This window comes from Saccharopolyspora sp. NPDC049357 (assembly GCF_040677225.1).
Lineage (GTDB): Bacteria > Actinomycetota > Actinomycetes > Mycobacteriales > Pseudonocardiaceae > Saccharopolyspora.
The window spans coordinates 56,844-104,243 of record NZ_JBFAQJ010000026.1; the positions used below are offsets into that span (position 1 = coordinate 56,844).

A 47,400-nucleotide genomic window follows, 5' to 3' on the forward strand; every position below is an offset into this window, starting at 1 on the left:
GAGCAGGCCGGCGGTGATCTTGTAGGAGCCTTCGAAGACTCCGATCTCTTCGCCGATGAGGAGCACGTCCTCGTCGCGCCGCATCTCCTCCTGGAGGGTGTCGTGCAGCGCTTGGCGATAGGTCATGAGGGCCAAGGGATTTCTCCTGGACAGCGGTCAAGAGCGGCCCGAGGACCGGGGTTTCCCGTATGGCGTCGAGAAACCCCGGTCACCGGGTTGCGATACGTGTGGCGGGGTGTCGCAAAAACCGCAAGGGGACTTGAGGATTCGACCCGTCAGTTGTGCACGAACAGCGGGTCGGCGGGCAGCCGACGCGAGTCGTTGGCGACCGGCGTGGCGTAGGTGTAGTCGAACAGCGTCTCGACGTCGGGGTGCGGGCTGTCGTCGGCGAAGGCCACGGCGGCGTCTGCCTCGGCCTGCGCCTTGGTCTCGATCTCGACCGCCGCGTCCTCGTCGAGGACACCGGCCTGGATCAGCTCCGCGCGGAAGTTCGCGACGGGGTCGGCCTGCTTGGCCTTCTCCACCGACTCCTCGTCGCGGTACTTGCCCGGGTCGACCACGGAGTGGCCCTTGAGCCGCTCGCTGACCAGCTCCAGCAGCGCCGGACGGCCGGTCTCGCGGGCCTGCTCGACCAGCCGGGAAGCCGCGTCGCGGACCGCGAGGACGTCGTTGCCGTCCACCCGCTCGCCGTGCATCCGGTAGGCGGAAGCGCGCTTGTACAGCTCCGACTCCGCCGAGGACTTCTCCACGGTGGTGCCCATGCCGAGCTGGTTGTTGATCACCACGAAGATCACCGGCAGGTTCCACAGCGCGGCGATGTTCAGCGCCTCGTGGAAGGCGCCGATGTTGGTGGTGCCGTCGCCCATCTGGCACATGACGACCTGGTCGCCGGAGCGGTAGTCGATGGCCAGCGCGGCACCGGTGGCCAGCGGGATCTGGCCGCCGACGATGCCGTACCCGCCGAGCAGACCGGCTTCGACGTCGAACATGTGCATCGAGCCGCCCCAGCCCTTGGAGGTGCCGGTGGTGCGGCCGTAGAGCTCGGCCATCACGCGGCCGGGCTCGATGCCCTTGGCGATGGCGTAGCCGTGCTCGCGGTAGTTGGTGAACAGCAGGTCGGTCTTGCGCAGCGAGCGCATCAGGCCGACGACCGAGGCCTCCTCACCGAGGTTGAGGTGGCAGTAGCCGCCGATCTTGGCCTGCGTGTAGCCCTGCGCGGCGCGCTCCTCGAAGCGGCGGATCAGGGTCATCTCGTAGAAGTAGTCGCGCAGCAGCTCGGGCGACTCTCCCGTGAAGCGGCCACGCTCAGCGGCCCGCGCCGAGGTGGAGCGCCGCGTCTTGGTCGCGCCGGTGCGCGTGGACGGCTTGCTGCGGGTGGCGGTCTGTGCCATCGCGGATCCCCTTGTCTCTTGCCTCTAGCGCTTCTTGGGCGGTGCTACGTGGACCGGCAGGCCGAGGGCGTTCATCGCGGCCTCCATGCCGACCTCGCCGAGGGTCGGGTGCGCGTGGATGGTCTCGGCGAGCTCGTCGAGGGTGGCCTCCAACGCCATGGCCAGCGCGCCTTCGGTGATCAGGTCGCTGGCGGCGTGGCCGATGATGTGCACGCCCAGGACCTCGCCGTACTTCTTGCCGGCGACGATCTTCATGAAGCCCTCGGTGTCGCCGTAGCTCTGCGCGCGGCCGAGCGCGGCGAAGGGGAACTTCGCGGCGATGACGTCGTGCCCCGCGTCCTTGGCCTGCGCCTCGGTCAGACCGACGGAGGCGACCTCCGGGTGGGTGAAGGTGGCGGCCGGGATGACGTTGTAGTCGATCGCGGCGTGGTGCCCGGCGACGGTCTCGGCGGCGACGACGCCCTGGTGCGAGGCGACGTGCGCGAGCAGCGCCTTGCCGGTCACGTCACCGATGGCGTAGACGTGCTCGACGTTGGTGCGCAGCTTGTCGTCGACGGTGATGAAACCGCGCTCGCTGGTGGCGATCCCGGTCTTGTCGAGGTCGAGGCTGGCGGTGTTGGGCTTGCGGCCCACGCCCACCAGGACGATGTCGGCGTCGATCTGCTGCGGCTTGGCGCCGTCCACGGAGACCTTCAGACCGCCGTCGGCCTGGTCGACGCGGGAGACGGTGGCCTCGGTGAGGACCTTGATGCCGCGCTTGGTGAAGGAGCGGCCCAGCGCCTTGCCGACCTCGGCGTCCTCGGCCGGGACGAGGGTCTTCTGCATCTCGATGATGCTGACCTCGCTGCCCAGGGTGGAGAACAGCGTCGCCCACTCGGCGCCGACCGCGCTGCCGCCGATGATGGCGATGCGGTTGGGCACCTCGGTGAGTCCGAAGGCGCCGTCGGAGGTGATCACGCCGGGCAGGTCCGCGCCGGGCAGCGGCAGCTGCACGGGGACCGAGCCGGTGGCGATGATGACGTCGGTGGCCTTGACCTGCTCGATCGGCTTCGCGCCCGCCGGTTCTGCGGCGTAGCGGGGACCGTCGGCGCCCAGCGGGGACTCACCGGTGGCGTAGACGTCCACCGAGGTCGGGCCGGTGAAGCGGGCGTGACCGTTGATGACGGTGACGCCGTTGCCCTTGAGCAGGCCCGCGACGCCGTCGGTCAGGCCCTTGACGACGCTGGCCTTGCGGCGGGTGATCGCGTCGTAGTCGACGCTGACGCCCTCGACGTTGACGCCGAAATCAGCTGCGTGCAGCACGGTTTCGTAGACCTCGGCGGACCGCAGCATGGCCTTGGTCGGGATGCAGCCCCAGTTCAGGCACACACCCCCGGGCCGCTCCTTCTCCACCACGGCCACCGAGAGGCCGCGCTGCGCGGCCCGGATCGCGGCGACGTAGCCACCGGGGCCGCCGCCCACCACCAGAAGGTCGAACTCCTGCACTTCGCTGTGCTCCTTTGAACGCACGCGCCGGTTACCGACGACCCGCTTTCGTGAGCGGGCCATCCTCACCCAGAGTGTCGTGAGCACGACCACTTCCGCGCTATGCCCAGCCGCCCAGACTTTAGGACGACCAACTGTGCACATCGCACAGCCCATGCCGTGACGGGCACAACATGTGGCATCGCGATTACAGAAAGCAGCCGCGATCCCCGTCACAAACGGAACGTCGTCAGGCACAAAACCGCAGCACCTGCGGTTACGCCCGCTACCTGCGAAAAGAACCCAAAATTTTCCAACTATGCCCACTGCACAATCGGCGCCACCTAGCCTTTGGCGCATGACGGAACGACGCACGATCTCCAGCGGCTCGACCTTCGAGGACCAGATCGGATACGCGCGCGCCGTGATCGACGGCGACCGGGTCCACGTGGCAGGCACGACCGGTTTCGACTACACCGACATGACGATCTCGGACGACGTGGTGGAGCAGACCGAGCAGTGCCTGCGCAACATCGAAGCGGTGCTGACCGAGGCCCGCTGCACCTTCGCCGACGTGGTCCGGGTCCGCTACTTCCTCCCCGACCGCGACGACTTCCCGCCCTGCTGGCCGGTCCTCCGCCGCTACTTCGGCGAAACCCGGCCAGCAGGAACGATCCTCATCTGCGACCTCATCGACCCCCGGATGAAGATCGAAATCGAAGTCGAAGCCCTCCGAACCCCCAACTAGCCCAGACCGCACCGCCCGAGCCCCCGGTGAGCGACGTCGTCGGCGACGAACGTGGTCATGGGCAGTTCCGAACCGCACTGCCCATGACCCGCTCCCTGGCCACGTCAGGCAGCCGGTGCGGAATCCGCTCGGGCGGCCGAGACCGGCAGCACGCGACCCGGAGTCCGAGCAGGCATCAGCGCTGCCGGTCGTCGCGGAGGTTGAGGGTGGACAGGGCCAGGGAGAGGGAGACGTAGGCCGTGCGGCCGTGGAGGGGTTGGCCGATCAGCGTCGTGATGCGGTGGAGGCGGTTGAGGACCGTGTTGCGGTGGCAGTGGAGGCGGACCGCGGCGTTGGCGGTGGAGCAGTTCTCCTCCAGCCAGGCGGTGAGGGTGTCCAGGAGCATGTCGCGCTCCTTGGGCGGCAGTTCCAGGACGGGACCGAGCTGGGTTTCCAGCAGGCGTTGCGCCAGGTCCGGTGACTGCACCAGCAGGGCTTCGGGGAAGCGTTCCTCCAGGGTGACCAGCTCGGTGGCTCCGTGCGCCGAGGTGCCCAGCGTGGTCAGGGCCAGCTGGTGGGCGAGGCCGATCTCGGCGAGGCCCTGCACCTTCGGCGAGACCGCGACGCGGGCGCGGGCCAGCGGTCGCAGCGCGTCGAGGGCCAGCGCCGCCGGGTGCTGCTCCAGGGCGACCAGGCCGACGAGGGAGTCGGCGCGGACCTGCCAGACGGAGCGGAAGTGCAGCGCGGCCAGCGCCTCGGAGTGCCCGCGCAGCGCGAAACCACCGTCGTCGGTCATCTCGGCGACCACCACCAGGTACGCGCCGCCGGTGGGCAGGTCGAGCTCCTTGGCGGTGCGCTGGGCGAAGGCGACGTCGCGGGCGCGACCGGCCAGCAGGTCCTCCACCAGCGCGTGCCTGCGCTGGTCGTCGCGGCGCAGCCGCTCCAGCTCGGTGTTGCGGTAGAAGGTCGACAGCGTCGAGGACAGGCCGTCGATGACCCGCCAGATCGACGTGGCCACGCCCAGCACCGCGTCCGGATCGGCCCCGTCGCGGTGCGCCTGGTCGACGAGCGCTTCCCACACCACGCGCCCGCCCAGCCGGAACGTCCGCAGCATGACCTCCAGCGGCACGCCCTGCTCGGCGCGGCGGCGGCCGATGGCGGCGGCGACGTCGTCGTCCCGATCGGAGATGTCGACCTCACCGCTGAGGATCTGCAGGATCCGCTCCAGGTACTGCCGACAGCCCTCCCACAGGTCTTCCTTGGGCACCGGCCGGTAGTCGGTCCACTCGGGGTTGTCGGTGAAGATCGCGGACATCAGCCGCTCGGTCAAGGCCGGGACGTCGTCCAGTCCGGCTTTGGCCAGCGCGCGGGTCACTTTCGGGAGATCGGCAGGATCGGCTACCACGCCCTGCGACGATACCGGTCACAGCGATGCGGCGAGGCCGAGAACGCCGATCCCACCTCCGTCGGCACCACACCTCAGGGTCACTGATCCATCACTTGGAGCGAGCGGGATTCGGCTCCGATGAACCCGGGATCCGGCCGCCGCCAGAATGTTCCGCATCACACCAGAAAGTTGTGACGGGGGCGTTAACGTTGCCGCCTCTCCCGCCGACACCTGGTGTGGGACGAGTTCTCCGGCACTCGCCGGGAGCCCCCAACCTCCACCACTCCGCACGACATTTTCTCAGGGAGAGCAGCGCGATGCAGATCAACAGCCGCACGATCGTGTCGGTTGTAGCGACGGTTTCGATGGTCGTCATGACCGTTCTGCTCGCGGTGTTCAGTCCTCCGACCCATACGGGCCAACAGATCGAGCAGGCCGCCAACCAGGCCCCGATCGTCTCCGAGCGCTGAGGCGCGTCACTCGCGGCGCACGTCGCCGGCCGGTTTGTCGTTGCGCAGGCCCGAAAACCTGGGGTGCCGGAGCTTCCCGTCGCCGGTCCACTCGCTGAAGCCGACCTCGGCGACCAGCTCCGGCTCCACCCAGTGCGCCCCCCGTTCCCGGATCGGGTCGTGGAACGGTGAGTCAGCGCGGGCGAGCTCGTCCAGCTTCGCGGACAGCTCGCGCAGCGTCCGCTCGTCGTACCCGGTGCCGACCTTGCCCGCGTAGCGCAGGCCGTCGGCGTCGTAGTAGCCGACCAGCAGCGCGCCGAAACCGGACCGGGAGCCCTTGGGATCGGTGTATCCGCCGATCACGAACTCCTGGCCGGAGACGCACTTGAACTTCAGCCAGTCCCGGCCGCGCCCGGACCGGTAGGGCTGATCGGCCCGCTTGGCGATCAGTCCTTCCCAGCCGCGCGCGCACGCCTGCGCGAAGAACGCCTCTCCGTCGCCGCTGCGGTGTTGGCTGAACCGCAGCGGACCGGTGAACTCGAAGCACTCGCGCAGCAGCCGCTTGCGGGTTCGCAGCTGCAGCCGGGTCAGGTCCACGCCGCCGAAGGCGATCAGGTCGAAGACGTAGTAGTGGATCGCGACGCCGGTGCGCCGAGCGGTCGCGGCGTCGGTGAGGTGCATCCGCTTCTGCAGCCGGGCGAAGCTCGTCTGGTCGCCTTCGAAGGCCACGACTTCCCCGTCCACGACGAAGTTCGACGCGCTCTGGGCCGCGAGCGCCTCGGCGATCTCCGGGTAGGAGGGGTCGACCCGCTTGCGGTTGCGCGACCACAGCTGCGGCTCGCCGCCGTCGGACCCGGCGATCAACCGGACCCCGTCGAGCTTGCGCTCGTAGATCCACTTCTCGTCGGAGAACTCGTGCCGGGTGAGGGTGGCCAGCGCGGGCGGGTACCACGTCCCGCCTGGCCAGGCCCGCAGCGCAGCGCGCGATTCGTCGTCGAGCAGGCCCGCCAGATCGGTCATGCGCGTCAGCATCACCCCTCCTCGGATCACCGACAAGCTGAGAGCTCGCTGTGAAGGTGCTGTGAGAGCACCCCCGCAGAATTTCCCGACCGGGTGAATGCGCGAGACTGTTTTGGTCGGTTCCCCTCACAACCGCCGAAGGTGAATGCGCACGATGTCGAAGAACCAGAACCCGGTGACCCAGAAGAGCGGGCTCTCCACCAACGTCATCCTCACCGTCGTGGTGGTGGTCGTCGCAGTGCTGGTGATCGGTGGTGTGCTGCTGTTCAACCGCTCCGGCGACAGCGGTGGCGGCGCCGGCAGCGGACAGCCCCCGGTTGCGGCCGAGGTGCTGCGCAAGCCCGACAGCAACGTGCTCACCGAGGCGCCCAACGCCAAGGTCACCGTCACCGAGTTCCTCGATTACCAGTGCTCGTCGTGCTACGGGTACTACTCGCAGATGACCAAGAAGATCGAGAACGACTACGCGGGCCGGATCACGTTCGTCACGCGCAACTACCCGCTGCAGATGCACCCGCTGGGGCAGCCCGCCGCGCGCGCCGCCGAGGCCGCCGCGCTGCAGGGCAAGTACAAGGAGATGTACCACGCCCTGTTCGACAACTGGGCCGCCTGGGCGACCGTGAGCGCGGACGAGCTCAACAGCGACGAGGCCAAGGCCAAGGCGGAGTTCGAGAAGTACGCGCAGCAGATCGGTTTGGACGTCAACCGCTTCCAGCAGGACATGGTTTCGCCCAGCGTCCAGGCCAAGATCGACCGCGACGTGGCCGACGGCGAGACCGCCGGGGTCTCGGGCACCCCGACGATCTTCATCAACGGCCAGAAGTTCGACCAGGGCAGCGCGCAGAGCATGGCCGAGGTCGACCAGGCGTTCCGCAAGCAGCTGGACCAGGAGCTGGCGAAGTGACCACCGCCCACGCCGTCGAACACGCCGCACCCGGCGCGCAGCGGCCCGCCGCCGGTCCGCGCGGCCTGGCCTGGCTCTACGTCGTGGGCGGCGCGATCGGGTTCGTCGCCTCGTTCGCGCTGATCGTCGAGAAGCTCGCCAAGCTGTCGAATCCGGGCTACGTGCCCTCGTGCAGCCTCAATCCGATCGTGTCCTGCGGTTCGGTGATGGACAGCTCCCAGGCGGCGCTGCTGGGCTTCCCGAACCCGCTGATCGGCGTCGCGGCGTTCCCGGTCGTGGTCACCGCGGGCGTCGCGGTGCTGACCGGGTACCGCCCGCCGCGCTGGTTCTGGCTGGGCATGCAGGTGGGGACCACGCTGGCCGTGGTGTTCATCCACTGGCTGATCGTGCAGAGCCTGTACTCCATCGGCGCGCTGTGCCCGTACTGCATGGTCGTCTGGGTCGTCACGATCCCGCTGTTCTGGTACACGACCTTGCACAACCTGCGCGAGGGCCACTTGGGCGGCGGCCGGTCCCTCGGCGTGGCGTTGAGCCGGTTTCACAGCCTCGTGGTCGTAGTGTGGTACGTCGTGATCGTGGCTCTGATCTTGCAACGCTTCTGGGATTACTGGACCGGTCGCTGATCGGGCGTGGAGTTTGCACGACCGGGGTCACGGGTACCAGGAAGCCGCAAGGGCAGGTCACCGTGAGTGAACGCCGCTCCGAGACGAGGTGGTCGTCGAAATGAGCGTGGAACGCGAGGTCGCGCAGGTCGAGCCTGCGACTTCCGCTCCGAATCAGGTCGAGGTGCGGGTCCGGGCCGAGCCCGACCAGCTGTCGGTGATGCGGGCCGTCGTGGCCGACCTGGCCATGCGCGCCGACCACGACGTCGACTCGATCGCGGATCTGCGGCTGGCCGTCGACGAGGCGTGCTCATCGCTGGTCCGACTGGCCGCACCGGAGGCGATCCTCGTCTGCCGGTTCCGGCTGTCCGGTGAGCAGCTGTCGATCACCGCAGAAGTGCTCAGCAAGAACGATTTCGGGCCCCGCAAGGACACTTTCAGCTGGCGCGTGCTCAGCGCGTTGGCCGACGCTGTGTCAACCTCGGTCGAGTCGGATCCCGCTGCCAACGGCAGCCACCTGGTGCGGATCGAGTTGACCAAGGGACGGACGGCTCAGGTGTGAGACGAGCGGATTCCACTCAGTCACGCAACGAGCGCTACGACAGGCTGGCGCCGCTGTTCGGCGAGCTCGCGAAGCTGGGCGAGAAGGATCCACGACGTTCCGAGCTCCGCGACCGGCTGGTCACCGAGCACCTGCCGGTCGCCGAGCACATCGCCCGGCGCTTCAGCCACCGCGGCGAGTCCCAGGAGGACCTGACGCAGGTCGCGGTGCTGGGCCTGATCAACGCGGTCGACCGCTTCGACCCCGAGCGCGGGGTCGACTTCCTGTCCTACGCGGTCCCGACGATCATGGGCGAGGTCCGCAGGCACTTCCGCGACACCGGCTGGGCGGTGCGGATGCCGCGCCGCCTGCAGGAGCTCCACCTGTCGGTCTCGGCCGCGATCGCGCGGCTCTCGCAGGAGCTGGGGCGCGCCCCGACCCCCAGCGAGCTGGCGAAGGACCTCGGCATCAGCGTCAACGACGTCTACCACGGGCTGGAGGCGGGCAACGCCTACCGCAGCGCCTCGCTGGACGAGCTGCTCACCGACACCGACGAGATCCCGCTCGGTGATGCGATCGGGTCGGACGACGCCGAGCTGGCCGAGGTGGAGAACCGCGAGATGGTCCGGCCGCTGCTGGAGGAGCTGCCCGAGCGGGAGCGCCGCATCCTGGTGATGCGCTTCTTCCGCGGCATGACGCAGACGCAGATCGCCGACCAGGTCGGCATCTCGCAGATGCACGTCTCGCGCCTGCTGTCGCGAACCCTGGTGTGGCTGCGCCAGCGCCTGGAGGACGACGCGCCGACTCCGCAGCCCACGGAGCCGTGAGCAATTGAGTAGAAGAGCGGAGTTCCCGCCCGGTCCGGTCGGCTAGCGTTGTTCTTGATCGAGGCAGAGCAGCCGAGGGAGGACACATGGGTGTGCGGATCGACCTGGCAAGGCTCGCGGGAACCACGGATCACCCGGACCGATCGACCGACGAACCGGAGGCCAGGCGCCGCCTGATGGCCCTACCGCGCCTCCCGCGGCGCAGGCCCGAATCCACGACCAGGACGACAGCGTCCTGAACTTGGTGAACCGCCCGGGGTCTGTCGGGGGAGGCGGACCCCGGGCGGCCGTTCTCGGGTGCGCCCTCAGGCGCTGTTCAGAGCGGCGGTAGCCGCTGCTTCAGGTGTGGGACTCAGCTCGCACCGCCAAGCAACTGAGCAAATTGCTCAGGTGACGTCGATGCCTCGCTCTTGCAGCCAGGGCAGCGGGTTGATCTTCGTCCCGTCTTCGTGGACCTCGAAGTGCAGGTGAGGACCGGTCGACTGGCCGCGGTTGCCCATGGTGGCGATCTGCTCGCCGGCGCCGACCCGCTGCCCTTCGTCAGCCACGATCGTGTTGACGTGGCCGTAGACGGTGATCGTGCCGTCGTCGTGCTGCACCCGGACCCACATGCCGAACCCGCTGGCCGGGCCGGCTTCGATGACCTCGCCGGGCGCCACCGAGTAGATCGGCGTGCCGATGCTGTTGGCGATGTCGATGCCCATGTGACTGCTGCCCCAGCGGGAGCCGAAACCGGAGGTGTACCGGCCTTCGGCGGGGCTGTGGAAGCCGGCGGCCTTGCGCGCCTTCTCCTCAGCGGCCCGCTGCGCCTCGGCCGCGGCTTGAGCGGCCTGGGCCGCCGCTTGGCGGGCGGCCTCCTGGCGGACGATGCGCTCGGCCTCGATGGTCTTGGCCTTGGCCAGCTCCTGTGCTTCGGGCTGCTGTTCGGGTACTTGTTCCTTGAGCAGCCGGACGGCTGCGGGGCTGTTCTGAGTGCCGGTGATCGCGGTGCTCAGCTTCTTGGTCCCGGCCAGGGGCCGGATGTCGCGCTGCTGGTCGGAGCCCGCGTTCGCGGCGAGGGGCTGACCCACTGCCGCGAACGCGCCTCCGGCCACCACCGCAGCCACAACTTTGTTGCGGAGCGGAAGGCCGGCTGTCGGGGGGAGCCGGTCTTCCTTGCGATGCTTGCCCATCACTGCCTTCCGTCGGGGGTCGGTCCGGCCACTCCCGCGTCGGGGGGTGCGGGCAAGAGCTCTTCGGGGAAAGAGACCTTGTCGTGATCGAACCGTGACGTGCAGATCAGAACGTAGCTGACAGTCACAGCAAGCCGCAACTGATGGCTCACCCAGCAGATGGTTCACCCGGCTGCGCCATACAAACCGTGACTTTCAGTGACTGACTGAGATCGCCGTTCGATAACATCAACACCCGGACCAACCTGCGGAGGAGCCGTTTTCGGCAACCGGTCCACACCACCGGCAGCCCCTTGATTCGAACAGTTCGCGCAGGTCACACGGATGATCAAAGGTAGATCGCCAAGGCGCGCAACGGCTGTCAGATCAACTATCCGCAGGTAGATCGTCCACAGTGGACATAAACGGGCCGGGCCGAAGCGAGATCAATTCGGCCGGATGGTGTCCTTCGACACAAGACGCCCTCGAACGGCCTAAAAAACCTTCCCGCACTCTGGGAGACGCTGCCACTCGAACGCGGGATCTGTTTCACTGTTCCCCATGACGCCCGGTGATCAGTGGCGGCTGCTGTCGCAGCGCCTCCACGTCGACCTGCGCCGCGTCACCTCCGCACGGTGTCGGCGCTCGCACTAGCCCCTAGTCGCGCCCACCTGTCCGCAGCACCATCCCGCCACGAGCCCTCGCGCCCGCGAACTCGTCGCGCCTCGACTCCTCGGAGACATCGTGCAAGCATTCCTGATCTTCGCGATCGGCGGTTTCATCGCGCAGCTGGTCGACGGCTCGCTAGGCATGGCCTACGGCGTCACCTCGACGACCATCCTGCTGACCGCCGGACTCACCCCGGCGCTGGCTTCCGCCTCGGTGCACCTCGCCGAGATCGGAACGTCGGTCGCCTCCGGCCTCTCGCACTGGAGGTTCGGCAACGTCGACTGGAAGATCGTGCTCACCCTGGGCGTGCCGGGCGCGATCGGCGCCTTCCTCGGCGCGACCGCGCTGAGCAACGTCTCCACCGAAGCCGCCGAGCCCTGGATGTCGACCATCCTGCTCGCGCTGGGCGTCTACGTGCTGCTGCGCTTCGCCATCCGGCCGCTGCGCCGCCGCCAGCTCACCGGCGTCAGCCCCAAGCTGCTGGCTCCGCTGGGCCTGGTCGCGGGGTTCGTCGACGCCACCGGCGGTGGCGGCTGGGGTCCGGTCTCGACGCCCACGCTGCTGAGCACCGGCAAGGTCGAGCCGCGCAAGGTCATCGGCTCTGTCGACACCAGTGAGTTCCTGATCGCGGTGGCGGCGAGCCTGGGCTTCCTGTTCTCGCTGGCCGACCAGAAGCTGTCCTGGATGACCGTGGGCGCACTGCTGCTGGGCGGCGTCCTCGCCGCACCGCTGGCCGCCTACCTGGTCCGGATCGTGCCGATGCGGCTGATCGGCGTCGGCGCCGGCGGCCTGATCGTGCTGACCAACGCGCGCACGCTGATCAAGGCGTTCGACCTGCCCGCCCCGACCCCCGCGGTGATCTACGGAGCGATCGTCGTGGCCTGGGTGGCCGCATTGGCTTACACCATTCGTGTGATCGTCAGCGAGCGTCGCGAGATCGAAGACCTCGAGGAAGAGGTTCCGGCCACGGCCCACAGCTGAGCAGGCACAGGACGGTTTCCACCCCGGATCCGACCCTCGCGCGGGACGCGAGAGCCCGTCGGGTTTGGGAGGGAAACCGTCCGTTTGCCGGTTCCGGGCGCGAGGTGATGGCCGTTAACCAACGTTCACAGCAGGTTCGAGATTTACCCACGTGCCGTATCGCAGAGATCATCCGCGAGGGCTAATGTTCGAAGCTGCCGCGTGGAAGCCCCCCGACACGCGGTAAGGAGCCCCGGGCCGAACAGCCCGGGGCACCCTTCTGGATCCGCTACTTCTCGTCGCGCATCGGGTTGCTGGCCTTGCGCCAGTTCACCGTCGGCCGCATCGCCGCGAGGTCGACCCGGTGCTTGTGCTTGTCCGCCACCTCGAACAGCGACTCGATGAGCGTGTTCGACAGCAGGTGCGGCTCCAGGCCCAGCTCCACCAGACCGGTGTGCTTGACGTTGTAGTAGTGCTCGCCCTGCTCGACCCGCGGGTTGTCGACGTGCTCGATCTCGACCTGGCCGTCGAAGTTGTTGGCGATGGTCTTGGCGATCTCACCGACCGAGTAGCTCTCGGTGATCTGGTTGAACACCCGGAACTCGCCGCGGTCGGCCGGGTTCTCGGCCGCCAGCCGGATGCACTCCACGGTGTCCCGGATGTCGATCATGCCCCGGGTCTGCCCGCCCGGCGTGTACACCGTCAGCGGGTGCCCCAGCACCGCCTGGATGACGAACCGGTTGAGGACCGTGCCGAAGATGGCGTCGTAGTCGAACCGGGTCGCCAGCCTCGGGTCCCGCACCGTCTGCGGCGTCTCCTGCCCGTAGACCACGCCCTGGTTGAGGTCGGTGGCCCGCAAACCCCAGATGCGGCAGGCGAACTCGATGTTGTGGCTGTCGTGCACCTTGCTCAGGTGGTAGAAGGAGCCCGGCTTCTTCGGGTAGAGCATCCGGTCGGTCCGCCCGTTGTGGGTGACCTCCAGCCAGCCTTCCTCGATGTCGATGTTGGGCGTCCCGTACTCGCCCATCGTGCCCAGCTTGACCAGGTGGATCTCCGGGTCGACCTCCTGGATCGCGAACAGCACGTTGAGGTTGCCGACCACGTTGTTCTGCTGGGTGTAGACCGCGTGCTTGCGGTCGATCATCGAGTACGGCGCCGCACGCTGCTCGGCGAAGTGCACGATGGTGTCCGGCCGGAAGTCGGCGATCATCTCGGTCGTGAAGTCACCGTCGACGAGGTCGCCGTAGTAGTGCTTGATGGTCTTCCCGGAGACCTCGCGCCAGGCGTCCAGGCGGACCTGCATCGGCTCGATCGGCACGAGGCTCTCGACGCCCATCTCGTGGTCGTAGCCCCGACGGGCGTAGTTGTCCGCCACGGCGACTTCGTGACCGCGGTCGGACAAGTGCAGAGCGGTCGGCCAACCGAGATAGCCGTCCCCTCCGAGGACGAGGATTCGCACGCCTGTCTCCCTCTTTCCAGCCGGTAGTGCAGCATGAACATCACGCATGCTCTCATCTCTTCAACAGTCCAAGAACACCACGCACAGCGATCAGTATCGTTCCGTCCAGCACACTTGCGAATGAATTTCTCTGGAGGACATGTGGCGCAGCCGATGATCACCGGCCGTGCTCGCTACTGGCGGTTGATCAGTCGATTCGCGGCGGCATCGGTCGTGGCCACCGGCATCAGCCAGCTCGTGTTCCTGCTGTCCTACTCGCTCGGGGCCACACCGGTCGTCTCGACCGTGCTGGCGTGGCTGGCCGGCGCGATCCCGAACTTCACCCTCAACCGTCGCACCTGGGGCGGCGGCGGGCGAGATGCGCTGCGCGGTGAGCTCCTGCGCTACGGCGCGATCTCGGTCGGGACGGCGCTGCTGGCCGCGGGCGCCACCCACCTCGCCGAGATCGCGGCGACCTCGGCGTTCCCCCACACCCGGCCCGCTCAGGTGGCCGTGGTGTGGGGCGCCTTCGTCGGGACCTACGCGGTGATGTTCGTGGTCAAGTTCGTGCTGATCGACAAGCTCGTGTTCAATCGCCGACCGCGGCAGGACGCTCGCTGACCCGCTCCACCGCCGGGGCGCCCGCCGCGCGACCGGTGCTGCGGCGCTCGCGCCACCACGTGCCGAGCACCACCTTTGCGTAGCGGTAGCCGTAGCTGAGGCTGGAGCCCTTCTTGCTCTCCCCCGCCGTGCGCTGCAGCATCCGCATCGGCTGCTCCACCGCCCGGTAACCGTGGCTGAGCAGGCCCACCAGCAGCTCGGAGGACTGGTACTGCGGCTGCCGCAGGGTCACCGAGTTCGGCACCTCCACCCGCATGCCGCGGAAGCCGAACGAGGTGTCGGTGATCCGCTGCCGGGTCAGGGCGCTGACCACCCACGCGAACACGTAGGTGCCGATGCGGCGGATCAGCGCCGGGCGCTCGTTGCTGCCCAGGCGCCGCGAGCCGCTGACGAAGTCCGCGCGGCCCTCGATCAGCGGTTCCAGCAGCTTCGGCAGCTCGGAGATGTCGTACTGGCCGTCGGCGTCGGTGGTGATCACGTAGCGCGCGCCGCGCTGCGCGGCCAACCGGTAGCCCAGCCGCAGCGCCGCGCCCTGGCCCCGGTTGTTCGGCGCCACGCAGGTGTGGGCGCCGTGCTTCAGCGACACCTCGGCGGTGCGGTCCTTGGCGCCGTCGACGACCACGAGGGTGTCGACGTCCAGATCGCAGCTGCGGGCCGGGATGGCGTCGAGCACCTCGCCGATCGACTCCTCCTCGTTGTAGGCGGCGATCAGCACGACCACCGGCGCGAACCGGTGCTCGCCGTAGCGGGACGCGTACTCCTCCAGCGCGTCCCGGTCCACCGCGTCGGGGAAGGTCGTCAACATCTGGCACTCCTCGGAGGGCGTCGATCGGGGTGTGGAACGGATGGCCTCTCGGCCGAAGATCGCGGTGGCGCCCAGGGCGCCTGCGAGCGGGAAGAGCACGAGTCCTGGCAACTGGTAGCGCCAGGAGAATTCCATGACCGAAGCGGTCAGCAACGAGGTGGTCACCAGACCGGCGGGCAGCAGCGTCACCGCGCGCAGCCCGCTGCGCCTGGCCCGTCCCGCGCCCAGCACCGCCGCGCTCGCGAGCAGCAGCGCGCAGCCGAGGAGCAGGCCCGGGGTGTAGCCGCCGCCCAGCTGGTAGCCGCGCAGGAACGAGGTGAGTTCCGGATCCGCGCGCAGCCCGACGCCGTCGTAGAGCTCGGCCCACTCCTGCGCGTACCAGTCCGGCGCGTACGTCGGGTGGTCGAGCTGGAACTGCCAGCGGTCCAGCGGCACGTCGCCGACCGCTTGGGTGCGGGTGGGGGCGAAGCCCTTGAGGAAGTCGCCGACGACGCCCGCTGCGATGTCGAGCGGCTGGTTGAACACGACCTTCCGGGTCAGCGACCGCTGTGCCGCGTTGACGTCCATGCCCTCGGGCAGCAGGTTGTCGACGTTGGCCTGGACGTCCCAGAGGTGCAGGTAGAAGTCGATGCCGATCTTCTCGCGGCGCTCGCGCGGCTCGTCGGGGCACAGCAGCTGCTCTTCGCGCGTCAGGTCCAGCTCGTCGCAGTTCGCCACGACCGCCGCGCGCCCGAACAGCACTCCCCCGCCGCCGGAACCGCCGACGCCGAACTTCCCCCCGACCACCGCGCCGTAGAGCGCGTAGACCAGCACGAGCCCGCCGAAGCCGGCGACGAGCGCACCGGTGGCGATCAGCCGGGGCCGCCAGCCCCCGCGCGGGCGCAGACCGGCGGCCAGCAGCACGAACACGGCCGCGGGCAGCACCACCGTCAAGCCCACCGAGCGCACCATCACCGACAGCGCCAGCACGGCACCGGCCACAGCGGCGACCTTCGGCGTCGGCGGACCCCACCAGCACAGCAGGTAGACGGCGACCAGCAGCAGCACCTGGAACAGCAGGTCGGACATGATCAGCTGCTCGATCTGCAGCTGGTAGGCATCCAGCAGCACCGGGGCCGCGGCCAGCGCGGACAACCACTCGCGGACGCCGAAGCGGCGCAGCAGCACGTAGACGCCGATGCCCAGGCCGATGCCGAGCAGGTGCTGCACGACCGCGACCCCGGTCAGGCCGCCGACGCCCAGCAGCGGCCAGAGGAACCACTCGTAGCCGACCGGGTTGATGCCGCCGGGGTGGAACACGCCGACGTCGTCGAGGTAGCGGAACGAGTCGATGTAGAGCAGTGCGGGCCGGTAGGCGAGCTGCGTGATGATCCGCAGCACCAGTCCGGCCAGCACCAGCAGCGCCAGCAACCAGTGCCGACGCAGTGCGCGCGTGAGCGCGGCCGTCACCGCGCTCCGCTGGTGAAGTCCGCCCAGACGGTGCGCAGACCGTCGGTCAGCTCCACCCCCGGCTGGTAGCCGAGCTCGCGCTGCGCCTTGGAGACGTCGACGATCACCGCGGGCATCTCGCCGTTCTTGGCGGGCACGTGGGTGACCGGGACGTCGATCTCGGTGGCGGCGCGGACGGCGTCGATGAGCTCCAGGACCGTGATCGACTCGCCGGAGCCGATCACCGCCGTGCCGGTGTACTGCTTGTCCCACGCGGCCAGCACGCCCTGCACCACGTCGTCGAGGTGCACGAAGTCGCGCTGCTGCGCGCCGTCGCCGTAGACCTCGACGCCCGCACCGGCCAGCGCGGCGCGCATCAGGCGCGGCACGAAGCTGTCCTTGTGGCCCATGCCGGGGCCGTAGATGTTGGTGAACCGCAGCGCGCAGGTCGACATCCCGTAGGCGCCCGCGTACCCGGAGAGCAGCATCTCGCAGGCGGCCTTGGTGGCGCCGTAGGGCGTGAGCGGGCGGACCGGCAGCGCCTCGGAGATGGTGCCGTGCCCGATGTCGCCGACCACCGCGTTGGTGGAGGCGAGGATGAACTGCCCGACCTCGCGCTCGCGGGCCAGCTCCAGCAGGTGCTGGGTGACCTCCACGTTGTTGGCGTAGGTGGCGGCGGGCTGCTCGACCGACTTGAGCACCGAGGTGATCGCGGCCAGGTGGACGATGCCGGCGCTGCCGGGCGCGACGGCGCGATCACGCACGTCGGCGTCACGCAGGTCGCCCTCCACGAAGCTCACCAGCGGGTCCCGCAGGGACTCGGGCGGGGCCTGGAGATCGACGATGGTGACCGGGGTGCCGCGCTCGATGAACGCTCGGACGACGGCCCGGCCGACGAAGCCGGAGCCTCCGGTCACCACGACCCGGTCGGAGTGGGCGATGTCTGCGGGGGTAGGGCTTGGCACGCGCCCGACTCTAACCGGAGCGCCGGATCACCATCCCCGAGCCCTTCGGTTTTGCCATCGCCCCAGGACCAAAAGTGTCAACCTCCCAAGAGGTGAAACTTTCGCTACCCGCTGGGGTGGTGGCGGTTTCCGGCGGGAACCGCCACCACGCGGCGCTCAGCTCGCGACGTGCGCCGCGAGGCCCTTCAAGCCGGTGGCGTAGACGCCCTGGGCGAAGGTCTTGTCCATCTCGGCTTCGACGTCGGCGTCGGAGTCGAAGTCGGCGAACCACTCGACGAAGCTGTGCCCGGACGCCGTGACCGGCAGGACGTGGATCGTGGAGCGGTAGCTGCGGACCGGGAACGGGCTCGTCACGAACTCGTAGGTGTAGCTGCGAGCGACGTCGTCGAGGGCCACCAGGCGCTCGCGCACCTCACCCCCGTCCCCGAGCTTCAGCCGGCGCACGCAGCCGACGCTCGCGGAGTCGCGGCCGTCCTCGATCTCGCTGGAGGCGATCGCCGGGTGCCACACCGGCAGGGCGTCGAAGTCGCGCACCGCCTCCCACACCTTCTCGACGGGGGCTTCGATGACCGAGCTCGCGAAACTGCGCATGGTTCCTCCTGGGTTCGGTGTCGAAGTGGCGGAGCCACTTCCTCCTTCGGTGAGCACCCCCGCAGCCGGCACCGCCGGGGTTTCCCCACCCTCACCGCCAAGCGAGATGCGCACCTTCTAGAACTTGATGTTGGTGAACGCCTTGGTCTGCTCGGTCAGGGCTTCTTCGGTGGGGAGTCGTTCCATGCTGCTGGCACCGTAGAAGCCGTGGCAGCGCTGGGTTTTCGACAGCACGTAGGAGGCATCCGAGGGCGTCGCGATCGGCCCGCCGTGGCACAGCACCAGCACGTCCTCGCGGACCTCGGCGGCGGCCTGCGACCACTCGTCGATGAGCCGCACGCAGTCGTCGAGGTTCTTGGCGGTCTCCGCGCCGATCGCGCCCCCGGTGGTCAGTCCCATGTGGCAGACGATGATGTCGGCGCCGGCCTCGGTCATCACCCGCGCGTCGTCGGCGGAGAACACGTAGGGCGTGGTGAGCAGGTCGGCCTCGCGGGCGGCGGCGACGAGCTCGACCTCCAGTCCGTAGCCCATCCCGGTCTCCTCCAGGTTCGCCCGGAAGGTGCCGTCGATGAGTCCCACGGTCGGGAAGTTCTGGATGCCCGCGAAACCGAGCTCGCGCAGTTCGCGCAGGAAGTGCTCGCGCAGCATGAACGGGTCGGTTCCGTTGACCCCGGCCAGCACGGGCGTGCGCTGCACGACCGGCAGCACCTCGCGGGCCATCTCGACCACGATGTCGTTGGCGTTGCCGTAGGCCAGAAGTCCGGCCAGCGAACCGCGTCCGGCCATCCGGTAGCGACCGGAGTTGTAGATGACGATCAGGTCGATGCCGCCGGCTTCCTCGCACTTGGCGGACAGCCCGGTGCCGGCACCGCCGCCGACGATCGGTTCGCCGCGCTGGGCCTTTGCGTGGAACTCGCGGAGCAGGTCCGCGCGGTCGAATCCGTTCATCGCCCCTCCAGTGTCAGTGCCGGGACACCTCTCGGGTCCCGGGGTTTCCCTGCTCCTCCAGGATTTCACGGAACGAGGTCAGCAGCGCCGTGACGAATTCCTCGTCGTTGACGTTGTGGCCGACCCGCAGCACTCGGCGGTTCTCGGTCTGCTCGACCTCGCGCTCGATGGTGTCGAACAGCGCAGCGTCGGCTTCGGGGTCGTGGAACGGCTGGCCCGGCGCGTCCAACATGGACACTCCGCCGGTCGGCAGCAGGAAGCGGACCGGGCCGTGGCAGGCGTTGAGCTTGCGCGCGATGAACGAGCCGATCTCCCGGCACTCCTGCGGAGTGGTGCGCATCAGGGTGACCTGCGGGTTGTGCACGTAGAGGTTGCGGTCGCGGTAGCGCTGCGGAACCGATTCCAGCGCACCGAAGTTCACCATGTCCAGCGCACCGCACGAGCCGACGTAGGGAACCCGGGTGCGCGCGATGGCGTCGAGCCGCTGCTCGCCCGCGCTCATCACGCCACCCGCGACGAGGTCGCAGACCTCGGTGGTGGTGATGTCCAGGACCGCGCGCACCAGGCCGTCGTCGACGAGCTTCTCCATGGCCCGGCCGCCCGTCCCGGTCGCGTGGAAGATCAGCGGGTCGAACTCGGCGGTGAGCGCGTCGGCGGTGGCGGTCGCGCAGGGGGTGGTGACGCCGAACATCGACAGCGCCACCGCGGGCTTGTCCTCGACCTGCGGCATCGGGTGGCTGATCGCGCCGAGCAGCGCGTGCGCGGCGTTGGCGAGGATGCGGCGGGAGATCCGGTTCAGCCCGGCGACGTCGGTGACCGAGGGGAACATCGCGATGTCGGTGGCGTCGACGTAACCGGACACGTCACCGGAGGCCACAGTGGACACCATCACCTTCGGCAGGCCCACCGGCAGCTCCCGCATCGCGGGGGTGATCAGCGCGGTTCCGCCGGAACCGCCGAGCCCGATGACGCCGTCGACGTCGCGTTCCCGCAGGAAGTGCGCGAACGCGGTGGCCATCGCGGTCACGGCCGTGCCCCGGTCGCCGGTGAACACCGCATCCGCGCCGTCCGGGTGGTGCGCGGCGACCTCGGCCGCCTGGACGACGGCGCGGGACGAACCTTCGCCGGTGGTCGACAGGTCGACGGTGACGACGGGATGCCCGTGGGCGATGAGCTCGGCGACGTAATCCAGCTCATCGCCCTTGGTGTCGAACGTTCCAGCGACGTACGCGCTGCCCATCGAGACCTCCGTGCTGCTCGCCGTGGAGAACGACCCGGGATCGGACTCTACTGTCGATCGCCCGGCGAGCAACAGAAAAACGACCTCCGGCTGCACGCCGGAGGTCGTCTCCTGGGACTTTCGCTCAGTGGTGTCCGCCCTGGGAACCACCCTGGGAGCCGGATCCGCCCTTGCCCATGAACTTGTTCTTGACCTGGTCGATCTTTTCCTTGTTCTTCGGGTCGGAGGCGTACTTCTTGGCCTGGTCGACCACCTTCTTGCCCTGCGGGCTCTTGGCGAAGTCGGTGACCTTCTTGAACAGCGACATCATCACTCCCGATGCATCGAGGCCGTTGTCCATCAGACTACCGACAAATCACCCGCGACTCACGCCTCACCACGTCGAACGGAGTGGCGACGTTCCGGTGACGTTCCGGTTCCGGCCCCCGCACCGCCAAGCAGAGCGACCGCGAAAGGCGATCAGCCGAGGACGCCGCTGACGCTGGCGTGGCCCTTGAGCACGTTGCGGGCGATGGTGCGGCGCTGGATCTCGTCGGTGCCCTCGAAGATCCGGAGCAGCCGCAGGTCGCGGTACCAGCGCTCGACCGGGAGCTCCTTCGTGTAGCCCATGCCTCCGTGGATCTGCAGGACCCGGTCGACGATCTGGTTGGCGTGCGTGGCGCCGAACAGCTTGGCGATGGACTGCGCGTGCCGGGAGTCCATGCCCTGGTCGACCTGCCAGGCGGCCTGCAGGATCAGCCAGCGCAGCGCCTCGATCTCCACCGCCGAGTCGGCGATCATCCACTGGATGGCCTGCCGGTCGGCGATCGGAGCGCCGAAGGTCTCGCGGTTCTGGGCGTATTCCGAGCCCATCTCCACCAGGCGCTCGCACGCGCCCAGCGCGCGGGCGGGCAGCAGGTAGCGGCCCCGGCCGATCCACTGCATGGCCAGCCCGAAGCCGTTGCCGACCTCGCCGAGCACGTTCTCGTCGGGCACGCGGACGTTGTCGAACACCAGCGCGGCCGGCTGGCGCTCGTCGGGGCCCATGATGTCGATCGGCTCGGACTTCCAGCCCATGTCGCGGTCGACCAGGAAGCAGGTCACGCCGCCGTTGGCGCCCTTCTCCCGGTCGGTGACGGCGAAGACCATCACGAAGTCGGCGTCGATGCCGCCGGTGATGAAGGTCTTCTCGCCGTTGATGACCCAGTCGTCGCCGTCGCGAACGGCGGTGGTGCGCAGGTTCTTGGCGTCCGAACCCGCGCCGGGCTCGGTGATGGCGAAGCAGGACTTGCGGGTGCCCTCGATGGTCGGCAGCAGGTAGCGCTGCTTCTGCTCCTCGTTGGCGTAGTAGAGGATGTTGTCGGCGTAGCCGCCGAAGCGGAACGGCACGTAGGTGCGGCCGAGCTCGACCTCGATCAGCGCCGTCATGACGGCCGAGAGGTCCATGCCGCCGTACTCCTCCGGCGTCTGGACGCCCCAGAACCCGGCCTCCTTGGCCTTGTCCTGGAGTTCGAGCAGCTCGTCCTTGGTGAGACCGCGCTGACCCGCCCGCTCCCTGCGCAGCACCTCCGGCTCCAGCGGCATGAGCTCCCGCTGGACGAAGTTGCGCACCCAGTCGCGGATGTCGCGCTCGGTGTCGGAGAGCGAGAAGTCGACCATCGCGTGGTTCCTTTCCGTGCAGGCCGGTAACTAACACCGTTAGTTTTATGGCAGCCTAGAACCGTCCCGGCGCACGCCGCAAGGGTTCCGGTGAGGAGACAGACGTTGCCCAGACCCAGCACACCCCGACTCTCCCCGGAACTCATCCGAAGGTCCGGGCTGGAGATCATCGACACCGAGGGCCTGGAGGCGCTCTCGATGCGCAGGCTGGCCGAGCGCCTCGACGTGCGCGCCGCGTCGCTGTACAACCACGTGGCCACCAAGGAAGACCTGCTGCACGAGATCGCCGACGAGGTGATGAGCGCGGTCGACGTCTCCGACTTCGACCGGGACTGGGCCGCCGGCCTGCGCACCTGGGCCCGCTCCTACCGCGCCGCCCTGGTCGACCACCCGAACCTGGTCCCGTTCATCGCCTACGGCCCGGCCCGGCGCGATTCGGCCCTGCGCGCCGCCGACGCCGTCCACGGCGGCCTCACCCGGGCCGGCTGGCCGCAGCGCTACGCCACGATGATCGGCGCCTCGACGAAGTACCTGGTCATCGGCTCGGCCATGGGCTCGTTCAGCCACGGCTTCCCAGCCGACGCCACGGTCTACGCCAACCGCTTCCCGCACCTCAGCAGGGCCCACCTGCTCCACCAGAAGGCGGCGGAAATAGACGCCGCCAGCTTCGAACTCGCCCTCTCAGCCCTCATCGACGGCCTCAAGACCCAACTCGAAGACCTCACCGGATGAACCACGCATGCCACCATCAGGCGAACCAGGCCCTGAGACGGGTGCTCGGCCTTTTCGCCCCTTGGTGAACCGCGCCTCTCGCGCGCAGCCCCGCAACCATCCGGAAAGCCGCTGCGCAAGGGTTGAGATCACTCGGTCTTCCTGTTGACTGGGGGTGGGGCGGTTCGTAGCGTCTGTGAGCGGTACAACCGAATACCGCGCCGATGACGTCTCGCGGGAGAGACCTCGTCCTCGCCGGACGAGGCGCCGAAGGAGCAATACTCCCCAGTAAACTCTCAGGCACCGTTACCGCAGGACACCAGGCGAATCACGGAGAAAAGCAGGAGCATCGCGCTTCTCGCCCACGGTGCAAACCACCCCGCCGGGTGGTGAAACTCTCAGGCCAATGACTCCGGGGAGACCCCGCCCGACCAGCGCAGACCGCGACGGTCGGGGGTCGAGGCGCCCCGGATAAGGTTGGGCGCGTGAGCTGACCGGCCCTCGACTGCCGACCGGCACGCCCACCCAGGAGGAGTTTCACCATGTCATCGCCCCGCCGGACACCGCTGCACGCGGTGCACGAATCCCTCGGCGCCACCTTCACCGAGTTCGCCGGCTGGCAGATGCCGGTTCGCTACAGCAGCGACACCGCCGAGCACAACGCGGTGCGCACGGGCGCCGGCCTGTTCGACCTCACGCACATGGGCGAGATCCTGATCAGCGGCCCGCAGGCCGCCGAGGCGCTGGACTACGCGCTGGTCGCCAACGCCTCCGCCATCACCCCCGGTCGCGCCCGCTACACCATGATCTGCAACGACTCCGGCGGTGTGCTCGACGACCTGATCGTCTACCGGCTCGCCGAGCAGGAGTTCCTGGTCGTGGCCAACGCCGCGAACGCCGCCGTGGTCTCCGCCGAGCTGGCCGAGCGGGTCTCCGGTTTCGACGCCGCGCACTCCGACGCCTCCGACGACTACGCGCTGATCGCGGTGCAGGGCCCGAACGCGGTGGCGATCCTGGCGCCGCTGACCGACACCGACCTGAGCACCGTCAAGTACTACGCGGGCTACCCCTCGACGGTCGCGGGCAAGGACGTGCTGCTGGCGCGCACCGGCTACACCGGCGAGGACGGATTCGAGCTGTTCACCGCCCCCGGCGACGCCGAGGCCGTCTGGCAGGCGCTGACCTCCTCCGGCGCCGAGCACGGCCTGCAGCCGGCAGGGCTGTCCTGCCGCGACACGCTGCGCCTGGAAGCGGGCATGCCGCTGTACGGCAACGAGCTGTCCGCGGAGCTGACGCCCTTCCACGCGAACCTCGGCCGAGTGGTCAAGCTGGACAAGGACGCCGACTTCGTCGGCAAGTCCGCGCTGGCCGCGGTTGCCGAGAAGCCCACCGAGCGCACCCTGGTGGGACTGACCACCGACCAGCGGCGGGCGCCGCGCCACGGTTACCGCGTCCTCGACGCCGACGGCGCCGAGATCGGCGAGGTCACCAGCGGCGCACCGTCCCCGACCCTCGGGCACCCGATCGGGATGGCCTACGTCGACCGGGAGCACAGCGAACCCGGCACGGCCCTGCAAGTCGACATCCGAGGCCGCAACGTCGCGGTGCGGGTCGTCGAGCTGCCGTTCTACCGCCGCAACGCCTGACTCCAGAAAGAAACAGGAGGCACACACTGATGTCGAACCCGGATCTGTTCAACGATGCCCTGGCAACGGTTGACCCGGAGGTGGCAGCGGCGGTCGGCGCCGAGCTGGGTCGCCAGCAGAACACCCTGGAGATGATCGCCTCGGAGAACTTCGCGCCGCAGGCCGTGCTGCAGGCGCAGGGCTCGGTGCTGACCAACAAGTACGCCGAGGGCTACCCGGGCAAGCGCTACTACGGCGGCTGCGAGCACGTCGACGTCGTCGAGCAGCTGGCCATCGACCGCATCAAGGACCTCTTCGGCGCCAGCTACGCCAACGTGCAGCCGCACTCGGGCGCGCAGGCCAACGCCGCGGCGATGTTCGCGCTGCTCAAGCCGGGCGACACCATCATGGGCCTGGACCTGGCCCACGGTGGTCACCTCACCCACGGCATGCGGATCAACTTCTCCGGCAAGCTCTACAACGTCGTGCCGTACCACGTCGCCGAGTCCGACCACCGGGTCGACATGGACGAGGTCGCGCGCCTGGCGCGGGAGAACAAGCCGCAGCTGATCGTCGCGGGCTGGTCGGCCTACCCGCGTCAGCTGGACTTCAAGCGGTTCCGGGAGATCGCCGACGAGGTCGGCGCCTACCTGATGGTCGACATGGCGCACTTCGCCGGTCTGGTGGCCGCGGGCCTGCACCCGTCGCCGCTGCCGCACGCGCACGTGGTCACCACGACCACGCACAAGACGCTGGGCGGCCCGCGCGGTGGTGTGATCCTGTCCAACGACGAGGAGTTCACCAAGAAGTTCAACTCCGCGGTCTTCCCCGGTCAGCAGGGCGGCCCGCTGGAGCACGTGATCGCGGGCAAGGCGGTGGCCTTCAAGATCGCCGCCGGCGAGGAGTTCAAGGACCGCCAGCGCCGCACGGTCGAGGGCGCCCGGATCCTGGCCGAGCGCCTGCTGGCCTCCGACACCACCGAGGCCGGTGTCTCGCTGGTCTCCGGCGGCACCGACGTGCACCTGGTGCTGGTGGACCTGCGCAACTCCGAGCTGGACGGCAAGCAGGCCGAGGACCGGCTCCACGAGATCGGCATCACGGTCAACCGCAACGCCGTCCCGAACGACCCCCGCCCGCCGATGGTCACCTCGGGTCTGCGGATCGGCACGCCCGCGCTGGCCACCCGCGGTTTCGGCAAGGAGGAGTTCACCGAGGTCGCCGAGGTGATCGCGCAGGCCCTCAAGCCGAACTTCGACGAGTCGATCAGCGCGGAGCTGCGCACCCGCGTGGAGGCCCTGGCCGCCAAGCACCCGCTCTACCCGAACCTCTGATCGTCTGAGCGAAAACGCCGCGTTCCGGTCGCGATGTCCGGAACGCGGCGTTTTTTCGTTCACGCTCCGATGTGGACCGAACGCGTCGCGCGAGGATGCCCTTTCGGTATCTCCTGAACTCTTGCCGCAGGTCGTCGACGGGTGGATCATCTCGGCGAAACCACCGGTGGGAACGCCCGGGAATTTCCGGCATTCGTCCACAAAGGAGCAAAACTCCCATGAGCCAGCCAGTGACCGAGTACAAGCGAGAGCTCAGCACCCGGCACATCAACATGATCGCCATCGGCGGCGCGATCGGTGTCGGGTTGTTCCTCGGCTCCGGCAAAGCGCTCCACCAGGTGGGCCCCGGCCTGATCCTGATCTACGCGATCGCCGGCGTGATGATCTTCTTCGTGATGCGGGCGCTCGGCGAACTGCTGATGTACCGCCCGGTCAGCGGTTCGTTCGCGGAGTACGCGGGTGAGTTCGTGGGCCCGTGGGCTCGGTTCGCGACCGGCTGGGGCTACTGGCTGGTGTGGATCGTGACCGGGATGGCCGAGATCACCGCGGTCGGCGAGTACTTCCAGTTCTGGTTCCCCGAAGTGCCGCAGTGGATCCCGGCTCTGGGCGCGCTGATCGTGCTCAGCGGGGTGAACCTGATCGCGGTGAAGCTCTTCGGCGAGTTCGAGTTCTGGTTCGCGCTGATCAAGGTGCTGGCGATCGTCGGCCTGATCGTGCTGGCCGCGCTGATCCTGGTGTTCGGCTTCTCCGACGTCGGTGACACCGCCTCGCTGAGCAACATCTGGTCGCAGGGCGGGTGGTTCCCCAACGGCACCGCGTCCTCGCTGCTGGCCTTCCAGATCGTCATGTTCGCGTTCGTGGGCGTGGAGATGGTCGGCCAAACCGCCAGCGAGAGCGCCGACCCGCAGAAGGTGCTGCCGCGCGCGATCAACTCGGTGATGCTGCGGATCCTGATCTTCTACGTGGGCGCCCTGGTGGCGCTGACCGCGCTGGTGCCGTGGCACCAGTTCCCGGCCGACGGCAGCCCGTTCGTGCACGCGTTCACGCTGATCGGCATCCCCGCCGCTGCCGGGGTCGTCAACTTCGTGGTCACCACGGCCGCGCTGTCGTCGTGCAACAGCGGCATCTACTCCACCGGCCGCATGCTGCGCACGCTCTCCGAGGACGGGCAGGCGCCGCGCAGGCTCGGGCAGCTGTCCGGCCGGGCGGTTCCCGCGCGGGCGATCGGCGTGACGTTCTGCGCGATGCTGGTCGGCGTGGCGCTGAACTACCTGGCGCCCGAGGAGGCGTTCACCTACATCACCAGTGCGAGCACGGCCGGCGCCATCTTCACCTGGGGGATGATCCTCATCGCGCACCTGGGCTACCGCCGCAAGGTCTCGCGCGGCGAGCTGCCCGAGGGCCGGTTCCGGATGCCGCTGGCGCCGTACTCGAACTACGTGGTGCTGGCGTTCCTGGCGTTCGTCGTGGTGCTGCTGGCCTTCGACGCCGAAACCCGCATCGCCCTCTACATCACGCCGGTTCTGGCGATCGCGATCGTCGTCGGCCACCTGGCGAGCCGCAAGAAGCAACCCGCCCGGGTCTGACCAACCCCGCCTCGCGGAGAACGGGCCCCGGTCATCGACCGGGGCCCGTTCTCATGCGCCTTCGGCGGTGTCGGCGAGGTCTTGGAGGGCTCGGGCGAGCTGGCGGGCTTCGGAGCGGCTGAGCTCGCTGGGCTCGTAGCCGGCCTCGCAGGCGGTGCGCCCGAGCCAGGTGACCAGGTAGGTCCCCGCGCCGTCGGCCTCGACCGCGAGGTTGAGCCGCTGGCCGGTGCGCGACAGGTCGAAGGCGACCTGCCCGGCTTTGGCGTCGAGCAGGCCGAGCACCGCTGCGGCCAGTTCGCGGGCCTCGTCCGGGGACAGCTCGCAGGGCTCGCAGCCGCCGTCGCGAGCGCTGTCGACGAACGCGATCAGGTAGGTCTCCCCGACCGAGGTCTCGACGGCCACGTGCAGCCGCTCGCCCGTGCGAGGGGCCGGGATGGCGGCCGCTGTGGCCGGAGCGCTCGCGGTGCCGGTGTGGCTCATGCTGTCACCTCTCATCCGTTCTCAGGCAGTCCACTCCGCTTTCGACCGGATGTCATCGCGGAGGGCCGACCGCTTCCGAATCTCACCAGGGCCCGGCACCTACACGCCGGCTTCCGCGTGGTCGGCGGCGGAGCGTTCCAGCTTCTCCACGCGCGCGCTGACCTCGCGCAGCAGGACCTGGGTGGGCACCGAGTCGAGCTCGGGAACGATGCGGACCTCGGCTCCGGCCTCGTCCGCGCTCAGCCGACCGGCTTTGACCAGCACTTCCAGCAGCGGGACGCCGAGGGCGCGGGCCATGATCCGCGCGTTGCCGATGTCGGGCCGGTAGCCCTTGCGCCAGCGGAAGACCACGCTCGGTCTCAGTCCGCTGTGCTCGCAGAAGTCGTGAACGGTCCACCCGCGTTCAGCCAGGTGCCGTTCGAGGTATTCAACGAAGTCGCTGTCCCCCGCGGTCACGTCGCTCGCGCCAGCGTGTGCCATGAGTTCGAGTCTAGTCCCACCCGTGCGACTCACCGCACTCCGCTCAACGGGTGGACGCGCGCGCCTTCCATCGGCCGCCAGCGCTTTCACCACTGGTTTCGCGCTGAAGCATGCATTAGAGTCCAGGCACATGAATGAGACTCACGTCCGCGTCACCCCGTCGACCCCCGGCCGCGGCGTCCGCATCTCGCTGCACCACTCGGCTCACTAGGCCGCGGTTTCGACGTCCTCTGCCTGGGTCTCGGTCACGACCTGGCTGCGCGGGCGACGGCGCTTCCAAGCCCAGACACCCGCACCGACCAGCACGACGGCGATCGCCAGCACCCAACTCGCCCGGCCGAGCATCGACTCGACGTACTTCGCCGACGCTCCCGCCACCCAGCCGATGCCGACGTGCGTGGCCGACCAGGCCACGGCGCCGATCACCGACGAGAGGAAGAACCGCGGGTAGGACATGCCGCTGGCGCCCGCAGCGGCGGGCAGCAGCGTCCGCACCACCGGCAGGAACCTGCCCACCAGCACCGCACCGATCCCCCAGCGCCGCAGCAGCGTGCCCGCGCGATCCCAGTGGTGCTGGCCGAGCTTGCGCACCACCTTCGTCTCGCGCATCTTCAGCCGGTACCGGCGGCCCAGCCAGAAGCCGATGTTGTCGCCGACCGCCGCGCACACCGCCACGGTTCCGGCCAGCGTCAGGAAGAAGCCGAGGTCGTTCACCGCGGCCGAGGCCACCAGCAGACCCGCTTCGCCGGGGACCAGGAACCCCAGGCCGATGGTGCACTCGCCAAGCACCAGAGCTCCGGTGGCCAGCACGAGCAGCGGTCGGGGCAGACCGGCGATCATGGCCAGGGCGTCGCTGATGAACGTCACGGGAACGGGCTCCTCGGCTGCGGCAGCTCTGACGGCGGTCACGCTACCGGGGAGCACATGAGCTGTTCTCAGGTATGGCACCGAAACGCCAACCGAACCCGAAACCGTTGCCCCTAGGGGGGAACGGACTCAGCAGGACTTGGTCCAGGCGCACTCCAGGGCGCTCTCGTCGCGCGGAGTGCTCGGGTCGTCGGGCACCGTGCGCGGCTGCGGCACCCGCGGGCGCCCGCGCGGCTGGTCGGCGGCGCCGTTGTGCTCGGCGAGCCGGACCGCGATCGCGTCCTCCAGGTCCTGCGGGGTGTCGGAGAGGAAGTCGTTGAACACCACCGAGAACACCAGCCTGCGGCCGTCGGCGGCGGTGACGTAGCCCGACAGCGACGTGACACCGGTCAGCGAACCGGTTTTGGCGTGCACGTTGTCGGCCGCGGCGGTGCCGGCCATCCGATTGCGCAGGGTGCCGCCGACCAGCCTGTCCGGTGCCCCGGCGACCGGCAGAGCGTCGTAGAAGGTCTGAGCCCACGGGCGTTGCGAGGCGTTGTCCAGCAGCAGGGCGAGCTGATCCGGGGTGACGCCGTCCATCCGGGACAGCCCTGATCCGTCCACCAGGCGCAGCGCCTCGGCGTCCACGCCGAGCCCCCGCAGCTGCTCGGCGAGCACACGCGTCCCGGCCGCCCAGCTCCCCTCCCCGGCCTGCTCGCGTCCCATCGCCTTGACCAGGACCTCGGCGTGGCCGTTGTTGCTGAGCTTGAGGAACGGCACCAGCAGCTCCCGCAGCGGCATCGACTCGCGCGCGGCCAGTTCGCGAGCGCCCTGCGGTGCGGCGGCCTTCCCGGTCCCGGTGACGGTGATGCCGTGCGCGGCCAGGGCGCGGGCGAAGACGTCGGTGGCGTAGGCGGTCGCGTCGGGCACGGCCACCCACTCCTCGACCGGCTCGGCACCGGCCGGGACGGTCCCTGTCACCACGACCCGGTCGCTGTGGTGGTCGCGGGTGACGGTGATGTTCGGTTCGCCTTCGGCAGCGGTGGTGGCGCGATTGTCGATGCTCAGCACACCGGTTCCCGGGTCGAGCGCGACCTCCGGCGCCTGGCCCGGAGCGGTGGGCGTGACCCGCACGATCGCGCTCCCGGCGTCGAAGTCGGTGTCCGGCGCCGCGCTCAGCGCCGAGACCGGCGCCGAGTAGTAGTAGGGCTCGTCGTCCCAGGCCCAGCCCGAGCCCAGCGGAACGTCGTCGAACCAGGTGTCGTCGGCGAGCAGCCGGCCGCGCACCTCGCGAACGCCCTGCTCGGCGATCTGGGCGGCCAGCCGGTCGTAGTCGGCGGCCAGCATCGTCGGATCGCCCGTTCCGCGCAGGTGGAGATCGCCCAGCAGCGCCGGGCCCTGCTGCGCGGCGTCGCTGAGCACCTGGGTGCGGAACCGGTAGTCGGGCCCGAGGGATTCCAGCGCCGCCGCCGCGGTGAACAGCTTCGCGTTGGAGGCCGGCGTGGCGCGGTCAGTGGCCTGCCTGCTGTAGAGGACCTCGTCGGTGGCCGGATCGCGCACCACGACCCCGGCCTGCGCGCCGCCGAGCCTGGGGTCGGCCAGGATGTCGTCGAGGTCGACCTTCAACGCGTCCACCCCGGTCGGCGCCGCACCCGTCGACGGCACCGCCACCAGCGGGAACGCCACCACCAACCCGACCACGAACGCCCACCGTCTGCGCATGATGCCCGCTCCTCTCCGAGATCACGGACACTAGGCAGCCCACCTGTGAAAGGTCAACGAACCCAACCCAAAAGCCGCAAACAACAAACCCATCCCCACTCGAACCCGGATCACCCCACACTCCGCACCCGGAATACCCCGGTAATCAGGCAACGGAATACCGCAGTAATCCGGGACCTGAATACTGCGGTATTCCGGGTATGGGTCGTGAGGTGGGGTCAGCCGACCGCGATTGAGGTGGCCATGGCGAGGAGGGCGCCGCCGCAGCAGCGTTCGAAGACCGCGCGGCGCTTGGGGCTCGCCAGCAGCGCGGCCAGCCGGCCGACGGACGGGACCACGACCAGCCACCACGCGGCGAAGGCCATCACCGCGACCCCGCTGAGCAGTGCGGCCTGCGGCATCGGCGCCGCGCTCGGGTCCATCGCCTGCGGCAGCAGGGTCAGGAACGTCAGCATCACCTTCGGGTTGAGCACGTCGGTGAGCAGTCCGCGCAGGAACACCGCGCGACCGGAACGCGGCTGCTCGACGACGGCCTCGGCCGGGCTGGAACCGGCGTGGCGCAGCATCTGCAACGCCATCCACGCCAGGTAGGCCACGCCCAGCCCCTTGACCACGAACAGCGCCGCCGGCACGGCCGCGACCAGCGCCGACAGGCCGAGGGTGGCGGCGGTGGCGTGCAGCAGCAGTCCGCAGTTCACGCCCGCCGCGGCCAGCCATCCGTACCTTCGACCGCTGGCCGCGTTGCGGGTCACCAGGACGAAGTCGGGGCCGGGGACCAGCACGATCACCAGCAACGCCAGCAGGAACGACCCCCAGGCGATGTGCACGACGAACTCCTTCGAAGAATTTCGGGGAAGCAGATGCGCAGATTCTCCGTCGATGGTTCGCCTGGTTTCGACCAGCTGCGTAGGATGTTCGGTTATGAGTGAATCAGTCGAACTGGATTCGGTTGACTGGTGGATTCTGGAGGAGTTGCAGAACGACGCGACCCTGCCGAACCGCACCCTCGCCGAACGGATCGGGCTGGCGCCGTCCAGCTGCCTGCAACGCGTCCGCAGGCTGCGAGAACAGGGAGTGATCACCGGGTCGCACATCGACGTCGACCCGGCCGCGACGGGACTGGCGCTGGAGGCGGTGGTGGCGGTCAACGTCCGCCCGCACACCCGTCAGATCGTGGATCAGTTCCGCGAGTTCGTCATGGCCCAGCCGGAGACCCGCTCACTCCTGCACGTGAGCGGCCAAGCCGACTTCCTGCTGCACGTCGCGGTGGCCGACACCAGGCACCTGCAGGAATTCCTCGTCGACAAGCTCGCGTCGCGAACCGAGGTCCGCAACTTCACCAGCTCGATCGTCCTGGAACAGCTCCGCACCAGAGCCCTCACGGCCCCCAAGCACCTGCGCCCCAAACGCCGCAGGCGAACCTGAACCCAGCTCCGCGGCAACCACCGCCACAGACGTCCGACTCACCCAACCCCACCACAACCCGGCACCCCGCACGTGACCACCCAGATTTCAGTGGAACTCCGGGACCTGATTTCCACTGAAATCGGGGTCTGGTCAGGAGTGGGCACAATGAGCCGGGAAACGGCAGATCAGTCGTTGACTCGGAGGAGGCCTTCTTGGACGACCGTGGCGACTAGCTGGCCGTCCTGGGAGAAGAAGCGGCCGGTGGCCAGACCGCGACCGCCGGAGGCGCTCGGCGAGGCGCAGTCGTAGAGGAACCACTCGTCAGCGCGGAAGCGGCGGTGGAACCACATGGCGTGATCCAGGCTCGCGCCGACGACGTTGTCCAAGCCCCAGTAGACGCCGTGCCGCGCGAGGGGCGCGTCCAGCAGCGTCATGTCGGAGGCGAAGGCGGCGATGCAGACGTGCAGCAGGTGGTCGTCCGGCACGGCCAGCACGCCGTCGGCGCGCATCCACACCTGGTTGCGGGCCTCGCGCGGGCCGTTCTCGCGGCTCACCCACGGCGGCTCGGTGACGTAGCGGACGTCGATCGGGCGGGGCTGCGGCGGGCCGAACTTCGACAGCGACTCGCCGAGCCGCTCGCCGAACGTCGGCAGCGATTCGGGGTCGGGGACCTCGGGCATCGGCTCGGCGTGGTCGATGCCGCCCTCGTCGACCTGGAACGACGCCGACAGCGAGAAGATCGTCTTGCCGCGCTGCAGCGCGACCACGCGGCGCGTGGTGAACGAACGACCATCACGGGTGCGATCGACCTCGTAGACGATCGGGATGCTCGGGTCGCCGGGCCGGATGAAGTACGCGTGCAACGAGTGCACCCGTCGCTCCTCCGGCACCGTGCGACCGGCGGCGACCAGCGCCTGCCCGGCGACTTGACCGCCGAAGACGCGAATGGTCGAGGAAGCGGGGCTCACACCGCGGAAGATGTTCTCCTCGATGCGCTCCAGGTCCAGCAGCGCCACCAGGCTGTCCAGCACGGGTTGGCCGTGCGGCACGCCGTTGACGTCCACCGGAACCTCGCCCTGCAGGTGGGTCCCGGTCGGGTCGGCTGCTGCGGCCCTGGCCGCTTCGGTCACTGCGTGCTCCTCGGGTAGTGCGCCCGACCGGCCGGACGGGAGCTGGTGCTCCCGTCCGAGGCCGATCAGACGTGGTCTTCTTCTCCCAGACGGTGCACGCGGATGAGGTTGGTCGAACCGACCGTGCCCGGCGGCGAACCGGCGACGACCACGACCATGTCGCCGCGCTGCGACCGGCCCAGGGACAACATCGCCTGGTCGACCTGCCGCACCATCTGGTCCGTTGTGTCCACCTTAGGCACCAAGAACGTTTCCGTCCCCCAAGTGAGAGCGAGCTGACTCCGCACGGACTCCTCGGGGGTGAACGCCAGCAGCGGCAGGCGGGTGTGCAGTCGCGCGAGCCGGCGCACGGTGTCGCCGGACTGCGTGAAGGCCACCAGAGCCTTGGCGTTGAGGCGCTCGCCGATGTCGCGCGCCGCGTAGGAGATCACGCCGCGCTTGGTGCGCGGGACGTGGCTCAGCGGCGGCGGCGTGGGCGAACCGGATTCCACGGCCTCGACGATGCGGGCCATGGTCTGCACGGTCTCGATCGGGTAGCGGCCGACGCTGGTCTCACCGGACAGCATCACCGCGTCGGCGCCGTCGAGGACCGCGTTGGCGACGTCGGAGGTCTCGGCCCGGGTCGGGCGCGAGTTCTGGATCATCGAGTCCAGCATCTGGGTGGCCACGATGACCGGCTTGGCGTTCTCCCGCGCGATGCGGATCGCCTTCTTCTGGACCAGCGGGACGTGTTCGAGCGGGAGCTCCACGCCGAGGTCACCGCGGGCAACCATGACGCCGTCGAAGGCCAGCACGATGGCTTCGAGGTTGTCCACCGCTTCCGGCTTCTCCAGCTTCGCGATGACCGGTGCGCGGCGGCCGACGCGGTCCATGACCTGGTGGACCAGGTCGATGTCGGCGGGGCTGCGCACGAACGACAGCGCGATGAAGTCCACACCCAGTTCGAGCGCGAATTCCAGGTCCTCGATGTCCTTCTCGGACAGGGCCGGCACGGAGACGTCCATGCCCGGCAGGGAGATTCCCTTGTTGTCGGAGACGGGACCGCCCTCGGTCACCTCGCACACGACATCGTTGTCCTCGACGGTGGTCACGACCATCGCGACCTTGCCGTCGTCGACCAGGAGCCGGTCGCCCTTCTTGGCGTCCTCGGCCAGGCCCTTGTAGGTGGTGGACACCCGGTCATGCGTGCCCTGCACGTCATCGACCGTGATGCGCACGACGTCGCCGGTTCGCCACTCGACCGGTCCGGCTGCGAACTTCCCGAGCCGGATCTTCGGTCCCTGCAGGTCTCCTAGGATGCCCACGGCGCGGCCGGATTCCTTCGCCGCGGCCCGGACCATGTCGTAGACCTGCTGGTGGTCGGCGTGGCTGCCGTGGCTGAAGTTCAGCCGGGCGACGTCCATTCCGCTGCTGACGAGCTCGGCCACCTTCTCCGGATTGGCGGTGGCGGGGCCCATGGTACAAACGATCTTGGCTCGTCGACTCACATCACGTCAGCGTAGTCTCTCGCCGCCCGGGTGCAGCACTCAGCCACGCCCCAAGAAGCTGATCGGTGATTTCGTTGCTGGATCATTACAGAAACCAGCTCAGGCGGCTTCCGCTCTTGATCGCGCTCCTGGTCAGCGTGATCGTGCTGTTCACCCCGGAATCGGGGGTGCCCACGGCCCCGCCCGGGACCGACAAAGTGGTGCATTTCACCCTTTTCGCCGCGCTGGCGATCACCGGTCGCATCGCCGGATGGCGCACCCCGTCGCTGCTGCCGACGCTCGTCGCCTACGCCGCGCTCTCCGAGCTGCTGCAGGGCGCGCTGCCGCTGGGGCGCAGCTGCGACTTCGTCGACGGCGTCGTGGACGTCGCGGGCGCGCTGATCGGCTGGGCGGTGTTCGCCCTGCGGTCCAAGGTCCGTGGAAGCATGCGGCGGAGCCGCGTCTCCTAGCGCCGCTTCTTCTCGGTGACGCCGATGTGGTCGGCGCACCACTGGTTGAGGTCGCGCACCGCCTCCCACGACTCGCGCACGCGCTGGAGGCAATCGCGCTCGTGCAGCACGTCGTCGGGTTCCCAGGTGCGCGCCGCGTAGAGCGTCTTGTGCCGCAGCAGGTCCAGCCTCGGGTGGTCGGGGGCGAAACCGCGCGGGCGCGTCTGCAGCGTGGTCCCGGCGATCTCCCAGCCCTGCTCGGCGAGCGCGTCGAGCAGCCGCCGCAGCTCCTCGCCGTGGATCTCGGTGTCCACGGCCGCCCGGAATCGTGCCAGCTGATCGGATTCGGTGTGGTAGCAGCCGCCCGCCACCACCATTCCCTCCGGACCGACCTCGACGTAGTAGGCGCCGCCACCACGCCCCTGCTCGATGACGGCTCCGCAGTGGGTCTTGTACGGCGACTTGTCGCGGCTGAACCGCACGTCGCGGAAGGGCCGGAACACCTTGCCCTTGCCGAACCCGGGAGCGAACTCGGGTTCCAGCTCGGCCAGCAGCGCCTCCATCGGCGCCCGCACGTGCTCGGTGTAGAGCCGCTGGTTGTCCGCCCAGTAGGCCTTCGAGTTGTCCGCCAGGAGCCCTTCGTAGAACTCCACCACACCGTCACCGAAACCCTCGAACCTCACGCCTCGACCCTAGAGGGGCGATCAGGTGAGGCCGATCCGGTGGCTGATGTCCCGGCGGAAGAGGTGGCGGAGAGAGCCGCGAAACCCCCGGCCGGGTGGATTCCACGACTACTGAAGGTCGGCTGATCTCCGAAGTCCCCTCGAAGGGATTACAGCGGCCGGGCGGATCAAGATCCCAGGTCAGCGGCCGATTCGCGAGCTAAGCTCGAATGGTGGTCTCCACTGCCAACGCCCGCATGCGCGAATCAGCGGGCAACCTCCCGGCCGACGTGACGAGCTTCGTCGGCCGTCGTCGTGAGATCACCATGACCAAACGCCTCTTCTCCGAGGCCCGCGTGGTCACCCTCACCGGCCCGGGCGGCGTCGGCAAGACGCGGCTGGCCGTGCGCGTGGCCTCCAACATGCGCCGCTCCTTCCGCGACAAGGCGTGGTTCGTCGAGCTGGAGAACCTCGACGACGGCGCGCTGGTGCTCGACGCCGTCATCGAGCAGCTCGGCCTCGGCGGTCCGTCCTCGGCCGCGGGCCTGGAGACGATCGTCGACCAGCTCAAGAACCGCGAGATGCTGCTGGTCCTGGACAACTGCGAGCACGTGATCGAAGACGTCGCCATGCTCGTCGACGCGATCATGCGCTGGTGCCCGGGTGTGCGCGTGCTGGCCACCAGCAGGCAGTCGCTCGGCGTGGCCGGTGAGTCCACCGTCGTCGTCCCGCCGATGCAGGTGCCCGATCCCGGCCACCTGCCGCCGGCCGAGGCCTACGAGCAGTTCTCCTCGGTCCGGCTGTTCGTCGACCGCGCCAAGGCCGCGGTCCCGGAGTTCGAGGTCACCGCCGACAACGCCGAGGCGCTGATGCGCCTGTGCCACCACCTCGACGGAAACCCGCTGGCCATAGAGCTGGCGGCGGTCCGGCTCCGGTCGCTGTCGCTGCAACAGCTCGAAGAGCGCCTCGCCGACCGCTACGACCTGCTCACCGAGGGCCGCCGCGGTGCGCCTCCGCGCCAGCAGACGCTGCGCGCGCTGATCGACTGGAGCTACGAGCTCCTCGACGAGCGCGACCGGCGGGCGTGGGCGCGGATGTCGGCGTTCTCCGGCAGCTTCGACCTCTCCGCCGCCGAGCACGTCGCAGGCGACGGCAAGGGCGTCGACATCCTCACCGCGGTGCACTCGCTGGTCGACAAGTCCGTGCTGATGCGCGAGGAGGACGGCGGCGAGGTCCGCTACCGGCTGCCGCACACGCTGCGCGAGTACGGCCTGGACAAGCTCGGCGAGTACGGCGAGACGAACCTCGTGCGCGACCGGCACTGCACCTTCTTCGCCGAGCTCAGCGCGCGGTTCGCCGCCGAGTGGATCGGCCCCGACCAGGCCGCGTGGGTGCAGCGCCTCCGGAACGAGCAGGACAACCTGCGCATGGCGCTGCGGCACGCCGCCGAGGGCTCCGAGACCGGCGGGACCGCGCTGCGGCTGGTCACCGACCTGTGGCCCTACTGGGGGATCCGCGGCCTGAACGCCGAAGCGCGCCACTGGCTGGACGAGGTCCTCGACAACACCCCGCGCGACCTGCCCGAACGCGCCAAGGCGCTGCGGGTCAGCGCCTGGTTCGCGCTGCTGCAGGGCGATCTCGACCGGGTGCAGCCGACCCTCGAACGCGCCACCGTGCTGGCCACCCAGCGCGGTGACGAGATCGAGCGCGCCTACCTGGCGCTGCTGCACGGGCTGGTCGCGTTCTTCAAGAACGACCAGCAGCGCGGCACCGAACTGGCCGAGGGGTCGCTGCAGCAGTTCCGCAAGCACCGGGAGCTGGCCGGTGAGCTGTGGTCGCTGCACGCGCTGGGCCTGATCAAGGGCATGGGCGACGACCCCGACGCCGGGCTGCGGATGCTCGCCGAGTGCATCCAGCTGTCCACCGAGCACAGCGAGCTGTACTGGCGCTCCTACGCGCAGTGGGCGACCGCCCAGGTGCAGATGCGCCGGGACCGCGCCGACCGGGCGGAGAACTCGGTGAAGGAGGCGCTGCGGTTGCAGCGCAAGCTCGACAACCGGCTGGGCATCGCCTTCAGCATGGACACGCTCGCCTGGATCGCGCACCGGCAGCAGCGCTTCGAACGCGCGGCCCGGCTGCTGGGCACCTCCTCCGCGCTGTGGGACGCGGTGCGCGCGGCGCCGGGGTTCTGGGCGCGGTTCGCGGGCGACCACGACGAGCACCTGATGCAGATCCGGACGGCGCTGGGGCCGGAGGCGTTCGACGAGCAGTACGAGCGCGGGCGGGAGATGTCGCTGACGCACGCCGTGGACTACGCGCTGGAGCTCAAGCGCACCGCCAGGCGGGCGTCGTCGAGCTCGGAGGCCGAGGACAACGTGCATCCGATGCCGCTGACCCGCCGGGAGCGGCAGATCGCCGACCTGGTCGCGCAGGGGCGCACGAACAAGGACATCGCGGAGAACCTGGTGATCGCCCAGCGCACGGTCGAAGGACACGTGCAGAACATCCTGACCAAGCTCGACTTCACCTCCCGCGCGCAGATCGCGGGATGGGTCGCGGGGCAGCGAACGGGTGACGCAGCCGACACCGAGGCTCGGTAACGTTTTTGCGCACTATCACAACGGGTAGCCAAAAACGTTCACCAAATGGCCCGAATGGCTCAATCTAGGTAGTCGACCCCGTAGAAACCACCATGCAGGGTGACTCTCCGTTCCGGAGTCTGGTTCCTCGTGACCCCCGACGAGACGAAGAACCCCGACCAGATCACCCCCGACACCCCGCAGGATCGCACGACCGGCCGGCACCGTTGGGAGAGGACGGCGCCCTTCGGCAGCCGACTGCGCGCGGCCTTCCTCGGCGAACCCGCCGACCGCGCCCACCGCGTCGCCCCCAAGATGCGGTCGCTGCAGGTCGGAGCCGCAGTCGCGGCCTTCGGCGTGCTCGGCGTGTTCACCGCCGCCGCGGGCGGCGACAACGCCGAGACCCGCACCGAGTCCGCTCCGGTGCACCAGGCGGCCGAGGTCGCCCCGCTGGCCGCCCCCGCGCCGCAGCTGCCCGCCCCGGCTCCGGTCGTCCAGCCCCAGGCCGCGCCCGCCCCCGTCGCGCAGCACGCTCCGGCCGCCCAGCCCGCACCCGAGGCGGCACCGGCTCCCGAGGCGGCACCGGCTCCCGAGGAAGCCCCGAAGCCCAAGGACCAGATCGACGCCTGGATCCAGGAGGCCATCCAGGTCATGGAGAAGAGCGGCATCCCGCGCGACCAGATCGATGCCGAGGCCATCCGGACGATCATCATGCACGAGTCCAACGGCAACCCGAGCGCCACGAACAACTGGGACTCCAACGCCGCGGCCGGCACCCCGTCGATCGGTCTGATGCAGACCATCGCGCCGACCTTCGAGTCGTTCGCGCTGCCCGGCCACCAGAACATCTACGACCCCGTCGACAACATCATCGCCGCCACCCGCTACTCGATCGACCGCTACGGTTCCGTCGCCGACGTTCCCGGCGTGTCGGGCCTGCGTTCCGGCGGCAGCTACCAGGGTTACTGATCCCGGGCCGAATCCCTCGCGACCACTCCCCCGAGGTCGCGAGGGATTCGTGCGTCCGGGGGCGGTTCCGGTCCGAACCGACCCTCGCCGCGCTCAGGACTCCAGGCCTTCGAGGGTTCCTTCGAGGGCTTCGGCCACCAGCTCGCGCATGGCCCACTCGGCGCGGACCCGGTCGCCCGCCCGGATGCACTCGGCGATCTCGCAGTGCAGCCGGACCGCGACCGGACGCGGGTGCACCGGCATCAGGCCGTGGCCCGCGCGCCACCGCAGCAGCTCCTCGACGACCTCGTGGAGCTGGGCGAACATCTCGTTGCCGGAGGCGGTGAGGATCAGCCGGTGGAACTCGACGTCGGCGTCCATGAACGCCGCCAGGTCACCGGCCCGCGAGGTGGCCACCATCCGCTCGGCGAGGGCGACCAGCCGGGCCGCGTGGTCGTCCTTCGCGCGGTCGGCGGCCGCCGCGGCGGCGACGGGTTCGACGGCGGTGCGCAGCTCGGCGAGGGTCTTGAGCTCCGCCGAGCGGTCGGCGGCCAGCCGCCAGCGGATGAGCATCGGGTCGAAGCTGTTCCACTCCTCGCGCGGTCGCACCACGATGCCGACCCGCTTGCGGCCCAGGACCAGCCGGATGGAGGCGAGGGTGCGCACGACCTCGCGGGCGACGCTGCGGGAGATGCCGAAGCGCTCCTCCAGCTGCTCGATGCGCAGCACGCTGCCGGGAGCGTGGACGCCCGCGGCGATCTCCCCGCCGAGCACTTCCAGCACCTTGCCGTGCAGCCCGCCGCTCATCCGCCACGCCCCTTCGCCGGTGAAAAACGCGTTCGACCAGTGCCCGAGAGTAGGCGGCAATCCCGGGTGACGGGCGTAACAGTAATACTTAATCGGTCATGAAGGGCCAAAAGTCATACTTATTGCTTAGGCTGTGGCGCGCACCAGCTGCTCAACGAGGAGCCCCTCCATGTTTTCCAGCCTTTCCGCCCCGCTCGCCCAGGCAGCGTCCTGGACGGCGCACGACACCCGTCTGCTGAGCGCCGCGGTCGCCGGCATCGCGGTGATCGTGCTGCTGATCAGCTGGGCGAAGCTCCACCCCTTCCTCTCCCTGGCGCTCGGCGCGACCACGCTCGGCGTGGTGGCCGGGATGCCCTTCGAGGACCTCGTCGACACCTTCACCGAGGGCCTCGGCAAGACCGTCGGCGACGTCGGCCTGCTCGTCGCGCTCGGCGCCATGCTCGGCAAGCTTCTCACCGACAGCGGTGGCGCCGATCAGGTCGTCGAGACGGTCATGCGCCGCACCACCAGCAAGACGCTGCCGTGGGCGATGGTGTTCATCGCCGCGCTGCTCGGCCTGCCGATGTTCTTCGAGGTCGGCGTCGTGCTGCTGGTCCCGGTCGTGGTCATGGTCGCCGCCCGGACCGAGCAGCCGATGCTGCGGATCGGCATCCCGGCGCTGGCCGGTCTGTCGATCCTGCACGGTCTCGTCCCGCCGCACCCCGGTCCGCTCGCCGCCGTCGATGCGCTGCACGTCGACCTCGGTCTGACGCTGGCGCTGGGCATCGTCGTCGCCATCCCGACCGCGATCGTCGCCGGCCCGCTGTTCGGCTCCTACATCGCCAAGCGCGTCGACCTGCCTCCGGCCACCCAGCTGCTGGGCAAGGCCCCCGAGCAGGAGGAGCACCCGCACCGGCCGAGCTTCTTCGCCGCCGTGGCGATGCTGCTGCTGCCGGTCGTGCTGATGCTGTGCAAGTCGGTCGCCGACCTGGCGCTGGCCGAGGACACGCTCGGCTACACGATCCTGGACACCATCGGCACGCCGGTCGTGGCGATGATGCTGACCGTCCTGATCGCCATCGTGGTGCTGGGCCGCGGCGCCCGGTTCTCCCGCTCCCAGCTGGCCGACGTGGTCGGCGGTTCGCTGCCCGCCATCGCCGGGATCATCCTGATCGTCGGTGCCGGTGGTGGATTCAAGCAGACGCTGGTCGACTCCGGCGTGAACAACACCATCACCGACCTGGCCGCCGGGGCGAACCTGTCGCCGCTGGTGCTGGGCTGGCTGATCGCTGTCGGCATCCGCGTCGCGACCGGTTCGGCGACGGTCGCCACGATCTCGGCCGCGGGCATGGTCGCACCGCTGGTCATCGGACTGCCGCCCGCGCAGGGCGCGCTGGTCGCGCTGGCCATCGGCTCCGGCTCGCTGTTCCTCTCGCACGTCAACGACGCCGGGTTCTGGCTGGTCAAGGAGTACTTCGGCATGACCGTCGGTCAGACCCTCAAGACGTGGTCGGCCATGGAAACCCTCCTGTCGGTCGTCTCCTTCGTCGTCATCCTCGGCATCTCCGCCGTCGTCTAGGGACACCCGAAACCCCGCGAAGAACCCCTGGAATCCCCACCGGGACTCCAGGGGTTCTTTCCGTCCCCACCCCCCATCAACCGGTCACCCGCGTCCTCCCCGGCCTGGGTGACCGGATTTCAGTGGAAATCAGGAACCCGATTTCAGTGGAATTCCGGTTCCTGATTTCCACTGAAATCCCGCACGGGACCGGCACCGCGGGGTCGGCGCGCGACTTGGCACCCTGGGTTGGGAGACGCGGTATATTGGCTGGTCGGGCCTTGGGGTCCGGTTGTCTTGTCCGCGCCTGGCATGAGGTGGCGAATTGTCCGACGCCCGAGTTGATCGGGAAACCGTCCGCAGCGAGGAGATCGCGGCCGAACAGCGCTACCTGAACGTGCTGTACGGCAAGCTCGACGACCTCAGAGCGGAGACGACCCAGCGGCTCAAGGACACGCTGCGCGACAGCGGCGGTCCGCCGCAGGCCCGCACGGAGCGCGACATCTCCACCCGCATGTACACCGACAAGCTCACCCAGCTCAGCGCGGTGGAGCACGGGATGTGCTTCGGGCGCCTGGATCTCGACGACGGCGAGACCTTCCACGTCGGCAGGATCGGCCTGTTCGACGAGGACAACGAGTACGAGCCGCTGCTGCTGGACTGGCGCGCACCGGCCGCCCGCCCGTTCTACCTGGCCACCGCAGCGGCGCGGGACGGCGTGCGGCGCCGACGGCACCTCAAGACGAGCTGGCGCAAGGTGCTCGACTACGAGGACGAGATCCTCGACCTCGACGCCGCCGAGCAGGGCAGCGATCTGGGCCTGGCGGGCGAGGCGACGCTGCTGGCGCGGCTGGACGCCCGGCGCACCGGTCAGATGCAGGACATCGTTTCCACGATCCAGGCCGAGCAGGACCGCGTCATCCGCGCGGGCATGAACGGCGTGCTGGTCGTGCAGGGCGGGCCGGGCACCGGCAAGACCGCCGTCGCGCTGCACCGCGCGGCCTACCTGCTGTACACGTTCCGCGAGCAGCTGTCCAAGCGCGGCGTGCTGGTCGTCGGGCCGAACCCGACGTTCCTGCGCTACATCGGCCAGGTGCTGCCCTCGCTGGGCGAGACCGGCGTGCTGCTGTCCACTGTGGGCGGTCTGTACCCCGGGATCACGGCCACCGGAACCGAATCCGCGCAGGTCGCCGAGATCAAGGGCCGGCTGAGCATGACCGACGTGCTCAACGCGGCGGTCCGCGACCGGCAGCAGGTGCCGCGCGACCACGTCGAGGTCACCTTCGACCGCGAACCGCTCCACCTGCTTCGCAAGGACGCCATCGCCGCGCGCACCCGCGCCCGGCGCACCCGCCGTCCGCACAACCTGGCGCGCAGGGTGTTCCGCGACGAGATGTTCCGCGCGCTGACGATGCAGGTCGCCGACCGGCTCGGCCGGGAGCTGCTGGACCGGCGCGACCTCGACGAGATCAACGTGGAGCTGCGCGCCGATCCCGAGGTGGCCCGCGCGCTCGACGAGCTGTGGCCGGAGCTGACCCCGCAGCTGCTGCTCGACGAGCTGCTGAGCTCACCCGAACGCCTGGCCACCGCCACCGCGAAGGTGCTCGACGACGAGGAGCGCGACGTCCTGTCGCGCCCGGCGGGCACGCCGTGGACCCCGGCCGACGTCCCGCTGCTCGACGAGATCGCCGAGCTGCTCGGCGAGGACGACGCGCAGGAGCGCGCCGACCGCGAACGCGCGGAGCGCGAGGAACTCGCCTACGCGCAAGGCGTTCTGCACATCATGGAGCAGGACGAGGAGATCGCCGACGAGGAGCGGCTGCGGGTCTCCGACGTGCTCGACGCGGAGCTGCTGGCCGAGCGGTTCCGCACCCGCAGCGACCTGACCGCCGCCGAACGCGCCGCCGAGGACCGCACCTGGACCTTCGGGCACGTCATCGTCGACGAGGCGCAAGAGCTCTCGGAGATGGCCTGGCGGGTGCTGATGCGCCGCTGCCCGAGCCGGTCGATGACGCTGGTCGGTGACGTGGCGCAGACCGGTGCGCTGGGCGGGGCCCAGTCCTGGGACGAGGTGCTCTCGCCGTACGTGCAGGACCGGTGGAAGCTGGCGGAGCTGACGGTGAACTACCGGACCCCGGCGGAGATCATGGACGTCGCCGCCGAAGTCCTCTCCGAACTGGACACGGATCTGGAGCCACCTCACTCGGTCCGCACCACCGGGAACCTGCCGTGGGCGCAGCACATCCGGCGCGAGGACCTGCTCGCCGAGCTGCCCCAGGTGGTTTCGGCCGAGCTGGCCGAGGTGACCGACGGGCGGCTGGCGGTGCTGATGCCGCCGAACCTGCTCGCCGAGATCGGGCCGGAGCTGGCCGAATCGCTGCCCGAGGCGGTCATCGGCACCCGTCCCGATGACCTCGAATCCCCGGCGGTGCTGCTGACCGTCGACGAGGCCAAGGGGCTGGAGTTCGACGCGGTGCTGCTGGTGGAACCGGAGGCCGTCGTCGAGGCGTCGGACCGCGGCATCAACGACCTCTACGTCGCCCTGACCCGGGCCACGCAGCGCCTCGGCATCGTCCACTCCGACGACCTGCCGCCCACCCTGGCGCGTTCCTTCGCGTGAACCGCCGCGAGGCTTGGCTGCGCGGCCCGGCCGCGTGACTCGATTCGAATTTCGCGCGAAATTCGAGGGCCCGGCTCAGCCTTCGAATTTCGCGCGAAATTCGAATCCGCCCAGCCGAGCGGCGACGCATCGAGGCCGGGATGTGAGGTCCCGCGAGGAATCGCCTGCCCTGGTAGGACGGCAGTTCCTCGCGGAACCGGGCCTCACACCGCCAGCGGCAGGGCCGTGGGGTGTACCGGGGACGGGAGCTCGGAGGTTCCCATCAGCTGGCTGTCCACCGCGTGCGCGACCGAGCGGCCCTCCGCGATGGCCCAGACGACCAGCGACGCGCCGCGATGGGCGTCACCGCAGACGAACACGTCCGGAGCGGTGGTCTCCCAGTTCGACCCGGAGCCGATCGTGCCGCGCTTGGTGAGCTCGATTCCCAGCCCGTCGAGCAGCGGCATGCGCTCGACGCCCTCGAAACCGATCGCCAGCAGGGCGAGGTCGCAGGGCAACTCCTCGACCTCGTCGGAGACCGGGACCACCTGGCGGCGCCCGTTCTCGTCGCGGCTGACCTCGACGTGCCGCAACCGCACCGCGCGGACCCGGCCCTCGGCATCGCCCGCGAAGGACTCGATGGCGACCGCGAACTTCCGCTCACCGGCCTCCTCGTGCGCCGGGTAGGTGCGCAGCACGTACGGCCAGACCGGCCACGGCGAGAGCTCGTCATCGCGCTCGGTGGGCGGCTGCGGGTAGTTGTCCAGCTGCGTCACCGACAACGCGCCCTGGCGGGTCGCGGTGCCGTAGCAGTCGGCGCCGGTGTCGCCGCCGCCGAGGATGATGACGTGCTTGCCCTCGGCCGAGATCGGCGTGGGGCCGTCACCTTCGACCTCCTTGTTGGCCGGGACCAGGTGCTCCATCGCCAGGTGCACGCCGTCCAGCTCGCGGCCCGGGATGGTGGTGTCGTCGCGGCCGCGCAGCGCGCCCACCGCGAGCACCACGGCGTCGTGACCGGCGCGCAGGTCCGCCACGGTCAGGTCCACGCCGACCTCGCAGCCGGTCACGAACTTCGTGCCCTCGTCGCGCATCTGCGCCAGACGCCGGTCGAGGGCGGACTTCTCCATCTTGAACTCGGGAATCCCGTAGCGCATCAGCCCGCCGATGCGGTCGTCGCGCTCGTAGACGGTCACCTCGTGGCCCGCGCGGGTCAGCTGCTGCGCGGCGGCCAAACCCGCGGGGCCGGAACCGACCACGGCGACCCGCTTTCCGGTGTGCTCCTCGCTGATGCGCGGGGAGACGTAGGAGTTCTCCCAGGCGACCTCGGCGATGGTCTCCTCGACCCGCTTGATCGCCACCGCTCCCCCGGCATCGGGAGAAATCGCCAGCACGCAGCCGGCTTCGCACGGCGCCGGGCACAACTTGCCGGTGAACTCGGGGAAGTTGTTGGTCGCGTGCAGCCTGTCGCTGGCCATCTCCCACTGGCCGCGGCGGACCATGTTGTTCCACTCCGGGATCAGGTTGCCCAGCGGGCAACCCGCCGAACCCGAGTGGCAGAACGGGATTCCGCAGTCCATGCAGCGGGCGGCCTGGGTGGCGACCTGCGCGTTGCGGTCCTCGGTGGACAGCGCGGCGTAGACCTCGTGCCAGTCGCCCAGCCGCTCATCGGTGGGACGCTTCGGCGCGTCGGCCCGCGAGTGCTTCAGAAAACCCTTGGGGTCAGCCACGGGAAGCCTCCATGATCACCTCGTTGACGTCCCGGCCCTCGATCTTGGCCATCCGCATGGCGTCCAGGACCCGCTGGAAATCGCGCGGCATCACCTTGGTGAACGCCGCCGAACGCCGCGGCCAGTCGCCCAGCAGCGACGCGGCCACCGCCGAACCGGTCAGCTCGTGGTGCTGCCGCACGACCTCGTGCAGCCACTTGAGCTCCTTGGTGCTCAACGGCTTGAGGTCGACCATCGCGGTGTTCACCCGCACCGGATCCAGGTCCAGCACGTAGGCGATGCCACCGGACATGCCGGCACCGACGTTGCGGCCGGTGCCACCGAGCACGATCGCCCGGCCGCCGGTCATGTACTCGAAGGCGTGGTCACCGACGCCCTCGCAGACCAGCTGCGCACCGGAGTTGCGGACGCCGAAGCGCTCGCCGACCTGGCCGCGCAGGAAGATCTCACCGCTGGTCGCGCCGTAGCCGATCACGTTGCCCGCGATGACCTGGTCCTCGGCGCGGAACGCCGACTTCGGATCGGGGCGGACCACGATCCGGCCACCGGAGAGGCCCTTGCCGACGTAGTCGTTGGCGTCTCCGACCATGTCCAGCGTGACGCCGGAGGGCAGGAACGCGCCCAGCGACTGGCCGGCCGAACCCTCCAGCTCGACGTGGATGGTGTCCTCCGGCAGGCCGTCGCCGCCGAAGCGGCGGGACACCTCCGCGCCCAGCAGGGTCCCGACGGTGCGGTTGACGTTGCGCACCGGCAGCTGCAACCGGACCGGGCGGGCGTCCTCCAACGCCGCCTCGGCGAGCTGGATCAGCGTGCGGTCCAGCGCCTGGTCGAGGCCGTGGTCCTGCTCGCGCACCTTCCGGCGCACCGGCGAGTACGGGGTCCTCGGCTCGGCGAAGACCGGCTCCAGGTCCAGGCCCCGGGACTTCCAGTGCTGCACGGCGTTGTCGCGCCGCAGCGCCGAGACCTGGCCGATGGCCTCGTCCAGCGTCCGGAACCCCAGCTGCGCCAGGTGCTCCCGCACTTCCTGGGCGACGAACTCGAAGAAGTTCACCACGTGCTCGACCTGGCCGGTGAACCTCTTGCGCAGGTCCGGGTTCTGGGTCGCGACACCGACCGGGCAGGTGTCGAGGTGGCAGACGCGCATCATGATGCAGCCCTCGACCACCAGCGGTGCGGTGGCGAAGCCGTACTCCTCGGCGCCCAGCAGGGCGGCCACCACGACGTCGCGGCCGGTCTTGAAACCGCCGTCGCACTGCACCGTGATCCGGTCGCGCAGGCCGTTGAGCAGCAGCGTCTGCTGCGTCTCGGCCAGCCCGACCTCCCACGGCGTGCCCGCGTGCTTGAGCGAGGTCAGCGGCGCGGCACCGGTGCCGCCGTCGTGACCGGAGATCAGCACCACGTCGGCGTGCGCCTTCGACACGCCCGCCGCGACCGTGCCGACGCCGACCTCGCTGACCAGCTTGACGTGCACGCGGGCCTGCTCGTTGGCGTTCTTGAGATCGTGGATCAGCTGCGCCAGGTCCTCGATCGAGTAGATGTCGT

General features: G+C 69.5%; 43 protein-coding genes and 2 riboswitches (1 of these 45 cut by a window edge). Of the genes, 18 read left to right on the forward strand and 25 right to left on the reverse strand.

From position 1 onward, the window contains the following. From AB0J91_RS21295 to lpdA, 3 genes are all read right to left on the reverse strand, one after another. Positions 1–135, reverse strand: the 5' portion of a protein-coding gene (locus AB0J91_RS21295; RefSeq protein WP_132677341.1) for an alpha-ketoacid dehydrogenase subunit beta. 861 nt of this gene lie to the left of the window's left edge; 135 of the gene's 996 nt are visible here — the first part of the coding sequence; it begins with the start codon at positions 133–135; its stop codon lies off the left edge, out of view. A 140-nt stretch (positions 136–275) separates the two neighbouring features. Continuing rightward, positions 276–1,391, reverse strand: a complete 1,116-nt coding sequence (gene pdhA, locus AB0J91_RS21300; protein WP_363871536.1) for a pyruvate dehydrogenase (acetyl-transferring) E1 component subunit alpha — start codon at positions 1,389–1,391, stop codon at positions 276–278. A gap of 24 nt (positions 1,392–1,415) precedes the next feature. After that, on the reverse strand, positions 1,416–2,876 hold the full coding sequence (gene lpdA / locus AB0J91_RS21305) for a dihydrolipoyl dehydrogenase (RefSeq protein WP_363871539.1): 1,461 nt from the start codon (positions 2,874–2,876) through the stop codon (positions 1,416–1,418). A gap of 337 nt (positions 2,877–3,213) precedes the next feature. On the opposite strand from lpdA, the gene AB0J91_RS21310 reads away from it, so the two are divergent. Then, complete coding sequence (locus AB0J91_RS21310) at positions 3,214–3,603, forward strand: RidA family protein (protein WP_363871541.1); 390 nt, start codon at positions 3,214–3,216, stop codon at positions 3,601–3,603. 175 nt (positions 3,604–3,778) lie between these two features. Here AB0J91_RS21310 and AB0J91_RS21315 read toward each other — a convergent pair whose 3' ends face one another. Continuing rightward, on the reverse strand, positions 3,779–4,987 hold the full coding sequence (locus AB0J91_RS21315) for a helix-turn-helix domain-containing protein (protein ID WP_363789260.1): 1,209 nt from the start codon (positions 4,985–4,987) through the stop codon (positions 3,779–3,781). Between the two features lie 299 nt (positions 4,988–5,286). Between AB0J91_RS21315 and AB0J91_RS21320 the strand changes: the two genes are divergently transcribed. Beyond that, entirely contained in the window at positions 5,287–5,439 is a 153-nt protein-coding gene (locus tag AB0J91_RS21320; protein ID WP_363871544.1) for a hypothetical protein, read from the forward strand. A 6-nt stretch (positions 5,440–5,445) separates the two neighbouring features. Here AB0J91_RS21320 and ligD read toward each other — a convergent pair whose 3' ends face one another. Continuing rightward, a complete protein-coding gene (ligD, locus tag AB0J91_RS21325; RefSeq protein ID WP_363871547.1) occupies positions 5,446–6,450 on the reverse strand; it encodes a non-homologous end-joining DNA ligase in 1,005 nt (334 codons plus the stop codon). Between the two features lie 142 nt (positions 6,451–6,592). Here ligD and AB0J91_RS21330 point away from each other — a divergent pair, with 142 nt between their 5' ends. The 4 genes from AB0J91_RS21330 (at position 6,593) to AB0J91_RS21345 (ending at position 9,312) form a co-directional block, all read left to right on the forward strand. Beyond that, a complete protein-coding gene (locus AB0J91_RS21330; RefSeq protein WP_363871550.1) occupies positions 6,593–7,342 on the forward strand; it encodes a thioredoxin domain-containing protein in 750 nt (249 codons plus the stop codon). Next, a complete protein-coding gene (locus AB0J91_RS21335; RefSeq protein WP_363871553.1) occupies positions 7,339–7,965 on the forward strand; it encodes a vitamin K epoxide reductase family protein in 627 nt (208 codons plus the stop codon). The genes AB0J91_RS21330 and AB0J91_RS21335 overlap by 4 nt, the downstream gene beginning before the upstream one ends. A gap of 100 nt (positions 7,966–8,065) precedes the next feature. Continuing rightward, positions 8,066–8,506, forward strand: a complete 441-nt coding sequence (locus AB0J91_RS21340) for an ATP-binding protein (protein WP_363871556.1) — start codon at positions 8,066–8,068, stop codon at positions 8,504–8,506. Continuing rightward, positions 8,503–9,312 (forward strand): SigB/SigF/SigG family RNA polymerase sigma factor, encoded by an 810-nt coding sequence (locus tag AB0J91_RS21345; RefSeq protein ID WP_363871559.1) that lies wholly within the window; start codon positions 8,503–8,505, stop codon positions 9,310–9,312. Before AB0J91_RS21340 ends, AB0J91_RS21345 begins: the two co-directional genes overlap by 4 nt. 386 nt (positions 9,313–9,698) lie before the next feature. Here AB0J91_RS21345 and AB0J91_RS21350 read toward each other — a convergent pair whose 3' ends face one another. After that, complete coding sequence (locus tag AB0J91_RS21350) at positions 9,699–10,418, reverse strand: M23 family metallopeptidase (protein WP_363871562.1); 720 nt, start codon at positions 10,416–10,418, stop codon at positions 9,699–9,701. A gap of 789 nt (positions 10,419–11,207) precedes the next feature. Between AB0J91_RS21350 and AB0J91_RS21355 the strand changes: the two genes are divergently transcribed. Then, positions 11,208–12,113 carry a sulfite exporter TauE/SafE family protein gene (locus AB0J91_RS21355; protein WP_363871564.1) on the forward strand — a complete coding sequence of 302 codons (906 nt, stop codon included), beginning with the start codon at positions 11,208–11,210 and terminating at the stop codon, positions 12,111–12,113. Positions 12,114–12,381: 268 nt separating this feature from the next. Here the strand turns inward: AB0J91_RS21355 and AB0J91_RS21360 are convergent, their stop codons facing one another. Continuing rightward, entirely contained in the window at positions 12,382–13,551 is a 1,170-nt protein-coding gene (locus tag AB0J91_RS21360; RefSeq protein ID WP_132685037.1) for an NAD-dependent epimerase/dehydratase family protein, read from the reverse strand. A 141-nt stretch (positions 13,552–13,692) separates the two neighbouring features. Between AB0J91_RS21360 and AB0J91_RS21365 the strand changes: the two genes are divergently transcribed. Continuing rightward, positions 13,693–14,151, forward strand: a complete 459-nt coding sequence (locus AB0J91_RS21365) for a GtrA family protein (protein WP_363871567.1) — start codon at positions 13,693–13,695, stop codon at positions 14,149–14,151. On the opposite strand, the gene AB0J91_RS21370 is transcribed toward AB0J91_RS21365, so the two are convergent. The 7 genes from AB0J91_RS21370 to AB0J91_RS21400 all read right to left on the reverse strand — a co-directional run bounded on the left by AB0J91_RS21370 (position 14,120) and on the right by AB0J91_RS21400 (position 21,766). Then, on the reverse strand, positions 14,120–16,405 hold the full coding sequence (locus tag AB0J91_RS21370) for a glycosyltransferase family 2 protein (RefSeq protein ID WP_363871570.1): 2,286 nt from the start codon (positions 16,403–16,405) through the stop codon (positions 14,120–14,122). The genes AB0J91_RS21365 and AB0J91_RS21370 overlap by 32 nt on opposite strands. Further along, on the reverse strand, positions 16,402–17,349 hold the full coding sequence (locus tag AB0J91_RS21375) for an NAD(P)-dependent oxidoreductase (RefSeq protein WP_363871573.1): 948 nt from the start codon (positions 17,347–17,349) through the stop codon (positions 16,402–16,404). The genes AB0J91_RS21370 and AB0J91_RS21375 overlap by 4 nt, the downstream gene beginning before the upstream one ends. Before the next feature lie 156 nt (positions 17,350–17,505). Further along, positions 17,506–17,940 (reverse strand): SRPBCC family protein, encoded by a 435-nt coding sequence (locus tag AB0J91_RS21380; protein ID WP_363871576.1) that lies wholly within the window; start codon positions 17,938–17,940, stop codon positions 17,506–17,508. A gap of 117 nt (positions 17,941–18,057) precedes the next feature. Next, on the reverse strand, positions 18,058–18,888 hold the full coding sequence (locus tag AB0J91_RS21385) for a phosphoenolpyruvate hydrolase family protein (RefSeq protein WP_363789246.1): 831 nt from the start codon (positions 18,886–18,888) through the stop codon (positions 18,058–18,060). Between the two features lie 13 nt (positions 18,889–18,901). Beyond that, on the reverse strand, positions 18,902–20,128 hold the full coding sequence (locus AB0J91_RS21390) for a Tm-1-like ATP-binding domain-containing protein (RefSeq protein ID WP_363871579.1): 1,227 nt from the start codon (positions 20,126–20,128) through the stop codon (positions 18,902–18,904). 124 nt (positions 20,129–20,252) lie between these two features. Beyond that, the gene (locus AB0J91_RS21395; RefSeq protein ID WP_132625899.1) at positions 20,253–20,435 is read right to left on the reverse strand and encodes a hypothetical protein; all 183 of its coding nucleotides are present in this window, start codon (positions 20,433–20,435) and stop codon (positions 20,253–20,255) included. Positions 20,436–20,587: 152 nt separating this feature from the next. Further along, positions 20,588–21,766 (reverse strand): acyl-CoA dehydrogenase family protein, encoded by a 1,179-nt coding sequence (locus AB0J91_RS21400; protein WP_363789244.1) that lies wholly within the window; start codon positions 21,764–21,766, stop codon positions 20,588–20,590. Positions 21,767–21,871: 105 nt separating this feature from the next. Here AB0J91_RS21400 and AB0J91_RS21405 point away from each other — a divergent pair, with 105 nt between their 5' ends. The 4 genes from AB0J91_RS21405 to AB0J91_RS21420 all read left to right on the forward strand — a co-directional run bounded on the left by AB0J91_RS21405 (position 21,872) and on the right by AB0J91_RS21420 (position 27,019). Further along, complete coding sequence (locus AB0J91_RS21405) at positions 21,872–22,498, forward strand: TetR/AcrR family transcriptional regulator (protein ID WP_363789243.1); 627 nt, start codon at positions 21,872–21,874, stop codon at positions 22,496–22,498. 204 nt (positions 22,499–22,702) lie between these two features. Further along, a riboswitch (glycine riboswitch) is annotated at positions 22,703–22,799 on the forward strand. Position 22,800: 1 nt separating this feature from the next. Then, positions 22,801–22,900: riboswitch (glycine riboswitch) on the forward strand. 119 nt (positions 22,901–23,019) lie between these two features. Continuing rightward, positions 23,020–24,123 (forward strand): glycine cleavage system aminomethyltransferase GcvT, encoded by a 1,104-nt coding sequence (gene gcvT, locus AB0J91_RS21410; protein WP_363789240.1) that lies wholly within the window; start codon positions 23,020–23,022, stop codon positions 24,121–24,123. 29 nt (positions 24,124–24,152) lie between these two features. Beyond that, entirely contained in the window at positions 24,153–25,433 is a 1,281-nt protein-coding gene (gene glyA / locus AB0J91_RS21415; protein WP_363871582.1) for a serine hydroxymethyltransferase, read from the forward strand. 218 nt (positions 25,434–25,651) lie between these two features. Continuing rightward, a complete protein-coding gene (locus tag AB0J91_RS21420; RefSeq protein ID WP_363871585.1) occupies positions 25,652–27,019 on the forward strand; it encodes an amino acid permease in 1,368 nt (455 codons plus the stop codon). Positions 27,020–27,070: 51 nt separating this feature from the next. Here the strand turns inward: AB0J91_RS21420 and AB0J91_RS21425 are convergent, their stop codons facing one another. The 5 genes from AB0J91_RS21425 to AB0J91_RS21445 form a co-directional block, all read right to left on the reverse strand. Next, entirely contained in the window at positions 27,071–27,499 is a 429-nt protein-coding gene (locus AB0J91_RS21425) for a hypothetical protein (RefSeq protein ID WP_363871588.1), read from the reverse strand. 99 nt (positions 27,500–27,598) lie between these two features. Then, a complete protein-coding gene (locus AB0J91_RS21430; RefSeq protein WP_363871591.1) occupies positions 27,599–27,979 on the reverse strand; it encodes a helix-turn-helix transcriptional regulator in 381 nt (126 codons plus the stop codon). Positions 27,980–28,186: 207 nt separating this feature from the next. Next, entirely contained in the window at positions 28,187–28,846 is a 660-nt protein-coding gene (locus tag AB0J91_RS21435) for a DedA family protein (RefSeq protein ID WP_363871594.1), read from the reverse strand. Positions 28,847–28,975: 129 nt separating this feature from the next. Further along, positions 28,976–30,547, reverse strand: a complete 1,572-nt coding sequence (gene dacB, locus AB0J91_RS21440; protein ID WP_363871597.1) for a D-alanyl-D-alanine carboxypeptidase/D-alanyl-D-alanine-endopeptidase — start codon at positions 30,545–30,547, stop codon at positions 28,976–28,978. A gap of 218 nt (positions 30,548–30,765) precedes the next feature. Continuing rightward, a complete protein-coding gene (locus tag AB0J91_RS21445; RefSeq protein ID WP_363871600.1) occupies positions 30,766–31,374 on the reverse strand; it encodes a LysE family translocator in 609 nt (202 codons plus the stop codon). A 94-nt stretch (positions 31,375–31,468) separates the two neighbouring features. On the opposite strand from AB0J91_RS21445, the gene AB0J91_RS21450 reads away from it, so the two are divergent. After that, positions 31,469–31,972, forward strand: a complete 504-nt coding sequence (locus tag AB0J91_RS21450) for an Lrp/AsnC family transcriptional regulator (protein ID WP_363871603.1) — start codon at positions 31,469–31,471, stop codon at positions 31,970–31,972. Positions 31,973–32,139: 167 nt separating this feature from the next. Here the strand turns inward: AB0J91_RS21450 and AB0J91_RS21455 are convergent, their stop codons facing one another. Together AB0J91_RS21455 and pyk are read right to left on the reverse strand one after the other, a co-directional pair. Beyond that, entirely contained in the window at positions 32,140–33,036 is an 897-nt protein-coding gene (locus AB0J91_RS21455; protein ID WP_363871629.1) for an acyl-CoA thioesterase II, read from the reverse strand. A 113-nt stretch (positions 33,037–33,149) separates the two neighbouring features. Beyond that, entirely contained in the window at positions 33,150–34,571 is a 1,422-nt protein-coding gene (pyk, locus tag AB0J91_RS21460) for a pyruvate kinase (RefSeq protein ID WP_363789233.1), read from the reverse strand. A gap of 116 nt (positions 34,572–34,687) precedes the next feature. Here pyk and AB0J91_RS21465 point away from each other — a divergent pair, with 116 nt between their 5' ends. Then, positions 34,688–35,020, forward strand: a complete 333-nt coding sequence (locus tag AB0J91_RS21465; protein WP_363871606.1) for a VanZ family protein — start codon at positions 34,688–34,690, stop codon at positions 35,018–35,020. Here the strand turns inward: AB0J91_RS21465 and AB0J91_RS21470 are convergent. After that, positions 35,017–35,682: a DUF2461 domain-containing protein gene (locus AB0J91_RS21470; RefSeq protein WP_363871609.1), complete on the reverse strand. Its 666-nt coding sequence runs from the start codon at positions 35,680–35,682 to the stop codon at positions 35,017–35,019. The genes AB0J91_RS21465 and AB0J91_RS21470 overlap by 4 nt on opposite strands. 212 nt (positions 35,683–35,894) lie before the next feature. On the opposite strand from AB0J91_RS21470, the gene AB0J91_RS21475 reads away from it, so the two are divergent. Then, positions 35,895–38,261: a LuxR C-terminal-related transcriptional regulator gene (locus AB0J91_RS21475; protein ID WP_363871611.1), complete on the forward strand. Its 2,367-nt coding sequence runs from the start codon at positions 35,895–35,897 to the stop codon at positions 38,259–38,261. A gap of 129 nt (positions 38,262–38,390) precedes the next feature. Continuing rightward, positions 38,391–39,209 (forward strand): transglycosylase SLT domain-containing protein, encoded by an 819-nt coding sequence (locus AB0J91_RS21480; RefSeq protein WP_363871614.1) that lies wholly within the window; start codon positions 38,391–38,393, stop codon positions 39,207–39,209. A 93-nt stretch (positions 39,210–39,302) separates the two neighbouring features. Here AB0J91_RS21480 and AB0J91_RS21485 read toward each other — a convergent pair whose 3' ends face one another. Beyond that, on the reverse strand, positions 39,303–39,995 hold the full coding sequence (locus AB0J91_RS21485; protein WP_363789228.1) for an FCD domain-containing protein: 693 nt from the start codon (positions 39,993–39,995) through the stop codon (positions 39,303–39,305). 169 nt (positions 39,996–40,164) lie between these two features. Here AB0J91_RS21485 and AB0J91_RS21490 point away from each other — a divergent pair, with 169 nt between their 5' ends. Together AB0J91_RS21490 and AB0J91_RS21495 are read left to right on the forward strand one after the other, a co-directional pair. Continuing rightward, positions 40,165–41,553 (forward strand): gluconate:H+ symporter, encoded by a 1,389-nt coding sequence (locus AB0J91_RS21490; RefSeq protein ID WP_363789227.1) that lies wholly within the window; start codon positions 40,165–40,167, stop codon positions 41,551–41,553. Between the two features lie 304 nt (positions 41,554–41,857). Continuing rightward, the gene (locus tag AB0J91_RS21495; RefSeq protein WP_363871617.1) at positions 41,858–44,152 is read left to right on the forward strand and encodes an ATP-binding domain-containing protein; all 2,295 of its coding nucleotides are present in this window, start codon (positions 41,858–41,860) and stop codon (positions 44,150–44,152) included. 203 nt (positions 44,153–44,355) lie between these two features. Here AB0J91_RS21495 and AB0J91_RS21500 read toward each other — a convergent pair whose 3' ends face one another. Then, the gene (locus tag AB0J91_RS21500; RefSeq protein WP_363871620.1) at positions 44,356–45,858 is read right to left on the reverse strand and encodes a glutamate synthase subunit beta; all 1,503 of its coding nucleotides are present in this window, start codon (positions 45,856–45,858) and stop codon (positions 44,356–44,358) included. Continuing rightward, positions 45,851–47,400 (reverse strand): glutamate synthase-related protein (locus AB0J91_RS21505; protein WP_363871623.1); only part of this gene is annotated, 1,550 nt, incomplete at its 5' end. The genes AB0J91_RS21505 and AB0J91_RS21500, both read right to left, overlap by 8 nt.

Coding starts and splice junctions, on each gene's coding strand:
- pdhA (WP_363871536.1), bottom strand. CDS start 1,391: ATGGCACAGACCGCCACCCGCAGCAAGCCGTCCACGCGCACCGGCGCG.
- AB0J91_RS21310 (WP_363871541.1), top strand. CDS start 3,214: ATGACGGAACGACGCACGATCTCCAGCGGCTCGACCTTCGAGGACCAG.
- AB0J91_RS21320 (WP_363871544.1), top strand. CDS start 5,287: ATGCAGATCAACAGCCGCACGATCGTGTCGGTTGTAGCGACGGTTTCG.
- ligD (WP_363871547.1), bottom strand. CDS start 6,450: ATGCTGACGCGCATGACCGATCTGGCGGGCCTGCTCGACGACGAATCG.
- AB0J91_RS21330 (WP_363871550.1), top strand. CDS start 6,593: ATGTCGAAGAACCAGAACCCGGTGACCCAGAAGAGCGGGCTCTCCACC.
- AB0J91_RS21340 (WP_363871556.1), top strand. CDS start 8,066: ATGAGCGTGGAACGCGAGGTCGCGCAGGTCGAGCCTGCGACTTCCGCT.
- AB0J91_RS21380 (WP_363871576.1), bottom strand. CDS start 17,940: ATGCGCAGTTTCGCGAGCTCGGTCATCGAAGCCCCCGTCGAGAAGGTG.
- AB0J91_RS21385 (WP_363789246.1), bottom strand. CDS start 18,888: ATGAACGGATTCGACCGCGCGGACCTGCTCCGCGAGTTCCACGCAAAG.
- AB0J91_RS21390 (WP_363871579.1), bottom strand. CDS start 20,128: ATGGGCAGCGCGTACGTCGCTGGAACGTTCGACACCAAGGGCGATGAG.
- AB0J91_RS21395 (WP_132625899.1), bottom strand. CDS start 20,435: ATGTCGCTGTTCAAGAAGGTCACCGACTTCGCCAAGAGCCCGCAGGGC.
- AB0J91_RS21400 (WP_363789244.1), bottom strand. CDS start 21,766: ATGGTCGACTTCTCGCTCTCCGACACCGAGCGCGACATCCGCGACTGG.
- gcvT (WP_363789240.1), top strand. CDS start 23,020: ATGTCATCGCCCCGCCGGACACCGCTGCACGCGGTGCACGAATCCCTC.
- glyA (WP_363871582.1), top strand. CDS start 24,153: ATGTCGAACCCGGATCTGTTCAACGATGCCCTGGCAACGGTTGACCCG.
- AB0J91_RS21420 (WP_363871585.1), top strand. CDS start 25,652: ATGAGCCAGCCAGTGACCGAGTACAAGCGAGAGCTCAGCACCCGGCAC.
- AB0J91_RS21425 (WP_363871588.1), bottom strand. CDS start 27,499: ATGAGCCACACCGGCACCGCGAGCGCTCCGGCCACAGCGGCCGCCATC.
- AB0J91_RS21430 (WP_363871591.1), bottom strand. CDS start 27,979: ATGGCACACGCTGGCGCGAGCGACGTGACCGCGGGGGACAGCGACTTC.
- dacB (WP_363871597.1), bottom strand. CDS start 30,547: ATGCGCAGACGGTGGGCGTTCGTGGTCGGGTTGGTGGTGGCGTTCCCG.
- AB0J91_RS21450 (WP_363871603.1), top strand. CDS start 31,469: ATGAGTGAATCAGTCGAACTGGATTCGGTTGACTGGTGGATTCTGGAG.
- AB0J91_RS21485 (WP_363789228.1), bottom strand. CDS start 39,995: ATGAGCGGCGGGCTGCACGGCAAGGTGCTGGAAGTGCTCGGCGGGGAG.
- AB0J91_RS21490 (WP_363789227.1), top strand. CDS start 40,165: ATGTTTTCCAGCCTTTCCGCCCCGCTCGCCCAGGCAGCGTCCTGGACG.